This is a genomic window from Roseateles terrae (assembly GCF_014192155.1).
GTDB lineage: Bacteria > Pseudomonadota > Gammaproteobacteria > Burkholderiales > Burkholderiaceae_C > Roseateles > Roseateles terrae.
Window position 1 is genome coordinate 283646 of sequence record NZ_JACHXO010000005.1, and the last position, 56887, is coordinate 340532.

49 protein-coding genes (1 of these 49 only partly in view) are annotated in these 56887 nt (G+C 65.0%); 30 read left to right on the forward strand and 19 right to left on the reverse strand.

Annotation, left to right across the window (positions count from 1 at the left end):
* Positions 1-1464: the 5' portion of a threonine ammonia-lyase, biosynthetic gene (ilvA, locus tag FHS28_RS15380; RefSeq protein WP_088452012.1), read on the reverse strand. Its footprint begins 153 nt before the window's first position; 1464 of the gene's 1617 nt are visible here — the first part of the coding sequence; the start codon lies at positions 1462-1464; its stop codon lies beyond the left edge, outside the window.
* A 391-nt stretch (positions 1465-1855) separates the two neighbouring features.
* Here ilvA and FHS28_RS15385 point away from each other — a divergent pair, with 391 nt between their 5' ends.
* Positions 1856-2278 carry an OsmC family protein gene (locus FHS28_RS15385; protein WP_088452350.1) on the forward strand — a complete coding sequence of 141 codons (423 nt, stop codon included), beginning with the start codon at positions 1856-1858 and terminating at the stop codon, positions 2276-2278.
* Between the two features lie 89 nt (positions 2279-2367).
* On the opposite strand, the gene coq7 is transcribed toward FHS28_RS15385, so the two are convergent.
* Positions 2368-2985: a 2-polyprenyl-3-methyl-6-methoxy-1,4-benzoquinone monooxygenase gene (gene coq7, locus FHS28_RS15390; protein WP_088452014.1), complete on the reverse strand. Its 618-nt coding sequence runs from the start codon at positions 2983-2985 to the stop codon at positions 2368-2370.
* 433 nt (positions 2986-3418) lie between these two features.
* Here coq7 and FHS28_RS15395 point away from each other — a divergent pair, with 433 nt between their 5' ends.
* The 7 genes from FHS28_RS15395 to FHS28_RS15425 all read left to right on the forward strand — a co-directional run bounded on the left by FHS28_RS15395 (position 3419) and on the right by FHS28_RS15425 (position 11386).
* The gene (locus tag FHS28_RS15395) at positions 3419-4450 is read left to right on the forward strand and encodes a porin (protein ID WP_088452016.1); all 1032 of its coding nucleotides are present in this window, start codon (positions 3419-3421) and stop codon (positions 4448-4450) included.
* Positions 4451-4756: 306 nt separating this feature from the next.
* Positions 4757-5818, forward strand: a complete 1062-nt coding sequence (locus tag FHS28_RS15400) for a porin (RefSeq protein WP_088452018.1) — start codon at positions 4757-4759, stop codon at positions 5816-5818.
* A 233-nt stretch (positions 5819-6051) separates the two neighbouring features.
* Positions 6052-7029: an ABC transporter permease gene (locus FHS28_RS15405; protein ID WP_088452021.1), complete on the forward strand. Its 978-nt coding sequence runs from the start codon at positions 6052-6054 to the stop codon at positions 7027-7029.
* A 1-nt stretch (position 7030) separates the two neighbouring features.
* Complete coding sequence (locus FHS28_RS15410) at positions 7031-8278, forward strand: M20 aminoacylase family protein (protein WP_088452022.1); 1248 nt, start codon at positions 7031-7033, stop codon at positions 8276-8278.
* Positions 8279-8329: 51 nt separating this feature from the next.
* Positions 8330-9295, forward strand: coding sequence for an ABC transporter permease (locus FHS28_RS15415; RefSeq protein ID WP_088452024.1), 966 nt, complete (start codon positions 8330-8332; stop codon positions 9293-9295).
* A 13-nt stretch (positions 9296-9308) separates the two neighbouring features.
* Positions 9309-10313, forward strand: a complete 1005-nt coding sequence (locus FHS28_RS15420) for an ABC transporter ATP-binding protein (protein WP_088452026.1) — start codon at positions 9309-9311, stop codon at positions 10311-10313.
* Between the two features lie 23 nt (positions 10314-10336).
* A complete protein-coding gene (locus FHS28_RS15425; RefSeq protein ID WP_088452352.1) occupies positions 10337-11386 on the forward strand; it encodes an ABC transporter ATP-binding protein in 1050 nt (349 codons plus the stop codon).
* On the opposite strand, the gene FHS28_RS15430 is transcribed toward FHS28_RS15425, so the two are convergent.
* Entirely contained in the window at positions 11370-11645 is a 276-nt protein-coding gene (locus tag FHS28_RS15430) for a lipoprotein (RefSeq protein ID WP_088452028.1), read from the reverse strand. The two genes, FHS28_RS15425 and FHS28_RS15430, sit on opposite strands and share 17 nt — an antisense overlap.
* 37 nt (positions 11646-11682) lie before the next feature.
* On the opposite strand from FHS28_RS15430, the gene cyaY reads away from it, so the two are divergent.
* Complete coding sequence (cyaY, locus tag FHS28_RS15435; RefSeq protein ID WP_088452030.1) at positions 11683-12036, forward strand: iron donor protein CyaY; 354 nt, start codon at positions 11683-11685, stop codon at positions 12034-12036.
* Between the two features lie 6 nt (positions 12037-12042).
* Here cyaY and FHS28_RS15440 read toward each other — a convergent pair whose 3' ends face one another.
* Positions 12043-14466 (reverse strand): penicillin-binding protein 1A, encoded by a 2424-nt coding sequence (locus FHS28_RS15440; RefSeq protein ID WP_088452354.1) that lies wholly within the window; start codon positions 14464-14466, stop codon positions 12043-12045.
* Between the two features lie 319 nt (positions 14467-14785).
* Here FHS28_RS15440 and FHS28_RS15445 point away from each other — a divergent pair, with 319 nt between their 5' ends.
* The 11 genes from FHS28_RS15445 (at position 14786) to FHS28_RS15495 (ending at position 30451) form a co-directional block, all read left to right on the forward strand.
* Positions 14786-15865, forward strand: a complete 1080-nt coding sequence (locus tag FHS28_RS15445; protein WP_088452356.1) for a pilus assembly protein PilM — start codon at positions 14786-14788, stop codon at positions 15863-15865.
* Complete coding sequence (locus tag FHS28_RS15450; RefSeq protein WP_088452032.1) at positions 15862-16482, forward strand: PilN domain-containing protein; 621 nt, start codon at positions 15862-15864, stop codon at positions 16480-16482. The genes FHS28_RS15445 and FHS28_RS15450 overlap by 4 nt, the downstream gene beginning before the upstream one ends.
* Before the next feature lie 7 nt (positions 16483-16489).
* Positions 16490-17185 (forward strand): type IV pilus inner membrane component PilO, encoded by a 696-nt coding sequence (locus tag FHS28_RS15455; RefSeq protein ID WP_088452033.1) that lies wholly within the window; start codon positions 16490-16492, stop codon positions 17183-17185.
* Positions 17182-17736, forward strand: a complete 555-nt coding sequence (locus FHS28_RS15460) for a pilus assembly protein PilP (RefSeq protein WP_375140761.1) — start codon at positions 17182-17184, stop codon at positions 17734-17736. Before FHS28_RS15455 ends, FHS28_RS15460 begins: the two co-directional genes overlap by 4 nt.
* 125 nt (positions 17737-17861) lie before the next feature.
* Positions 17862-19979, forward strand: a complete 2118-nt coding sequence (locus FHS28_RS15465; RefSeq protein WP_246410214.1) for a type IV pilus secretin PilQ — start codon at positions 17862-17864, stop codon at positions 19977-19979.
* A 10-nt stretch (positions 19980-19989) separates the two neighbouring features.
* Positions 19990-20616: a shikimate kinase gene (locus FHS28_RS15470; protein ID WP_088452037.1), complete on the forward strand. Its 627-nt coding sequence runs from the start codon at positions 19990-19992 to the stop codon at positions 20614-20616.
* Positions 20613-21752: a 3-dehydroquinate synthase gene (gene aroB / locus FHS28_RS15475; RefSeq protein ID WP_088452039.1), complete on the forward strand. Its 1140-nt coding sequence runs from the start codon at positions 20613-20615 to the stop codon at positions 21750-21752. Before FHS28_RS15470 ends, aroB begins: the two co-directional genes overlap by 4 nt.
* 75 nt (positions 21753-21827) lie before the next feature.
* The gene (locus tag FHS28_RS15480; protein WP_088452360.1) at positions 21828-22967 is read left to right on the forward strand and encodes a deoxyguanosinetriphosphate triphosphohydrolase; all 1140 of its coding nucleotides are present in this window, start codon (positions 21828-21830) and stop codon (positions 22965-22967) included.
* 358 nt (positions 22968-23325) lie between these two features.
* Positions 23326-24021 (forward strand): transposase, encoded by a 696-nt coding sequence (locus tag FHS28_RS15485; protein ID WP_088452041.1) that lies wholly within the window; start codon positions 23326-23328, stop codon positions 24019-24021.
* 137 nt (positions 24022-24158) lie between these two features.
* Positions 24159-28934 carry a glutamate synthase-related protein gene (locus FHS28_RS15490; RefSeq protein ID WP_088452043.1) on the forward strand — a complete coding sequence of 1592 codons (4776 nt, stop codon included), beginning with the start codon at positions 24159-24161 and terminating at the stop codon, positions 28932-28934.
* A gap of 41 nt (positions 28935-28975) precedes the next feature.
* A complete protein-coding gene (locus tag FHS28_RS15495) occupies positions 28976-30451 on the forward strand; it encodes a glutamate synthase subunit beta (protein WP_088452045.1) in 1476 nt (491 codons plus the stop codon).
* Positions 30452-30648: 197 nt separating this feature from the next.
* Here the strand turns inward: FHS28_RS15495 and FHS28_RS15500 are convergent, their stop codons facing one another.
* The 6 genes from FHS28_RS15500 to FHS28_RS15525 form a co-directional block, all read right to left on the reverse strand.
* A complete protein-coding gene (locus tag FHS28_RS15500; RefSeq protein ID WP_088452047.1) occupies positions 30649-34464 on the reverse strand; it encodes a pilus assembly protein in 3816 nt (1271 codons plus the stop codon).
* Positions 34465-34472: 8 nt separating this feature from the next.
* Entirely contained in the window at positions 34473-35030 is a 558-nt protein-coding gene (locus tag FHS28_RS15505) for a hypothetical protein (RefSeq protein ID WP_088452049.1), read from the reverse strand.
* A gap of 83 nt (positions 35031-35113) precedes the next feature.
* A complete protein-coding gene (locus FHS28_RS15510; protein WP_088452051.1) occupies positions 35114-36337 on the reverse strand; it encodes a PilW family protein in 1224 nt (407 codons plus the stop codon).
* Positions 36338-36339: 2 nt separating this feature from the next.
* Positions 36340-36750: a type IV pilus modification PilV family protein gene (locus FHS28_RS15515; RefSeq protein ID WP_088452053.1), complete on the reverse strand. Its 411-nt coding sequence runs from the start codon at positions 36748-36750 to the stop codon at positions 36340-36342.
* Positions 36747-37373, reverse strand: a complete 627-nt coding sequence (locus tag FHS28_RS15520; RefSeq protein WP_088452055.1) for a type II secretion system protein — start codon at positions 37371-37373, stop codon at positions 36747-36749. The genes FHS28_RS15515 and FHS28_RS15520 overlap by 4 nt, the downstream gene beginning before the upstream one ends.
* Positions 37364-37864, reverse strand: coding sequence for a type IV pilin protein (locus tag FHS28_RS15525; RefSeq protein WP_088452057.1), 501 nt, complete (start codon positions 37862-37864; stop codon positions 37364-37366). Before FHS28_RS15525 ends, FHS28_RS15520 begins: the two co-directional genes overlap by 10 nt.
* Before the next feature lie 297 nt (positions 37865-38161).
* Between FHS28_RS15525 and FHS28_RS15530 the strand changes: the two genes are divergently transcribed.
* The 6 genes from FHS28_RS15530 (at position 38162) to FHS28_RS15555 (ending at position 42540) form a co-directional block, all read left to right on the forward strand.
* On the forward strand, positions 38162-39007 hold the full coding sequence (locus FHS28_RS15530; protein WP_088452059.1) for an ABC transporter ATP-binding protein: 846 nt from the start codon (positions 38162-38164) through the stop codon (positions 39005-39007).
* Entirely contained in the window at positions 39004-39792 is a 789-nt protein-coding gene (gene mlaE / locus FHS28_RS15535; RefSeq protein ID WP_246410159.1) for a lipid asymmetry maintenance ABC transporter permease subunit MlaE, read from the forward strand. The genes FHS28_RS15530 and mlaE overlap by 4 nt, the downstream gene beginning before the upstream one ends.
* 64 nt (positions 39793-39856) lie before the next feature.
* Positions 39857-40333 carry an outer membrane lipid asymmetry maintenance protein MlaD gene (gene mlaD / locus FHS28_RS15540; protein WP_088452364.1) on the forward strand — a complete coding sequence of 159 codons (477 nt, stop codon included), beginning with the start codon at positions 39857-39859 and terminating at the stop codon, positions 40331-40333.
* Positions 40330-41478 (forward strand): MlaA family lipoprotein, encoded by a 1149-nt coding sequence (locus FHS28_RS15545; RefSeq protein ID WP_184294975.1) that lies wholly within the window; start codon positions 40330-40332, stop codon positions 41476-41478. The genes mlaD and FHS28_RS15545 overlap by 4 nt, the downstream gene beginning before the upstream one ends.
* Positions 41479-41555: 77 nt before the next feature.
* Positions 41556-42200, forward strand: a complete 645-nt coding sequence (locus FHS28_RS15550) for an MlaC/ttg2D family ABC transporter substrate-binding protein (protein WP_088452065.1) — start codon at positions 41556-41558, stop codon at positions 42198-42200.
* A gap of 4 nt (positions 42201-42204) precedes the next feature.
* Positions 42205-42540 (forward strand): STAS domain-containing protein, encoded by a 336-nt coding sequence (locus FHS28_RS15555; protein WP_088452067.1) that lies wholly within the window; start codon positions 42205-42207, stop codon positions 42538-42540.
* Between the two features lie 122 nt (positions 42541-42662).
* Here FHS28_RS15555 and FHS28_RS15560 read toward each other — a convergent pair whose 3' ends face one another.
* Positions 42663-43523, reverse strand: a complete 861-nt coding sequence (locus FHS28_RS15560; RefSeq protein WP_088452366.1) for a MurR/RpiR family transcriptional regulator — start codon at positions 43521-43523, stop codon at positions 42663-42665.
* A gap of 31 nt (positions 43524-43554) precedes the next feature.
* Positions 43555-45000, reverse strand: coding sequence for a glucose-6-phosphate dehydrogenase (gene zwf, locus FHS28_RS15565; RefSeq protein ID WP_088452069.1), 1446 nt, complete (start codon positions 44998-45000; stop codon positions 43555-43557).
* A 275-nt stretch (positions 45001-45275) separates the two neighbouring features.
* Here zwf and tal point away from each other — a divergent pair, with 275 nt between their 5' ends.
* From tal to FHS28_RS15580, 3 genes are read left to right on the forward strand one after another with little or no spacing between them, the layout of a single operon-like run.
* The gene (tal, locus tag FHS28_RS15570) at positions 45276-46226 is read left to right on the forward strand and encodes a transaldolase (protein WP_088452071.1); all 951 of its coding nucleotides are present in this window, start codon (positions 45276-45278) and stop codon (positions 46224-46226) included.
* Positions 46223-47851 (forward strand): glucose-6-phosphate isomerase, encoded by a 1629-nt coding sequence (pgi, locus tag FHS28_RS15575; protein WP_088452073.1) that lies wholly within the window; start codon positions 46223-46225, stop codon positions 47849-47851. Before tal ends, pgi begins: the two co-directional genes overlap by 4 nt.
* 10 nt (positions 47852-47861) lie before the next feature.
* Entirely contained in the window at positions 47862-48482 is a 621-nt protein-coding gene (locus FHS28_RS15580) for an HAD family hydrolase (RefSeq protein WP_088452075.1), read from the forward strand.
* A gap of 131 nt (positions 48483-48613) precedes the next feature.
* On the opposite strand, the gene FHS28_RS15585 is transcribed toward FHS28_RS15580, so the two are convergent.
* From FHS28_RS15585 to pilB, 6 genes are all read right to left on the reverse strand, one after another.
* On the reverse strand, positions 48614-48889 hold the full coding sequence (locus FHS28_RS15585) for a DNA gyrase inhibitor YacG (protein ID WP_088452077.1): 276 nt from the start codon (positions 48887-48889) through the stop codon (positions 48614-48616).
* A gap of 86 nt (positions 48890-48975) precedes the next feature.
* Positions 48976-49731 (reverse strand): cell division protein ZapD, encoded by a 756-nt coding sequence (gene zapD, locus FHS28_RS15590; protein ID WP_088452368.1) that lies wholly within the window; start codon positions 49729-49731, stop codon positions 48976-48978.
* A gap of 76 nt (positions 49732-49807) precedes the next feature.
* Positions 49808-50401: a dephospho-CoA kinase gene (gene coaE, locus FHS28_RS15595; protein WP_088452079.1), complete on the reverse strand. Its 594-nt coding sequence runs from the start codon at positions 50399-50401 to the stop codon at positions 49808-49810.
* A gap of 16 nt (positions 50402-50417) precedes the next feature.
* The gene (locus FHS28_RS15600) at positions 50418-51356 is read right to left on the reverse strand and encodes a prepilin peptidase (protein WP_088452370.1); all 939 of its coding nucleotides are present in this window, start codon (positions 51354-51356) and stop codon (positions 50418-50420) included.
* 4 nt (positions 51357-51360) lie between these two features.
* Positions 51361-52593 (reverse strand): type II secretion system F family protein, encoded by a 1233-nt coding sequence (locus FHS28_RS15605; protein WP_088452081.1) that lies wholly within the window; start codon positions 52591-52593, stop codon positions 51361-51363.
* Between the two features lie 99 nt (positions 52594-52692).
* Positions 52693-54417: a type IV-A pilus assembly ATPase PilB gene (gene pilB, locus FHS28_RS15610; RefSeq protein ID WP_088452083.1), complete on the reverse strand. Its 1725-nt coding sequence runs from the start codon at positions 54415-54417 to the stop codon at positions 52693-52695.
* Between the two features lie 297 nt (positions 54418-54714).
* On the opposite strand from pilB, the gene FHS28_RS15615 reads away from it, so the two are divergent.
* Entirely contained in the window at positions 54715-55089 is a 375-nt protein-coding gene (locus FHS28_RS15615) for a glutaredoxin family protein (RefSeq protein WP_184294978.1), read from the forward strand.
* A gap of 119 nt (positions 55090-55208) precedes the next feature.
* Here the strand turns inward: FHS28_RS15615 and FHS28_RS15620 are convergent, their stop codons facing one another.
* Positions 55209-56852, reverse strand: coding sequence for an O-linked N-acetylglucosamine transferase, SPINDLY family protein (locus tag FHS28_RS15620; protein ID WP_088452085.1), 1644 nt, complete (start codon positions 56850-56852; stop codon positions 55209-55211).
* Positions 56853-56887: the final 35 nt, after the last annotated feature.

Sequence of the window (56887 nt, forward strand, 5' to 3'; positions counted from 1 at the left end):
GTGGAACAGGCTGATGTTCCACTCCGGGCGCAGGTGCGAGAGGAAGCGCATCAGCGCCCCGGGCCGCTCCGGGAAGACAAAGCGGAACAGCCGTTCGTTCTCCGCCAGCTCTGTCCGGCCGCCCACCATATGTCGCACATGCTGCTTGGCCAGTTCGTCGTCGGTGAGATTGACCGTGGGGAAGCGGTGTTTCTCGAACTGACGCGCCAGCTTGTCGGCTTCGTCCTGGCGGCTGATGGTCAGGCCGACGAAGACGTGGGCTTCCTGGGTGTCCGAGATCCGGTAGTTGAATTCGGTGACGCTGCGCGGCCCGATCAGCTCGCAAAAGCGCCGGAAGCTGCCGCGCTCTTCGGGGATGGTGACCGCAAACAGGGCTTCCCGGTGTTCCCCCACCTCCGCCCGCTCGGCGACGAAGCGCAGGCGGTCGAAGTTCATGTTGGCGCCGCAGGTGATGGCGATGAAGGTCTGGCCCTTGAGGCCCTTGTCCGCGGCGTACTGCTTGATGGCCGCCACGCCCAGGCCGCCGGCCGGCTCCAGGATGCTGCGGGTGTCGACGAAGACATCCTTGATGGCGGCGCAGACGGCGTCGGTATCCACCACCACATAGTCGTCCACCAGTTCGCGGCAGATGCGGAAGGTTTCCTCTCCCACCAGCTTCACCGCGGTCCCGTCGGAGAACAGGCCGACGTCATTCAGGGTGACGCGTTTGCCGGCCTGGATCGAGCGGACCATCGCATCGGAATCCTTGGTCTGCACGCCGATGACCTTGATCTCGGGGCGCACGGCCTTGATGTAGGCGGCCACGCCCGAGATCAGCCCACCCCCGCCGATGGCGCAGAATATGGCGTCGATGGGGCCGGGATGCTGGCGCAGCAGTTCCATCGCGATGGTGCCCTGGCCGGCGATCACGTCCGGATCGTCAAACGGATGAACAAAGGTCAGGCCCTGTTCACCTTCGAGTTGCAGCGCATGCTGATAGGCATCGGTAAAAGAATCACCGGACTGCACCACTTCGCCGCCCAGGGCCTGGACGGCATCCACTTTCACCCTCGGTGTGGTGGTGGGCATCACAATCACTGCCCGGCAACCGAGTTTGCGGGCGGAAAGGGCAACGCCCTGCGCGTGGTTTCCGGCAGACGCGCAGATCACGCCGCGAGCCAATTGCTCCGGCGTCAGTTGCGCCATCTTGTTATAGGCGCCGCGCAGCTTGAAACTGAATACCGGCTGCTGGTCTTCGCGTTTGAGCCAGACCTTGTTGTTAATCCGCTTGGAGAGATCGCGCGCGAAATCCAGGGAGGTTTCCTGCGCCACCTCATATACCCGCGCATTCAAGATTCGCTGGAGGTAGCTCTGGTCGGCCGGTAATAGCGCGGGATGGCGCGCGGATGCCCGCGGTTCACGGCGCTTTGAAAGTCGGGTGGGTGTGGAAGTGGGCGTGCGCGGGGCGCGCCGGGGGCCGGCCATTGAATTCCCTCCATGCCGCATCGGGCGGCCAATGATGATAAGCGAGGGTTTGTCCGAACCCTGGTAGCCCGCGACCCGCTCGGCGCCTCGGGCGTTCGCGGTTGGAGGAGGGCGGGTTGGGACGAAAAAAAGCCCAAGGCCTTGGGGGCCTTGGGCCGAATCCACCATGGAGGCGGTGGAGGAGACAATCGGTGCGGGGCTGCCCGGGGTGCCTGAGTGTGACTCGGGGTCACAGGTGGCACGCTGTGGGGTAGCGCTATCGCATGTCTAGAATTCTAGGGCGGAGCATGCTGCGCCGCAATATTTTTTCGATCACTTCTCGTTGGAGACAGGTCTCTAATGAGCAATATCACCGACCGTTGGGCGGTCCGTGACCAAGGAGCAAGAGCGCATGGAATGCACGATCGACTGGATGGGCCGCGAAGGCATGAGCTTCGCCGCCACCACGGGCAGCGGTCATCTGGTGACGATGGACGGGGCTGCGGACGGCGGCGGCCGCAACCTGGCGCCGCGGCCAATGGAAATGGTGCTGCTGGGCACCGGGGGCTGCACCGCCTATGACGTGGTGCTGATCCTTCAGCGCGGGCGTCACGATGTGCGCAACTGCCGGGTGCAGCTGAAGGCCGACCGGGCCGATACCGACCCGAAGGTGTTCACCCGGATCCACATGCACTTTGTGGTGGAAGGGCGCGACCTGTCCCTGCCGGTGGTGGAGCGGGCGGTCAAGCTCTCGCATGAAAAGTACTGCTCGGCCAGCATCATGCTGGCCAAGACGGCCGAGATCACCACGTCGGTGGAGTTGATCGACGTTTGACTACAGGGCCGCTCGCGCTGCAGTCGATGTCTCTCTAAATAGGAGAGAGGATGCGCGACGCGCGGGCGCCCTGGTACGCCGAGGCCGCCTCAGATCCGGTGCGCGGTCGTCGTCATGACCTTGGCCGCCAGACGCATCAGGCCTTTGATCGGTGCCGGCAACTCCACCGCGCCCCGCGCACGGGCCGCGTCGGCATGCTCCACCTCTTCGGCCATCATCTGGGCGACAATCGCACGTGAGCTGTGGTCACCCGCCGGTAGTCGGGTGAGATGGCTGTCCAGATGGGCCTCCACCTGACGCTCCGTTTCCACGACAAATCCCAGGCTCACCCGGTCTCCCACCCAGCCGGCTGCCGTGCCGATGGCGAACGCGCCGGCATACCAGAGCGGGTTCAGCAGGCTGGGCCGATCATTCAGCGCCTGCAGCCGCTCGGCGGTCCAGGCCAGGTGGTCCAGTTCCTCCTGGGCGGCATGTTCCAGATGCTGGCGCAGATCTTCGTCCCGGGTGGTCATGGCCTGAGCGCGGTAGAGCGCCTGCGCGCAGATCTCGCCCACGTGGTTCACCCGCATCAGCGCGGCCGATTCCCGGCGCTGCTCTTCCGATAGCGCCTCATCGGGCTGCTGCGCCACAGGCGTCGGGCGGGACATCGGAGCGACGCCCGCCAGCGTCTTGAGGCTGTGGTCCAGTGTGGAGATCCACGCATCCATCCGGCTCGGATGGCGACCGCCGCGTCCCGAAGAAGAGGGGCGGCCAAATGCCGATGTCATCGAATCATTCATATGGACATTCTGATCGGCATTCGCGGCCCCATTCTGATGGGGGACAAAGCCTGAGGGAGCGACGCTGGGCGCGGAAGAAACCGTCATGGCCTGACTGATGGAGGCTTGGAAAGGGCAGTTTATGGGCATGCGACATACCTGCCCCAGGGGGGCTTCACTCGCGTTTGTGCGATTGCGTGATGACACATTTTTTAATCGCCTACGCGTTGCTTGCATCCAACGAAATCAGGACTTTTACGGGGATGCCGCTGGTCAGCGCGGATGGGAACTGTTGCAATACGGCACAGCTTCATTGCAGGAGCTTGGTTTGTGGAGGCCCGTTCCGGGCGCACAGGCCTCATTGAAGATCTAGGAGTCTCTAATGAAGAAATCTCTCGTCGCGCTGGCAGTGCTGGCTGGTTTCGCTGGTGCCGCTGCCGCTCAATCGTCTGTGACGCTGTTCGGCGTGATCGACGTCGCTGCCCGTTACACCAAGGCCAACGGCCAGAACGTCAAGCAACTGACCAACGACGGCAGCAGCTCCAGCCGTTTTGGCGTCCGTGGCGTTGAAGACCTGGGTGGCGGCCTGAAGGCTGGCTTCTGGCTGGAAAGCGCCCTGTCGGCTGACACCGGCACCGCTGGTGACACCACCACCAACAAGTTCTGGAACCGCCGCGCTTCCGTGAGCCTGATGGGCGACTTCGGTGAAGTCCGTCTGGGCCGTGGCAAGACCTCCACCCGTCTGGTCGTTGACGACTTCGACGTGTACAGCACGACCGGCCTGGGCGATGTGACCCGCGTGTACAACACGCTGGGCAGCAGCATCCAGACCATCAACCGTGCTGACAACCTGGCTCAGTACTTCCTGCCGGGCGACCTGGGCGGTGCCTACGGTTCGTTCGACGTCGCCGCTGGCGAAGGCGCTGTTGGCGCCAAGTCCTACGGTGGCCGTCTGGGCTGGAAGGACAGCGCCATCAACGTGGCCGCTGGTTACCAGTCCACCGAAGGCGTGGCAACTGCCAAGTTCAAGCAACTGTCCCTGGGCGCCAGCTACGACTTCGGCATGGCCAAGGTCAGCGGTCTGTGGACCCAGCTGAAGTTCAACTCGCTGAAGCAGAACATCTACACGATCGGCGCCGTTGTCCCCGTGACGACCGCTGGCTCGGTTCTGGCTCAGTTCAGCGATGCTGAAACCAACAGCACGGCTGACCGCGTGGCCGGCACTGCTGGCGATGCCAAGTTCTACACCGTTGGCTACCTGCACAACCTGTCCAAGCGTACGTCGGTGTACACCACCGCTTCGCTGATCGACAACAGCGGCCTGGCTGCCTTCAAGGTGCAAGGCAATGCCGTGAACTCCGCTCGTGGCGGCCGTTCGGGTGGTCTGGACGTCGGTATCAAGCACAGCTTCTAATCCCTCGCGGATCAGCACTTGTGCAAAAAGCCGCCCCTCGGGGCGGCTTTTTTTCGTCTGGCGTTTTCATCGGGGCTCTTGGCGGGGACCTCAACGGTCGGCTTCGCGGGGCCCGTTCGGACTTCTCGACAGGCTCTGTAGGTTCGCCCTGCATGGGTGCGCGCCGCACCAGGCTGCAGCGTGAGATGTCTCATATTTGACAGGGTAAGTTCCCGTGGGCGATCTGCAACGCGAGTGGTCTGACATTCGACCGTTCCCCCAGAATCGATCACGGCGAACGACCACATCAAACAAAGGAGACATCGCATGAAAAAAGCCGCCATGGCACTGGGCCTGCTGTCCGCGTCTATCGGGTCTGCCTGGGCACAGTCCAGTGTTCAGCTCTACGGCATCGTCGACGTCGGCGTGCGCATGACCAGCAATGCCAACGTCGGGTCTTCCAAGAAGCAGGTGATTCCGGGCGGGATGTCGCAAAGCCGGTTGGGCGTGAACGTGAATGAGGACCTGGGTGGCGGTCTGAAGGCCCTGGTCAACCTGGAGCACCGTCTCAATTCGGACAACGGCACCCAGGCCGCCGCCGATTTCTGGCGTCAGTCGTGGGTGGGCATCCAGTCGGCTGACTTCGGTCGCGTCATGCTCGGCCGCCAGTACAACATCCTCTTCGACATCTACACCTCGACCTACGCGTCGTTCAAGTACTCGCCCTACATCGAGGCCTACAAGCCTGAGATCGGCCTGTCCATGGGCGCGCGCCAGGACAACATGGTGAAGTACCTGGTCGAGAAGGGCCCGGTGCGCGGGGAAATCCAGGTGTCTGCCGGCGAAGGCAACTCCCAGAACAAGTCCTACGGCGGCCTGCTTCGATTTGCTGACGGCCCGATCGCCGTGGGCGGCGCCTTCCTGACGGTGGAAGACACCCTGGGCAAGAAGGTGCGGGGCTACACCGCGGGTGCGGCCTGGACCAGCGGTCCCTGGTATGCGAATGTCTCCTGGGCGACCAACAAGTTCGACCAGGGCGGCCTGCTGGGCGCGGCCTACACCTCCGGCCTGCTGGGCCCGGTGCTGAATGCGGCCGCCAATGACGTGCGCAAGCGCGACATGTACTCCTTCGGCGCCACCTACCAGCTCAGCCCGCAACTGAACATCGGTGGCCACTACTGGCTGGCGGAGCAGACCCACTACTCGGCCGCGCTGGCCAACACCAAGAGCAAGGGCCATTACTTCGCCTTCGTGGCGGACTACGCCTTCTCCAAGCGCACCGACGTCTACCTGGAAATGGACTACACCAAGCACAAGGGTGCCGTGCGCTTTTCCAACAACGAGAACCAGCGCGGCGGCGCCATCGTGGGTCTGCGTCACCGCTTCTGACCTTCGCGCTCCTTTTCCGCACCTCCGGACGCGCAGCGTCCGCGGAACCGCCCCTCGGGGCGGTTTTTTTGTGGGCGTGTCGCGTCCTGCGCACGCGCAGCACGGCTTATGGACTTCCCCTCTTGCCGCTGGCAGCGTGTGTCCGGATGATGGACGCTTCACACACGCGGACCCGCGGGGCCTGGTGATGTCGCGGGCCACAAGTCGCGCGGCAGTCCGGCGGCCCAGATGACATGCTGGTTTTCATTCTTCGCCGACTGGTGCAAGCCATGGCCGTCATGCTGACGGTGGCCTTCGTCGCCTTCATGCTCTTCCAGTTTGTCGGCGATCCGGTCGCCAGCCTGGCCGGCCAGGACGCCACCCCCGAGCAACGCGCCCAGATCCGCAAGGACCTGGGCCTGGACCGGTCCTTCGTTGCCCAGTTCGCCACCTTTGTCGGCAATGCGGTGCAGGGCGAATTCGGCATCAGCCTGCAGCAGCGGCGCAAAGTGTCGTCCCTGCTGGCCGAGCGGGTGCCCGCCACGCTGGAACTCTCCGCCGTGGCGGCCGTCATTGCGCTGGTGGTGGCCATTCCGCTGGGGGTCTATGCGGCATTGCGGCGGGGCAGCGCGGGCACGCAGATCGTGATGGCGGTGTCCCTCATCGGAGTCTCGCTGCCCACCTTCCTGATCGGGGTGCTGCTCATTCTGGTCTTTGCGGTCCAGCTGCAATGGCTGCCCAGCAATGGCCGCGGGGATGTGGTGACGCTGGGCGGCTGGACCACCGGCCTGCTCACCGTCGATGGCCTGCGGCATGTGCTGCTGCCCGCCATCACCCTGGCGGTCTATCAGCTCACCCTCATCATGCGCCTGGTGCGCTCCGAGATGCTGGAGGTCCTGCGGGCCGACTACATCAAGTTTGCCAAGGCCCGCGGCCTCAGCAACCGGGCCATCTATTTCGGTCATGCCCTCAAGAACACGCTGGTGCCGGTCATCACCGTCACCGGGCTGCAGGTGGGATCGCTGATTGCCTTTTCCATCATCACTGAAACCGTCTTCAACTGGCCCGGCATGGGATTGCTGTTCATCCAGGCCGTCCAGTTCCCCGACATCCCGGTGATGGCTGCCTATCTCTGTCTGATCTCCTTCATCTTCGTGGTGATCAATCTGGTGGTGGACCTGCTGTATTTTGTCGTCGACCCCCGCCTGCGCGTGGGCAGCGGCGCGCACTGACATGAGCAGCTCGACGCGCGCAGTCCTCCACGGCGTGAGCCACGCTGCCGCTGGCACCTACCAGCGTCTGCTGGAAGGGCGCGGGGAGCTGGTGGCCCTGCGCCGTGAACTGCATGCGATGCCTGAGCTGGGCTTCGAAGAACGCCGCACCGGCGCCCGGCTGGTGCAGGCCCTGCGTGCCTGCGGTGTCGATGAAATCCATGAAGGCATCGGCCGCACCGGCCTCGTGGCGGTGGTGCATGGGCAACCCAACAAGGACGGCGGCGGCCCGAGTCGATCGCGTCTGCTGGGCCTACGGGCGGATATGGATGCGTTGCCCCTGCGTGAGCAGAATGATTTTGCCTGGAAGTCTGCGACGCCTGGCCTGATGCATGCCTGCGGTCACGACGGGCATTGCGCGATGCTGGTCGGCGCCGCCCGTTATCTGGCGCAGACCCGCCGCTTCAGTGGCAGCGCGGTGCTGGTGTTCCAGCCCGGCGAGGAAGGCTACGGCGGCGCCCGCGAGATGATTGCCGACGGCCTGTTCGACCGCTTCCCGGTCGAGGCCATCTATGCAATGCACAACTGGCCGCACCTGCCGCCCGGCAAGATCGGGCTGAACCGCGGCGCGATGATGGCGGCGGCGGACCGGGTGCAGATCAACATCCAGGGCCGCGGCGGCCATGGTGCCCATCCGCACCTGAGCGTGGATCCTGTGCTGATTGCCGGCCACATCATCACCGCCGTGCAGAGCCTGGTGTCGCGCAACATCGCGCCGGTGGACCAGGCGGTGGTGAGCCTGTGTGCGATGCAGGCGGGGGATGCCGGCGCCTTCAGCGTCATTCCCGAGCTGGCGCAGCTCACCGGGACGGTGCGCAGCTTCAAACCGGAAGTGCAGCAGCTGCTGGAAGAGCGGATGACGCGGATGGTCGAGTCGGTGGCCCTCGGTTTTGGTGCGAGTGCGAAGGTGGACTACCAGCGGCTGTATCCTGCCACCGTCAATAGCGCGCGCGAGGCCGACTTCGCCGTGCGGGTCGCCCGCTGGCTGGTCGGCAGCGAGCATGTGGACGACGAGCTGCCGCCCAGCATGGGCTCTGAAGACTTTGCCTTCATGCTGCAAGCCCGGCCCGGCGCCTACCTGCGGCTGGGGCAGGGCGGCCCTTGCGGTCTGCATCAGCCGCGTTATGACTTCAATGACGAGATCCTGCCGCTGGGCGCTGCATTGTTTGCAGCGCTGGTCGAGCAGGGCCTGCCGCTGGAAACGCCCTGAAGGCGTTGCCGCGGTGCGTGCCGAACAACCGACTGTCCGACTGTCTGACCCATGAGCCTGTCTTCCAAGCCGCCGGTGCCGCCGTCGATCACGCCCACCGCTGCGGCACCTGGCCGTGTGCGCCGCTTTTTCCAGGGGGATGTGTGGTTCTCCTTCACCCGCTCACCGGTCGCGATGCTGGCGGCGGTGGTGGCGTTGATCTGCCTGGTGTGTGCCGTGTTTGCGCCATGGGTGGCGCCGCATGATCCCTTCGATCTGACCGCGGTGGACCTGATGGACGCCCGCCTGCCGCCGGCGTGGGTGGAGGGCGGATCCACCCAATACCTGCTGGGCACCGACGACCAGGGGCGTGACCTGCTGTCCGCCATCATGTATGGGGCCCGCATTTCGCTGGTGGTCGGGGTGGCTTCGGTGCTGCTGTCGATGGTGATCGGTGTGGGGCTGGGTCTGCTGGCCGGCTTTGTCGGCGGCAAGGTGGACAGCCTCATCATGCGCATCTGCGATGTGATGCTGTCTTTCCCCGCCATTCTTGTGGCGCTGCTGGTGGACGGCATCGGCCGCGTGGTGCTGCCGGACACCCACGGCACACTGGCCTTTTTTGTGCTGGTGCTGGCCATCTCGCTGACCGGCTGGGTGCAGTACGCGCGCACGGTCCGCGGCTCGACGCTGGTGGAGCGCAACAAGGAATATGTGCAGGCAGCCCGGGTGATCGGGGTGAAGCCCATGGCCATCATGTGGCGCCACGTGCTGCCCAATGTCACCGGCCCGGTGCTGGTGCTGCTGACCCTGCAGGTGGCCTCGGCCATCCTGATCGAGGCGACGCTGTCCTTCCTCGGCGTCGGCGTGCCGCCGACCACGCCGTCGCTGGGCACGCTGATCCGCATCGGCAGCGACTTCCTCTATTCCGGCGAATGGTGGATCACCATCTGGCCCAGTGTGATGCTGGTGATGATCGCCTTGTCGGTGAACCTGCTGGGCGACTGGCTGCGTGACGCCCTCAACCCCCGCCTGCGCTGAGTCCGGAGCCGCCATGCCTGCCTTGCTTGAAGTCCGCCATCTGCGCGTCGAGTTCCCGACCCGCCACGGCACCCTGGTCGCGCTGGACGATGTTTCCTTCGACATCGCCCCTGGCGAGGTGCTGGGTGTGGTGGGAGAGTCCGGGGCTGGCAAGTCCCTGACCGGTGCGGCCATCATCGGCCTGCTGGAGCCGCCTGGGCGTATTGCCAGTGGCGAGATCGTGCTGGAGGGGCGCCGTATCGACCAGTTCAGCCAGGAGCAGATGCGGCAGGTGCGCGGGCGACAGATTGGCGCCATCTTCCAGGATCCGCTGACCTCGCTGAATCCGCTCTACACCGTGGGTCGCCAGCTGGTGGAGACCATCACCACCCACCTCCGCCTCACGCCGAAGCAGGCGCGCCTGCGCGCCATCGAGCTGCTCGCGGCCACCGGCATTCCAGCACCGGAAGCGCGTGTGGATCAGTATCCCCACCAGTTCTCCGGCGGCATGCGTCAGCGGGTGGTGATTGCTCTCGCGCTGGCCGCCAATCCCAAGCTGATCGTGGCCGATGAACCGACGACGGCGCTGGACGTGTCCATCCAGGCGCAGATCATTGCCCTGCTCAAGCGCGTCTGCAGCGAGCAAGGCGCCGCGGTGATGCTGGTGACCCACGACATGGGCGTGATCGCCGAAACCTGCGACCGGGTGGCCGTGATGTATGCCGGCCGTATCGCCGAGATTGGACCGGTGCAGGAGGTGATCCACCGGCCGGGCCATCCCTACACCGTCGGGCTGATGGGCTCGATTCCGGCGATGGATGAAGACCGCGAACGGCTGCTGCAGATCGATGGCGCCATGCCCCGCCTCAACGCGATCCCGTCCGGCTGCGCCTTCCATCCGCGCTGCCCGAATGCGTTTGACCGCTGCCTGCAGCAGCGCCCCGAACTGATGCCGGCCACCGCGACGTCCGCGGCCTGCTGGCTGCACGACCGTCAGGCCCGCGCTGGCGCCGCACCCGCGGTCGGGCAGGCCGCATGATCGTGGCCGAAGGACCCACCCCGATGAGTGTGATCACCGAGCCCTCCGTCGCAACCGCAGTCGCGGTTGCTTCCCCACTGGTCGAAGTCAGGGACCTGGCCAAGACCTTCGACGTGTCGGCGCCCTGGCTCAACCGCATGATCGAGCGGCGTCCGCGCCAGTTCGTGCATGCGGTGGATGGCGTGAGTTTTGAGATCCCGCGTGGCACGACGCTGGCGCTGGTCGGCGAATCCGGCTGCGGCAAGAGCACGGTGGCGCGACTGCTCGTGGGGCTGTACAAGCCGACCGCCGGCGAAGTCCGGGTGGATGGCGCGGACATTGCCACCACGCTGGCCGGGCCGCAGGCGCAGGCCCTGCGCCGCCGCATGCAGATGATCTTTCAGGATCCTTATGCGAGCCTCAATCCACGCTGGAAGGTGCAGGACATCGTCGCCGAGCCACTGCGGGAGCATGGGCTGGTGAAGGACGCGCAGATGCTGCGCGGACGGGTGGGAGAGCTGCTGTTGTCGGTCGGACTCTCGCCGGCGGATGCCGAGAAGTTCCCGCATCAGTTTTCCGGCGGCCAGCGTCAGCGCATTTCGATTGCCCGGGCCCTGGCGACCCAGCCCGAATTCCTGGTCTGCGATGAGCCCACCTCGGCGCTTGATGTGTCGGTGCAGGCGCAGGTGCTCAACATCATGAAAGACCTGCAGCGCCAGCGCGGGCTCACCTATCTCTTCATCTCGCACAATTTGGCGGTGGTGCGCCATGTGGCGGATCAGGTGGGCGTGATGTATCTGGGGCGCCTGGTGGAGCAGGCGGACAAGCGCACGCTCTTTGCAACGCCGCGCCATCCCTACACCCGCATGCTGCTGGATGCGATTCCGGACATTCACATGACCGGCCGCGCCCGCACGCCGGTGCGGGGCGAGGTGCCCAATCCCCTCAATCCGCCGACCGGTTGCAGCTTCCATCCGCGATGCCCGCATGCGAATGCGCGCTGCCAGCAGGAGCGTCCGGCGCTCTTGAGCCTGCATGGCGTGCGCGTGGCCTGCCATGCAGTGGAAGAGGGACGGATCAGCGCTGGGGCATGATCGCCGCGCTCGCCGGTGCCGAGGCTGGCGTGGCGATGGCGGCGGGTGCGACGGGGGTGGCCGGGGGAGAGGTCATCGGCGCGGCGCTGCCGGTGCCGGCATTCTTCGCCGTTGGGGGCAATTGCAGCGGACGCTTCTGACCGCAGGCGCTCAATCCCGCCACGCCCATCAGCGCCAGCGACAACATCAAGCCCATCAGGGCCTTGCCGCGAGCCGGCTGGGAGCGGTGCGCGCGGGCGCCTACACTTCGGGTCTTCATTTGTTCCATGGACTCCAGTCTAGCGAGTTCGCGCCCCATGACCGTCACTGCCACGCCCCTTTCCGATGTCGACTACGACGCCCGCACCGCTGCCGTGCTGGCCAGCATCGAACGGCAGGCGGATGCCTGGCTGGAAGAGGACTGCATCGACATCGATCCGCAACGCACCGGCGGGCTGCTGGAGTTGCAGTTCCAGGACCGCAGCAAGATTGTGGTGAACACCCAGCCCCCCCTGCAGGAGTTGTGGCTGGCCAGCCGCCGCGGCGGCTACCACTTCAAGTTTGTCGACGGCCGCTGGCTGGATACGAAGGATGGCGTCGAGTTCTTCGAGCGGCTGTCGCAGGAGATCAGCTTCCACGGCGGCAAGCCGCTGCAGGTCCGGGGCGACTGAGGCCCCTCAGCGCTTGAACAGATCGAGGATGCTCTTCTTCTCATCCTCCGAGCCGGACGCCGGCACGTGCTCATCACCGGTCAGTGCGCGCACGCCCTGGTTTTCGGCAAACTCGTCGTAATACCACTCGCCATTGATGTTGGTCACGCCTGTGGCCGGCGGCGGAATCTCGGCCACCGGGGTATTGCGCAGCGCGTACTGCATGAACTCGATCCACACTGGCAGCGCAAGGCCACCGCCGGTTTCGCGGTCGCCCAGCTTGCGCGGCTGGTCATATCCGATCCACACGACTGACACCAGACTGGGCTGGAAGCCGGCGAACCACGCGTCCATCGAATCGTTGGTCGTGCCGGTCTTGCCGTACAGGTCCGGCCGCTTGAGTGTGGCCTGGGTGCGGGCCGCCGTGCCGCTGCGCGCGACTTCCTGCAGCAGGCTGTCCATCAGGAAGGCATTGCGCGGGTCGATGGCCCGCTGGCTCTCGTCCAGCACCTTGGGCTGGGCCTGATAGAGCAGCCGGCCCTGATGGTCGGTGATGCGTTGCACCAGCGCGGGGCCGACGCGGTAGCCGCCATTGGCAAACACTGAATAGGCCTGCGCCATCTGCATCGGAGTGACCGAGCCGGCTCCCAGCGCCATGGTCAGATAGGCCGGATGCTTCTCGGCATCGAAGCCGAAGCGGGTGACCCAGTCCTGCGCATACTTCACGCCGATCGATTGCAGCACGCGGATGGACACCATGTTCTTCGACTTGGCCAGGGCGCGCCGCAGCGGCATCGGCCCGTCAAAGGTGCCGTCGTAGTTCTTCGGTTCCCACGGCTGGCTGCCGGTGGTGCTGGCGTCAAAGAACAGCGGCGCGTCATTGACCACGGTGGCGCCATTGAAGCCTTTTTCCAGGGCGGCGGAATAGATGAAGGGCTTGAAGCTGGAGCCCGGCTGGCGCCACGCCTGGGTGACGTGATTGAACTTGTTCTTGTTGTAGTCGAAGCCGCCGACCAGCGCATGCACGCTGCCGTCCTTCGGGTTGAGCGCCACCATCGCGCCTTCCACCTCCGGCAGCTGGGTGATGGTCCACTCTTCCTTGTTGTTGCGGGTCAGCTTGATCACCCGGATGACCGCCCCGCGGCGGATACGCGTCTTGGGATTGCCCTTTTCGGACAGGCCCGACGTGGCAGGCTTCAGCCCTTCGCCGGTGATGGTGATGGACTCACCGCTTTGCAGTGCCGCCGTGACCTTCTTGGGATCGGCCTCCAGCACCACCGCGGCCAGCAGCTCGTCATTGGCGGGATGGTCGCTCAGCGCTTCCGCGATCCGGGGGTCCAGCTCCTTCGGGTCAGCCGGCAGGTCCACATAGGCTTCCGGGCCGCGATACACCTGGCGGCGCTCAAAGTCCATGATGCCGCGGCGCAGGGCGCGGTAGGCCCGCTCCTGCTCATCGGACTGCAGGGTGAGATAGACATTCAGGCCGCGGGTGTAGGCCTCTTCCCCGTACTGGCTGAAGATGAGCTGGCGGGCCAGCTCGGCCACATATTCGGCATGGCTGGCGGTGTCCTGCGGCGGACGGATGCGCAGCTTCTCGGCCTTGGCCTGTGCATGCTGCTCCGGACTGATGAAGCCCATCTCCAGCATCCGGTCGATGATGTATTGCTGGCGCAACGTGGCGCGGCGCGGGTTGTTGATCGGGTTGTAAGCAGATGGTGCTTTTGGCAACCCGGCGAGCATGGCGGCCTCGGCAATCGAGATCTCCTTGAGCGGCTTGCCGAAGTAGACCTCGCTCGCTGCAGCAAAGCCGTAGGCGCGATGACCCAGGAAGATCTGGTTCATGTAGATCTCGAGGATCTTCTCCTTGGAGAGCGCGCTTTCGATCTTCAGCGCCAGCAGGATCTCGTAGATCTTGCGGGTGAAGGTCTTCTCGGTGGAGAGATAGAAATTGCGAGCCACCTGCATGGTGATGGTGGAGGCCCCCTGACTCTTGGACTCCCCCACATTGGCGAGGCCCGCGCGGATCACCCCGAGGTAGTCCACCCCCCCGTGCTGATAGAAGCGGGCATCCTCAATGGCGAGCACCGCATCCTGCATCACCTTGGGGATCTCGCGGATGTTGGAGTAGGAGCGGCGCTCCTCGCCGTACTCGCCGAGCAGCTGGCCGTCCGCGGACAGCACCCGCAGCGGCAGCTTGGGCTGGTATTCGGTCAGCCCGCTGATGTCGGGCAGGCTTGGATAGGCCATGGCCAGGGCCATGCCTGCCAACAAAGCCACAGAAAGCACGCCTGCAAGTAACAGTCCGAACAGCCAGCCGACCGCGCGCAGCAGCCAGTGACGGGGGGCCTTGCGTGTTTTCGGCCGCCCTTGCGATCCGCGATCCCGCGGGTCGGCGGAAAAGGAGGAGGAGGGGGAGTCGGGGGCGTCGTCGGAGGTTTTCTTCGCGGGCATGACCAAAGTGTGCATTTTTGCGTGCCCACCCGTTCCCGATCAGGGGCTGTACGGGTGCGAATCCGGCCGCTTCAGGCGATTATAGGAAGACGCGTGGGCCACCGGATTGGTGTCCATGGCGAACAGCGACCCTGCGCGCTTGCGCACGCTTTCCGGGCACTTTTTCGGCTTTTGGCACCCTTTCGTAGCGTGTAGGTTACGCAACGCGGTGTTACGTGCTGTGACTGCTTTGCCTTGGGGCATCAAAGGCTTTGCTGCTAGCATTCAAGTAACTTATTAACAAACCGGCGCAGTGTGCGGCGCGTTGGGGGAACGCATCATGGGGTTGTTGGACGTACTACTGGGACGCACCCATCCGCCCATGATTGGCCTGGACATTTCATCGTCCAGCGTCAAGCTCGTGGAGTTGAGTCAAAACGCGAATGGTGAATACGTTCTCGAACGTTTCGCCACCGAGCCTTTTGAAAAGGGATGGATCACGGACGGCCAGATCGAGAAATTCGATGAAGTGGCCGAGGCCGTGCGTCGTGTGGTGACCCGCAGTGGCAGCAAGACGCGGCATGCCGCGCTGGCAATGCCGCAATCGGCGGTCATCACCAAAAAGATCATGCTGCCTGCGGGGCTGCGTGAAGAAGAGCTGGAGCTTCAGGTTGAAGCCGAGGCCAACCAATACATTCCGTTCTCGCTGGATGAGGTGAGTCTGGACTTCTGCGTGATCGGGCCCAGCCCGACGTCGGTGGGCGACGTGGAAGTCCTGATTGCCGCGTCCCGCAAGGACCGGGTGCAGGATCGCCAGGCGCTGGCGGAAGCCGCGGGTCTGCGTCCGACGGTGCTGGACATCGAGTCCCATGCCTCGCGCATGGCGATGGGCCGGCTCGTCGAGACGCTGCCCAATGAAGGCAAGGATGCGCTGGTGGCCCTGTTCGAAATTGGCGCGGACACGACCAGCCTCAAGGTGCTGCGTGACGACGAAATGCTGTATGACCGGGATCAAGCCTTTGGCGGTTCCCAGCTCACCATGCTGATTTCGCGCCAATATGGTTTCTCATTCGAAGAAGCCGAGCAAAAGAAACTCAGCGGCGAATTGCCGGAGGACTATGAGACCCAAGTGCTCAATCCTTTTGTCGACAGTTTGTCGCAGGAAATCGGCCGTGCTCTGCAGTATTTCTTCACCAGTACTCCTCACCACAAGGTGCACTACGTGATGCTGGCTGGCGGAACTGCCACGCTTCCCGGTCTGAAGGAACGCGTGACCGAATTGACCGGATTCGCCTGCATGGTGGTGAATCCTTTTGAAAACATGGTGCTCGGCTCCGCAGTGCGTGAAAACAAGCTGCGTCGTGAAGCACCGGCCTACCTGACGGCCTGCGGGCTGGCGATGCGGAGGTTTTTTCAGTGATTCTGATCAACCTGCTCCCGCATCGCGAGGAGAAACGCAAGCGCCGTGAGACCGCGTTCTACGTCGGTCTGGGCATGTCGCTGGTGGCCGGCGCGCTGGTCGCGGGCGTGATCTATCTGCTGCTTGAGCAGATGACATCCGCCCAGGTCGAACGCAACACCTTCCTGAAGTCCGAGATCACCAAGCTCGATGAGCAGATCAAGGACATCGCCACGCTGCGCGCCGAAATCGACGCACTGCGGGCCCGCCAGCGTGCGGTGGAAGACCTGCAGAGCGATCGCAACACGCCGGTGCACCTGCTCAATGACCTGGCCAAGCTGACGCCGGAAGGCATCTACCTGGTGGGACTGCGTCAGACTGGCAAGTCGGTGATTCTGACCGGCCAGGCGGCCACCAACGAGCGCGTGTCCGAGATGCTGCGCAACCTGGGCCACGCCGAATGGCTGGAGAACCCGGAACTGGTGGAAATCAAGCTGGCCGCGGTCAACACTCGCGATGCCCGCCGCCTGTTCGACTTCGCCATGAAGATCTCCATCAAGAACACCACGCCGGAGGCCGCCCCGGGCGCCGCCAGCGCACCGGGCGGTCCGAAGCCGGCCCCGGCCAACAAGAGCTGAGGACTGCATGGCTGACCTCAAAAACCTGGATCTGAACGCCTGGTTCGCGGACTTCTCGAGCCAGTTTCAGAACCTTGATCCCAAGAAGCCGGGCCAATGGCCCGCAGCCCCCAAGTTCCTCACCTTCATCTTCGTGGCCGTGGCGGCCGTGGTGGTGGCGTGGTTCGTGGTGCTGTCCGATGCCAACGACGCCCTGGAAGCCGAGAAGGCGCGCGAGCCGGTCCTCAAGGAGGACTATCGCGGCAAGCTGGCGCAGGCGGTGAATCTGCCTGAACTGCTCAAGCAGAAGCGTCAGGTTGAGGAATATGTCCTGCAACTGGAAAAGCAGTTGCCGGGCAAGGCTGAAATGGACGCGCTGCTGTCCGATATCAACCAGGCGGGTCTCGGTCGTGGCCTTCAGTTCGAACTGTTCCGTCCGGGTCAGATCGTGATGAAGGACTACTACGCCGAGCAGCCCATCTCCCTGAAGGTATCGGGTCAATATCACGATATCGGTTCGTTCACGGCCGACGTGTCCAACCTCTCCCGCATCGTCACGTTGCATGATCTGAACATCGGGACGCCGCAGCAGCAGGGGAATGGGCCCAAAGCCGGTGACGGTCACCTGGTGATGGAAGCGACCGCTCGCACCTACCGCTACCTCGACCCCGCGGAAGTGGAAGAGCAAAAGCGCACTCAACAACAGGCAGGGAAGAAGAAATGACGCGTTACACGCTCACTCGCTCCCTGCTGGGCAGGACCTTGGCCCTGGGGCTGTGCGGCATGGCGCTGGCGGCTTGCACGTCTTCGACGGACGAGCTCCAGCAGTGGATGGAAGAGCAGCGCCAGCAGACCAAGCCGTCGGTCAAGCCGCTGGAGCCGCCCAAGAAGTTCCTGCCTCAGGCGTATGAGTCCGCCAGTGTGGTGGACCCGTTCAACCTGCAGAAGCTGACGGTGGCCTTCAAGCAGGAAGCGGCTCAACCGAGCTCGCTGCTGGCCTCTGAAATGAAGCGGCGCAAGGAGGCTCTGGAAGCCTTCCCGCTGGACAACATGACCATGGTGGGCAGTGTGGTCCGCAATGGTCGTCAGTTTGGTCTGCTGCGGGTCGAAGGCCTGCTCTATTACGTCAAGTCCGGTGATTACATGGGCCAGAACTTTGGCCGGATCACCAAGATCAGCGAAACCGAAATCACGTTGCGAGAAGTCGTCCAGGACGCTGCGGGCGAATGGATTGAACGCACCAGTACTCTCCAGCTACAGGAGCAGGGACGATGAAGACTTTTGTGGAGAACGCTTCCATGAGCGCCCGAACGAGCGACCCGTCGACGAACGGGACCAGCCAGACCAAGATCCGTGCCGGTTGGCGAGTGCTGGCCTGTGCCCTGGGCCTGGCGGCCCTGATGCCGGTGCAGGCATTCGCGCAGAACCTCATCCGTTCCATCACCTCGACGCAGCAGTCCGGCAATGATGTCGTGCGCATCGAGCTGTCCAAGCCGCTGACGGAAGTCCCCAAGGGATTTGCCGTCCAGGTGCCTCCGCGTATCGCGCTGGACCTGCCGGGCGTGAGCAACGGCATCGGCCGCAACCTGGTGGACATCAACACCGGCAACATGCGCACGGCCAATGTGGCCCAGGCGGGTGACCGTACCCGTGTGGTGCTGAACCTGCGTCAGGCCAGCACCTATCGTGCGCAGCTGCAGGACAACTCGCTGCTGATCTTCCTGGACTCGAGTCCGGCGGCACAGCCGACGGCCGCAGCTGAAGCGGCCAGCGGTGTCACCACCGAGCCGCTGCATTTCGCACCGAGCCAGAATTCGGGCGTGCAGGCCCTGCAGGACATCGACTTCCGTCGCGGCGCTGATGGCGCCGGCCGTGTGGTGGTGAACCTGCCCAGCAGCCAGGTCGGCGTGGACATCCAGCAGCAGGGCAAGAGCCTGGTGGTGGAATTCCCGCGCAGCTCGCTGCCGGAGCGCCTGCGTCGCCGCATGGACGTGACTGACTTCGGCACGCCGGTGGACACCGTGGTGGCCACCCAAACCGGTGATCGCGTCCGTCTGGTCGTGACCCCGCGCGGCAACTGGGAACACAGCGCCTACCAAAGCGACAACCAGTTCGTGCTGGAAGTACGCCCGCAGAAGATCGATCCGAACAAGCTGACTCAAGGTCCTGGCTACGCCGGCGACAAGTTGAGCCTGAACTTCCAGAACATCGAAGTGCGCGCCCTGCTGCAGGTCATTGCCGACTTCACCAACTTCAACGTGGTGACCAGCGATGCCGTGACCGGCAACGTGACCCTGCGCCTGAAGGACGTGCCCTGGGACCAGGCGCTGGACATCATCCTGCAGGCCAAGGGTCTGGGTCTGCGCAAGTCCGGCAATGTGCTGTGGATTGCGCCGAAGGAAGAGCTCGCGATCAAAGAAAAGGCTGAACTCGAGGCGAAGGCCCAGGTGACGCAGCTGGAACCCCTGCGCACCCAATCGTTCCAGCTCAACTACACCAAGGCTGAAGAAATCGCCAAGGGCCTGACGGGTCAAAACAGCGGCAGCAGTTCTTCCTCCTCGTCCAACGGCGGCACGAACTCCAACCGGATCCTGTCACCTCGAGGTAGCCTGATCTACGAAACTCGCACGAACCAACTGTTCATCAGCGACATTCCTTCCAAGCTGGAAGAGATCGCCGCGATGATTGCGAAGATCGACATCCCCGTGCGTCAGGTGCTGATTGAAGCCCGCATCGTGGAAGCGACGGACACCTTCGGCCGCACCCTGGGTGTGAAGCTGGGCACCACCCAGAGCATTGCCGGTGCGTACAGCGCCGGCGGTACCAAGGCCGTAGTGGGTGGCACTTACACCGGCGTGGGCTGGCAGACAGGCCAGGTCGCGACGCAGCCCGACTTCACCAACAGTCAGTTCGTGAACCTGGCTGCCAACACCACCTCCGACGTGTTCGCCGGTGCCAACGCAGCCACCTTCGCCGTGTCGCTGTTCGGCTCGAGCGCCAGCCGCTTCCTGAACCTGGAACTGTCGGCGCTGGAATCGGACGGCAAGGGCAAGATCGTGTCGAGCCCTCGTGTGGTCACGGCCGACCAGACCAAGGCGTTGATCGAACAGGGTGAAGAAATCCCGTATCAGCAAGCCACCTCGAGCGGCGCCACCTCGGTGACCTTCAAGAAGGCCGTGCTGAAGCTGGAAGTCACCCCGCAGATCACGCCGGAAGGCAATGTGATCCTGACCGTGGACGTCAACAAGGACAGCCGCGGCACCCTGACCACCATGGGTTATGCCATCAACAACAAGCATGTGCAGACCCTGGTGCTGGTGGAAAACGGCGGCACGGTGGTGATCGGCGGTATCTACACGCAGGACGAGCAGGAATCCGAGAACAAGGTGCCTTACCTGGGTGACATCCCGCTGCTGGGCAACCTGTTCAAGAACCGCGCCCGCACCTCCAACAAGACCGAACTGCTGATCTTCATCACGCCCAAGGTGGTGAGCGACCGCATCTCGGCCTCGCGCTGATCCTCGCTGGATGAAGCTGTCTCTGGTCGGCATGCCCGGCGGTGGGAAATCCACCGTCGGCCGACTGCTGGCCAGACAGCTGGATGCGCCCTTCATCGACTCCGACGCCGAGATTGAGAAATCGCTCGGCGGCGAGACGATCAAGGACTACTTCGCCCGCAAGGGCGAATTGTCGTTTCGGGACCTCGAAAGCCGCGTCATTGGTGAGCTGCTCCAGCGGCCCGGCGAAATGGTGCTGGCCACCGGCGGTGGGGCGGTGCTGCGCGACATCAATCGCGACCGGCTGCACGAGCATTCGACGGTCGTTTACCTTCGCTCCTCCCCGGAAGAACTCTTCCGCCGCCTGCGGCACGACACCACCCGTCCGCTGCTGCAGGTGGCCAATCCCCTGGCGAAGCTGCGCGAGCTTTATGCGCAGCGCGATCCGCTCTACCGGCGCTGTGCGCACTTCGTGCTGGAGACGAGCCGCCCGTCGGTCAATGGGCTGGCCAACATGATCCTGATGCAGCTGGAACTGGCCGGCCACATCGATCCGGCACGGGTCGCTGCGACGGTGGGGGCCAGCGTCGTGGCCGCCCCTGCGGCGGCGGGCGCTTCGGAGTCCGGCGGCGATGCCCCGTACACTCCGGGGACATGAGCCCCACCGTTCCGTCCTCCACGTCCACGTCCCCTCGTCCCTATGCCCGCGTGCCCATCGAACTGGGTGACCGCAGCTACGAGATCCGCATCGCGCCGGGTCTGCTGGACGAGCCGGATACCTGGGCCGGGCTGCCGCGCGCCTCGACCGCCCTGATCGTCACCAACGACATCGTGGCACCGCTCTACCTGGCGCGGTTGCGCCAGCAGCTGTCGGGCGTCTACAGCCGGGTGGAGACCCTCGTCCTCCCGGATGGAGAAGCGCAGAAGAGCTGGGAGAGTCTGGACCGCATCATGGACCACCTGCTGGCAGCGACGGCAGACCGCAAGACGGTCCTGTTCGCGCTGGGCGGTGGGGTGATCGGCGACCTGACCGGCTTTGCTGCGGCCATCTACATGCGCGGCGTGCCCTTTGTGCAGGTGCCCACCACACTGCTGGCCCAGGTCGATTCGTCGGTCGGTGGCAAGACGGCCATCAACCATCCGCGCGGCAAGAACATGGTGGGCGCGTTCTACCAGCCCGCCCGCGTCGTGGCCGATCTGGACACCCTGGACACCTTGCCCGCTCGAGAACTCTCCGCAGGGCTGGCGGAAGTCATCAAATACGGCCCGATCGCGGATGCCGCCTTCCTGGACTGGATCGAGCAGAACCTCTCCGCGCTGATGGCGCGAGACAAGCAGGCCCTGGCCTACGCCGTTCAGCGCAGCTGCGAGATCAAGGCCTGGGTGGTGGGTCAGGATGAGCGTGAATCGGGCCTGCGGGCCATCCTCAACTTTGGCCACACCTTCGGCCATGCGATCGAGACCGGCATGGGGTATGGCCGCTGGCTGCATGGTGAGGCGGTGGGCTGCGGCATGGTGCTGGCGTCGGACCTCTCGGCACGGCTGGGCCTGGTGCCGACCGCCTTTGTGGAGCGGATGAAGCGGTTGATCCGGGCGGCTGGTTTGCCGGTGGTGGCGCCCGCCCTGGGTCTGGACCGTTATCTGGAACTGATGCAGATCGACAAAAAGAACGAGGGCGGCGACATCCGCTTTGTGGTGATCGAAGGCCTGGGCAAGGCGGGCGTGCGCAGCGCCCCGACCGAACTGATTGCCGAGGTTCTGGCCACCCATTGCGACCCCTCTGCCGATACCTGACCGGGCGGCCTGAAGCAGCCGCTTGAACCAGCCGCTTGAACCAGCCGCTTGAACCTGCCGCCCAATGCGACCACCATGACCGATACGCTGCGTGCCTCCTATGCCTCCCACCCAGCCAGCAGTCGGGGTCGCCGCCATCCGGAACGCCCGGCACCGACGCGCAGTGATTACCAGCGCGACCGGGACCGCATCGTCCACAGCAGTGCGTTCCGTCGCCTCGTCTACAAGACGCAGGTCTTCCTCAACCATGAGGGCGACCTGTTTCGCACCCGGCTGACCCACTCCCTGGAGGTCGCCCAGCTGGGGCGCTCCATCGGTCGCAGCCTCGGGCTGGACGAGGATCTCATCGAGACCGTGGCGCTGGCGCATGACCTGGGCCACACGCCGTTTGGCCATGCGGGCCAGGACGTGCTCAATGACTGCATGCAGGCGCACGGCGGCTTCGAGCACAACCTGCAGTCTCTGCGGGTGGTGGATCAGCTTGAACAGCGCTACCCGCAGTTCGACGGTCTCAACCTCAGCTTCGAAAGCCGAGAGGGCATCCTCAAGCACTGCAGCAAGCGCGACGCCCTGCGCCTCGAAGCGCTGGAACCCGGCGGCGTGGCGGCCCGCTTCCTTGCCGGCGGTCAGCCCAGCCTCGAAGCCCAGCTCTGCAACCTGGCGGACGAGGTCGCCTACAACGCGCACGACGTGGATGATGGTGTCCGCTCCGGCCTCATCACACTGGAGCAACTGGAGCAGGTGCCGCTGGTCAAGCGCTTCCTGGACGACACCCTGACCGAGTACCCACACCTCACCGGCAAACGCCTGCTGGCCGAGACCATCCGCCGCATGCTCTCGGAGCAGGTCTACGACATCATCGCGGCCACCCGCAGGGCCATCCAGGACGCTGGCATCACCACGGCCGATGACGCCCGCGCCGCAGGGCCGCTGGTCCGCTTCACACCCGCGATGCGTCAGGCCAGCACCGAACTCAAGCGCTTCCTCTTTGCCAATCTCTACCGTCATGCAGCGGTGCAGGACAAACGCGCCAGCGCCGAAGAGGTCCTGCGGGATCTCTTCCAGATCTACCTGGCCGACCCCGACAAATTGCCGGCCGACTGCGCCAATCCCGAGGACCACCCCCGGGCCTGTGCCGATTACATCGCTGGCATGACCGACCGATATGCCCTCAAGGAGCATGAGCGTCTGACAGGGAAAAAGCTCTTCGGGTGATGGGCCTTTCCCGCCGCAGACGACCTTGACACGCAGGCGCGCACTCACTGCTCCAGCACTCCCTTCAGCGGGAGATGCGACGGCTGAGCATTGCGCCAAGATGGCGCATGTTCCGGGAGTGCTGATCTTGATGGGGTAGTAGGCGGTCACGCAGGCCATGAGCAACACCGCTGCATGCCAACTCTTTGCAGGGCACGCCTCGCAAACGCGCCACTGGCCCGGACCATGGCGTCAAAGAGCCCAGGGGGGTGACTTGGAGCGCAGCCCTCCGCGCTTGTGGATCCTACAAGGCGCCGTCGGACTCCTCATCCATAATTGGGGACAGACTTCCCCCACTCCCGGCATCCCCAGACGCATCATGGCCCGTCTCCCCCGCCTCGCCCTGGCGCACCACCTTCACCACGTCATCCACCGCGGTCACAACCTGCAGCCGATCGCGCAGGACGACGACGACCGCCGCGCCCTGATCGCGGCCCTGCAGGACTGCGCCGCCACGCAGAAGGTGGCGATCCACGCTTACGTGGTGATGCCGAACCACCTGCATCTGCTGGCCACCCCCACCACCCAGGACGGCCTCTCGCGGATGATGCAGTCCCTCGGCCGCCGCTATGTCGCGGCGTACAACCAGCGCCATCAACGGGTCGGCACGCTCTGGGAAGGGCGCTTTCGCGCGGCCCCGGTGGAAGCCTCGACCTTCCTGCTCCCCCTGATGCGCAGCATCGAACTCAACCCCCTGCGCGCCGGACTCGCCACGGAGCCGGCGGACTATCCCTGGTCCTCCGCCGCCCACCATCTCGGACGCCGCCGCGACCCCCTCATCAGCGATCCGGCCGACTTCTGGGCGCTCGGCAACACCCCCTTCGAGCGCGAGCTCACCTGGCGGCGCTGGCTGGAAGAAGGGGAAGCCGAATCGGAGCGGAAGCGCATCATCGACGCAGCGTTGAAAGGGTGGCCGCTCGGCTCCCCCGCTTTCCTCGCCGCTCTGTCCGAACTCAGCCCCCGGCCCACCGCCCCGCGACCACGCGGCCGACCCAAAAAAGCAGCGCCCGGATGACTCCGTCCCCATTTAATTCGCAACACTCACTCCACTATCCGTTAATTCGACCCTGACCCCATTTAGTTGCGCTTGTGTGCGTTTGCCGTCGTTGCTAACCTGCGCGGGTTTCCCCAAGAACCCCCTGGAGGCCACCGATGTCGGCAGCTCAACATCCGCAGGCGCACACCGCCGCTCCCTCGACCTCTGCCGAAGAGATTCGTGCCCTTGCCGAACAGGGCCTGTATCGCCCGTCCAATGAAAAGGACGCCTGCGGTCTGGGCTTTGTCGCGCACATCAAGGGCCAGAAGAATCACCACATCGTCCAGCAAGGTCTGAAGATCCTGGAGAACCTGGACCACCGCGGCGCGGTGGGGGCGGACAAGCTGATGGGCGACGGCGCCGGCATCCTGATCCAGATCCCCGACGAGTTCTACCGCGCCGAGATGGCCCAGCAGGGTGTGGTCCTGCCGCCGCCTGGCGAATACGGCGTCGGCATGATCTTCCTGCCGAAGGAACACGCCTCCCGCCTGGCTTGTGAGCAGGAACTGGCCCGCGCCATCAAGGCCGAAGGCCAGGTGCTGCTCGGCTGGCGCGACGTGCCGGTGGACCGCGACATGCCCATGTCGCCCACCGTCCGGGAGAAGGAACCGATCATTCGCCAGATCTTCATCGGTCGTGGCCCGGACATCATCGTCCCCGACGCACTCGAGCGGAAGCTCTACGTCATCCGCAAGACGGCCTCCAGCGCCATCCAGGCGCTGCAGCTGACTCACAGCCGCGAGTACTACGTGCCCAGCATGAGCTGCCGCACCGTGATCTACAAGGGTCTGCTGCTGGCGGACCAGGTGGGCAAGTACTACAAGGATCTGGCCGACCCGCGCGTCGTCTCCGCCATCGCCCTGGTGCACCAGCGCTTCTCCACCAACACCTTCCCCGAGTGGCCGCTGGCTCACCCGTACCGCATGGTGGCGCACAACGGCGAGATCAACACCGTCAAGGGCAACTTCAACTGGATGCGTGCCCGCGAAGGCGTGATGAAGTCGCCGGTGCTGGGCGATGACCTGCAAAAGCTCTACCCGATCAGCTTCGAGCATCAGTCCGACACTGCCACCTTCGACAACGCCATCGAGCTGCTGACGATGTCCGGCTACCCGCTGGCGCATGCGGCGATGATGATGATCCCCGAAGCGTGGGAGCAGCATGAGCTGATGGATGAACGTCGCCGCGCGTTCTATGAATATCACGCCGCCATGATGGAACCGTGGGACGGTCCCGCCGCCATGGTCTTCACCGACGGTCGCCAGGTCTGCGCCGCGCTCGATCGCAACGGCCTGCGCCCCGCCCGCTACTGGGTCACCGACGACGACATGGTCGTGCTGGCGTCCGAGTCCGGCGTGCTGCCCATCCCCGAGTCCCGCGTGGTCAAGAAGTGGCGCCTGCAGCCCGGCAAGATGTTCCTGATCGACCTGGAACAGGGCCGCATCATCGACGACGAAGAGCTCAAGACCCAATACGCCAACGCCCGTCCGTATCGTCAGTGGATAGAGAACGTGCGCGTCAAGCTGCACGACATCCCGGCCCCGGCGGCAACGCCCACCGGCTATGCCGCCTCGCTGCTTGATCGCCAGCAGGCCTTCGGTTTCACGCAGGAAGACCTCAAGTTCCTGCTGGCGCCGATGGCCGCCAATGGGGAAGAAGGCATCGGCTCCATGGGCAATGACTCGCCCCTGGCCGTGCTGTCCGACAAGAACAAGCCGCTCTACAACTACTTCAAGCAGCTGTTCGCCCAGGTCACCAACCCGCCGATCGACCCGATCCGCGAGAACATCGTGATGTCGCTCAACAGCTTCATCGGTCCCAAGCCGAACCTGCTGGACATCAACGCGATCAACCCGCCGATGCGTCTGGAGGTGACGCAGCCGGTGCTGGACTTCGAGGACATGGCCCGGCTGCGCGCCATCGAGTCGCACACCAATGGCAAGTTCAAGCCGTATGAGCTGGACATCACTTATCCGCTGGCCTGGGGTCGCGAAGGGGTGGAGGCGCAACTGGCCTCGCTGTGCGCTGAAACCGTGGACGCCATCCGCAGCGGCCACAACATCCTGATCATCACCGACCGCCGCCTGGGCGCCGACCGTGTCGCCATTCCGGCGCTGCTGGCGCTGTCCGCCGTCCACCACCACCTGGTGCGGGAAGGCCTGCGGACGACGGCCGGCCTGGTCGTGGAGACCGGCACCGCCCGTGAAGTCCACCATTTCGCCGTGCTGGCCGGCTTCGGAGCAGAAGCGGTCCACCCCTACCTGGCGCTGGAGACCATCACCGCCATGCAGGCGGAACTGCCCGGCAACCTGTCGGCCGAGAAGGCCGTCTACAACTACATCAAGGCTGTGGGCAAGGGCCTGTCGAAGATCATGTCCAAGATGGGCATCTCGACCTACATGTCCTACTGCGGCGCGCAGATCTTCGAAGCCATCGGCCTCCAAAGCGACTTTGTCGCCAAGTACTTCCGCGGTACGCCCACGCAGGTCGGCGGCATCGGTGTGTTCGAAGTCGCCGAGGAAGCGCTGCGCCTGCACAAGGCCGCCTTCGGCGACGACCCGGTGCTGGAGAACATGCTGGACGCCGGCGGTGAATATGCCTGGCGTGCCCGCGGTGAAGAGCACATGTGGACGCCGGACGCCATTGCCAAGCTGCAGCACAGCACCCGCTCGGGCAAGTTCGACACCTACAAGGAATATGCGCAGCTGATCAACGACCAGAGCCGTCGCCATATGACACTGCGCGGCCTGTTCGAATTCAAGTTTGATCCCGCCAAGGCCATCCCGCTGGAAGAAGTCGAATCCGCGGCGGACATCGTCAAGCGTTTTGCCACCGGCGCGATGTCGCTGGGCTCCATCTCCACCGAAGCGCATGCGACGCTGGCCGTGGCCATGAATCGCATCGGCGGCAAGAGCAACACCGGTGAAGGCGGTGAAGACCCGGCCCGTTATCGCAATGAGCTCAAGGGCATTCCCATTGCCCAGGGCACCAAGGTGTCGGACGTGGTGGGCCCGAAGGTGATCGCGGTCGATTACGAGCTCAAGGCCGGCGACTCGCTGCGCTCCCGGATCAAGCAGGTGGCTTCCGGCCGCTTCGGGGTGACGACGGAATACCTGGTCAGCGCCGACCAGATCCAGATCAAGATGGCCCAGGGCGCCAAGCCCGGCGAGGGGGGGCAGCTGCCCGGCGGCAAGGTCACCGACTACATCGGTTTCCTGCGTCACTCGGTGCCGGGGGTCGGCCTGATCTCGCCGCCGCCGCACCACGACATCTATTCCATCGAAGACCTGGCCCAGCTCATCCACGACCTGAAGAACGTCAACCAGCGCGCGGACATCTCGGTCAAGCTGGTGTCGGAAGTGGGAGTCGGCACCATCGCGGCCGGTGTGGCCAAGGCCAAGGCGGACCACATCGTCATTGCCGGCCATGACGGCGGCACCGGGGCTTCGCCCTGGTCGTCCATCAAGCACGCGGGCACGCCCTGGGAACTGGGCCTGGCCGAAGCCCAGCAGACGCTGGTGCTGAACCGCCTGCGCGGCCGTGTGCGGGTGCAGGCCGACGGTCAGATGAAGACCGGCCGGGACGTCATCATCGGCGCGCTGCTGGGCGCGGATGAATTCGGCTTTGCCACCGCGCCGCTGGTGGTGGAAGGCTGCATCATGATGCGCAAGTGCCACCTGAACACCTGCCCGGTGGGCGTGGCCACACAGGACCCGCTGCTGCGCAAGAAGTTCACCGGCCAACCGGAACATGTCGTCAACTACTTCTTCTTCGTGGCGGAAGAAGCGCGTCAGATCATGGCGCAGCTGGGCATCCGCAAGTTCGACGAACTGATCGGCCGCTCCGACCTGCTCGACACCCGCAAGGGCATCAGCCACTGGAAGGCGCGCGGACTGGACTTCAGCCGCGTCTTCCACCGTCCCGAACTGCCGGCCGATGTGGCCCGCCTGCACAACGATCATCAGGACCACGGCCTGGAAAAGGCCCTGGACGTGAAGCTGATCGAGAAGTGCCTGCCCGCCTTCGAGAAGGGCGAGAAGGTGCAGTTCATGCAGGAGGTGACCAATGTGCGCCGCACCGTGGGCGCCATGCTGTCCGGCGAGTTGATCCGCCGCCAGCCGGAAGGCCTGCCGGACCACACCATCTTCATCCAGTTCGAAGGCACCGGCGGCCAGAGCTTCGGCTCCTTCCTCGCCCCGGGCATCACCTTCTATCTGATTGGCGATGCCAACGACTACACCGGCAAGGGCCTGTCGGGAGGCCGGATCGTCGTGCGTCCTTCGATTGACTTCCGCGGCGATGCGACCAAGAACATCATCGTCGGCAACACGGTGCTGTACGGCGCGACCAAGGGCGAGGCCTTCTTCCGTGGCGTGGCCGGCGAGCGCTTCGCCGTGCGTCTGTCCGGTGCCACCGCGGTGGTGGAAGGCACGGGCGACCATGGCTGCGAATACATGACCGGCGGCACGGTGGTGGTGCTGGGCAAGACCGGCCGCAACTTTGCAGCGGGCATGAGCGGTGGCATGGCCTACGTCTATGACGAGGACGGCCAGTTCGCCAAGCGCTGCAACACCAGCATGGTGAGCCTGGACAAGCTGCTGCCTGCGCATGAGCAGGAAGCCACCGTGGACCGTGGCATCTGGCACCACGCCGGCGACGGCCAGGGCAAGACGGATGAAGTCCTGCTGCGCAAGCTGATCGAGGACCACCATCGGTGGACCGGCAGCCAGCGCGCCCGCGACATCCTCGACCACTGGGCCGAGTCGCGCGCCAAGTTCGTCAAGGTGTTCCCAAACGAATACCGCCGCGCCCTGGGCGAGATCAACGCCGCCAAGGAAACCGCCGCCACCATCGCCCATGCCAAGGCCCCCGTGGTCAAGGCCAAGGTGTGATGGGCCGCTGACGACAGACACAGGATCAGGAGAAGACCGACATGGGAAAAGTCACCGGCTTCATGGAATACGAGCGGCTGGAAGAGGGGTACGCCCCGGTTGCCGTGCGTTTGAAGAATTACAAGGAATTCGTCATCGGGCTGAATGCCGAGCAGGCGAAGCAGCAGGGCGCGCGCTGCATGGACTGCGGCACGCCGTTCTGCAACAGCGGCTGCCCGGTCAACAACATCATTCCGGATTTCAATGATCTGGTGTACCGCAACAGCGAAGCGGACTGGAAGAGCGCCATTGCGGTGCTGCACTCGACCAACAACTTCCCTGAATTCACCGGCCGCATCTGCCCCGCACCCTGCGAGGCGGCCTGCACGCTGAATGTGAATGACGATGCGGTGGGCATCAAGTCGATTGAGCACGCCATCATTGATCGGGCCTGGGCTGAAGGCTGGGTCACGCCGCGTCCGCCCAAGGTGAAGACCGGCAAGACGGTGGCGGTGGTGGGCTCCGGGCCTGCGGGTCTCGCAGCGGCGCAGCAGCTGGCCCGCGCCGGTCACAGCGTCACCGTGTTTGAGAAGAACGACCGCGTCGGCGGCCTGCTGCGTTACGGCATTCCCGACTTCAAGATGGAGAAGACCCACATCGACCGCCGCGTGGCGCAGATGGAGGCCGAGGGCGTGGTGTTCCGCACTGGCGTGATGGTGTCGCACCTGCCGGAAGGCTCGAAGGTCACCAACTGGGCCAAGGATGTGGTGTCCGCCGGCGAGTTGATGGAGCAGTTTGATGCGGTGCTGCTGGCTGGTGGGGCCGAGCAGTCGCGCGACCTGCCGGTGCCCGGCCGCGATCTGGCCGGCGTGCACTTTGCGATGGAGTTCCTGCCGCAGCAGAACAAGATCAATGCCGGCGACAAGCTGAAGAACCAGCTGCGGGCTGACGACAAGCATGTGATCGTCATCGGCGGTGGCGACACCGGCAGCGACTGCGTCGGCACCAGCAACCGCCACGGCGCCAAGAGCGTGACGCAGTTCGAGCTGCTGCCGCAGCCGCCGGAAGTGGAAGACCGGCCGCTGACCTGGCCGTACTGGCCGATCAAGCTGCGCACTTCCTCCAGCCATGAAGAGGGCTGCGACCGCGAATTCGCGATCGCGACCAAGGAATTCATCGGCGAGAAGGGCAAGGTCACCGGCGTGAAGACGGTGCGGGTGCAGTGGGTCGGCGGCAAGATGGTGGAAGTGGAGGGCTCCGAGCAGGTGCTCAAGGCCGACCTGGTGCTGCTGGCGATGGGGTTTGTGTCGCCGGTGGCGTCGGTGGTGGAGGCCTTTGGTGTCACCAAGGATGCCCGGGGCAACGCCAAGGCCACGACCGAGTTCAACGGGGGCTACCGGACCAACGTGTCGAAGGTGTTCACCGCCGGCGACATGCGCCGCGGGCAGTCGCTGGTGGTCTGGGCCATTCGCGAAGGCCGCCAGGCCGCGCGCGCGGTGGATGAGTTCCTGATGGGAGACAGCGAGCTGCCGCGCTGAAGGGCGGATCGGGCGGGATCCGGTGGACGCCATCGGACTCCGCTGAGCCCATCGCCGCGCTGAAGCGTGCGGCGCCCCAAAAACAAAGGCCTTCGTCGTGAGACGAAGGCCTTTTTGCTGGGTGACCGCTCCGGTGAGTGGGCGGGAGCGGCGGTCCGCAGCGCCCGCCAGTTGCGGACTCTGCGGGCGCTGCGGCATCAGTTGCGCAGCGGGATTTCGCGCCAGTTGATCAGGCGCGAATTGCCAGAGCCCGGGGTCAGTTCCTTGCCGAGCGGCTTGTCGCCGTTTTCGGTGGTCTTGTCGGTCGGGTCCTTCGGGTCTTCATTGCCCGACACCGTCGCATAGACCTTGCCATCGATGGACACGATCCGCGCGCTGGAGACGAGGAAGTTGACCTTCTCCAGGTAGGTCGTGCCCGCGCTGAGGTCGATCAGGAACGCGTACGAGGTGGCCGCCGTGGAGCATCCGCCATTCACCGCCGTCGGCTGGATCGCAGCAAACAGCACGTACTTGTCGAATGCATCCGCGTCGGTGATCACACGGTAGCCCGTGGTGTTGACGGCCGTCTTGATGTCGATGAAGAAGCCCGCCTTGGTGGTGCCCAGCTGGCTCGCTGTCGAGCTGAGGTCCATCAGATCGTGACGACCCACATTGCTTTCCAGGATCGGGTAAGTGATGCCGGCCGGGAGCGCGGCGCCGCTGTAGCTGTTGTTGGTGCCATCCTTGATCATGTACAGACGGTTCAGGTCGGTGCTGGAGATGTCGTCGGTGCTGAGCAGGCGGCCCGTACCGACGGAGACCCAGCGACGGCCCACATCATCCACGTGAATTTTGGGCGCGCTGGTCACGGCCAGTTCCTTCCCGGTCACGTCGGTCAGCTTGGCGATCTTCACCGGGGCCGGGAAGTCGGTGCCGGTGCCGGTCACATCCAGACGCCAGAGGTTGCCGCGCAGGTCGCCACCATAGATGACTTCCGCGGTCCGATCGCTACTATCAGGATGCCATGCATTGATGTAGGTCAGGCCCGTGGGGCTCGCCACCGTACCGTCGTCCACCGTACCGGCGGTTCCGGTGGTGGGCAACGCCACACGCTTGAGCAGGGCACCGGTGCGAGCGTTCAGGATGTAGAACGCGCCCTTGCCATCCGGTGTGTTCATGCCGGCGCCAAAGATCACCACCCAACCGTAACGGGCAATCTTGGTAATCACCGGCTTGCCAAAGACAAAGCCCATGTTGCTGTCGGTGTACTCCCACAGCACTCGGGTGGCGGCGTTGGCCTCGGAGGAAGTCTGATCCGCGGTCGTGAGGTCCAGGGCCCACACGCTACGTCCACCCTTGCCCAGTCCACCCACGGCAATGCTGCGCCAATCGTTGTTCGTCGCCGTCGCGCCGACGGTCTTCTTGAAGTCGACGTCGCCCACGGTGATCCTGCCGTTCACCAGGTAATGGTGGATGTAGCTGGGGTTGCCAACGGCCGCAATGCCATCGACGCTGGGCGTGTTGTTCGGACCGGCGATGACCGCATTGGGTACGAACGCAAACAGCTCAGAGCCAGCGCCGGTGCCTGTCAGCGAGCCATTGATCACGTGGACCATGCCGGTGTTGGCACCTGCAAGCAAGATGTTGGGGCGGCTGGCGTAGCTTCGTGCGTAATTGGCGTAGCCAGGATTGGCGGCGTCCGAGAGCGAGCCGGTTTCCGTCGAGGGCTTGCCCAGCACGGTGACCCCGTTCTCGCCGATGTCGCCGACCATGCGGTTGGCCGCACGGACGCGGTAGTAATGCAGGCTGTTTGTGCCAACCGCATTTTGCTCATTGGACTGATCGCCCCGCAGCCAACGCACGTATTCGACGCCATCGGCGGTTTTGGTGTAATTGGGGTCGACTGCAAGCTTTTGTGCAGCGGTCAGGCTGTCGTAGAGAAACGCAGTCCCCACTTGTGTGCCGGGATTGATGGTCACGATCCGGCGCTGAGCCCATCCGTCTCCGGCTGCGCTCATCTGGGCGTACAGCTGGTCGGCAAAGTTCCAGCTCACCTTGTTGTACTGGATGGGTTTGCCGATGGTGATGCTGTTCACCCCTGCGGCCCAGATGTTGCCGGACCAGTTGCTGGAGTCGTAGGTGGTGCCGTACGACGCTTCACCCGCAGTCAGCGTGGCGTCCACCGTCTGGAAGGACGATGTGGGTGCCTTGATCTTGCCGCCGATATCCGCGAATGCAGAGACCAGGCCCGCCACCATGGTGTCGGCTCGGGCAGCAGTGAAGTAGGTGTCCGGGCGGAGCTGGTCGCCGACCTTGTCGGTCGCGGGACCCGTATGCCACCAGCCGTCCTGGAAGTCCTTGGCGGCGATATTGGCGGGGTCAAAGCCCGTCGGCACGTTGAAACCACCGTACTTGGCAGCAAGATAGAACTGGTTGTTGGCGACGTACTTCTGATATTCCTGCACGTCAAGCCAATAGGTCTTGATTGTTTGCTTCCCGTCCAGGTCGGTTCGGATGTCGGTGGTGTTGGCGTAGTAGGCCATGCCGGCCATCAGCGCGCCGTTGTTGCTGCAGCAACCGTTGTAGGGCTGCTTCGTACCCAGGTCGGTGATGCCCTGCAGAGTGCCCGCACGGTTGGTCCACAGCACCGTGTCCAGCGTATCCGCCGTGACTGCGGCTGGTTTGGCCGGTTCAGACTTGCCGGTGGCGCCCGGGAGATTGCGGTCCGCGTGGGTGTTGACGTCACCGATGCCCAGGATGAAGTTTTGCTGGCAGCTGTAGAGGATCGGATCGCCCCAGTCCGTGACGGCCGGGAAACCGTCGGCGTACTTGGTTTTGGTGTCGGTGTCTGCGTTGTTCGGGCTGGAATACTCGGGCACGTTGCCCAGGTTCCGGTAATAACGCAGAGCCGAGTAGTACAACTCGCCCACCGGGTCATACGTCTTGTAGTTGTTGGTGGCGTTGCCGAACTTGTTCAGGTAGTTCATCACCCCACTGTTGCTGATCGTGATGCCGTAATACGTCGACATCGCCGAGGCATCGGTGGGGTCAGGATTGGTGACCATGACACCGGTGGTGCCATCCCACTCCGCCAGCATGTTGGTCGCGGCAGGCGCGCCGGGCACCGGCTTCGTCGGCCCGACGAACTTCATCTTTGCGCGCAGCACACCGCCGTCGCGATTCAGCGTAGCGTCGTTGAGGTAGCCGAACGCACTGAAGCGGACCTGGTTGGCATACTGCTGGATGAGGCCTTCGGGCTTGTAGCCTTGGCTGTATTTGACGCAGTTTGATTCGATGTTACCGGAGGCGTCGGTCGAATCACACACCTTGACCCGCACGCTCACCTCATACACGGTAGAGGTGCTTGGCGTGCCAGGGTTGTCGAACGCAGCCAGCGTCTTGGGGTTGTTGTTGTCACCGTCCCTCGTGAACCGCATCTTGTTGCCAAGGCCCTGAATTCGGAGCTTCAGCTGCGTGAAGGCCAGCGGGGTGGCACCGGTGATGTTGGCCGTGATGGTGCGGTCGGGAAAGTTGCTCGCGCCCCCTTGTCCGCTGGCCCAGGCTTTCTCGATGATGGTGGTGGTCGGGGTATCCGTGACGCGGTAGCCCCCGGTCAGCGCCCACCGGAACGGGTCGATGGTCTGCATCGTGGCCCAGTTCAGGAAGTTGCCGCTCCACTTGTTGTTGCAGATGTGGCCGGTCGTCTTGCCCGCTGGGTTGAAGTAGCGGTCGGCTTCTGTCGCCGAGTAGACGTAGTCGTAGCACTTGTCCGGATCGAAATAGCCGATGTAGGTCGAAGTCGGCGAGTAGGCGCTGTCCTGGTGGGTGTTGCTGACCGCTGTCGGGTATTCCACCGACAGCGCCAGGGCCAGGTTGCCCGGCACCGACGTGGCGGACAGCACCGGTTGATCCGCCAGCTTGGTCTGTGCCTGGACCAGACCTGACGCCAGCATCGACACGGCCAGGGACGCGGCCGCGGCTGTCGCCAGGGCGGCTCCGCCAAGCCGATGCGAAAGGGGAGGGAGGTGATTCATGAGAGGCCTTAGTTCGTCAAGGTCGCTTGATAGAACGACTGGGAACCGCGCGGCCCATCCACACGGACGGACACGCGGTAGACAGGTTTGGTGAAGGCGGGCACACCCCCGCTGCTGTCGGTGCCCGTGCTCACGGCACTGGGGGTGAGGCAGTTCAGGCGGTCCACCGAGCCGGTGGTGCGGCACATGCGGTCCACGACGTAATACATCGTCACCTGGGGAGGCGTGCCGGTGCCCACTGCTGGCGCAGAGGTCAGATCCACCACGTTGGTGGCGACGCCGACACCGCCGACGGTTGTGGGCGCCGTTCCGAGCAGCACCGTGGGAATGCCTTCAGGTGTGGTGGCCAACAGGGTGGCGCTGTAGTTGATGGACGTTGCGTTGACGGTGAGGTCCGCTCCGCTGTTGAGCCCGGTCATGGCGCGGCGCAATGCCACTTCGGCCTGGTTGCTCATGTCGCGCTTCATGCCGATGTTGCCGGCACCCATCAGGGTGGCATTCATCGAGCGCAGCGCTGCCACGGCGCCGATCATCATGATGGCCAGCGTGATGAGCGCAATGACCATGATGATGCCGTGTTGATGGCGTGCCGCAAGGCGTCCGTGCCGGGCGGGGGGAGGTTGAAATCGCATCGGGGTCATGACGTCATTCAGCTCGGGGTGACGGTTCTGAGGCTGGCCAGCACATTGCGCAGCGGCACGGTGAACTCGACCACCAGGTGTCGCCGCTGACGGTCCGTCACGGTGTAGGTGGTCTGCAGCGTGGTGGGCTGGCTGGTGAAGAGCTTGAGCTCTTCAGGAGCCACGTTGAAGGCGGACCGGGTGGTCGTGTTGTTGTCCGTGCCCGACTTGGTTTCAATCGTGTCCGAGCGCAGCACCATGGCGATCTTGACGGCGATGACCTGCCGCGCAATGGCCGCATTGGTCGTGACGTTGGCGAATGTGAAGCTGCCGGTGCCAGGACGCACCCAGCTGTCGATCGTGCCGTTGCCGTTCGTGTCCACGCCGTAGAGCGTGCGCATCATCATCACTCCGTCGGTCATCGGCACCGGCTGATTGCTGCCCGAGCCGCCGTTGCTGAATCCCAGCAGGTCGTAGCGCACGAGCTGGTTGGAAGCGTTCACGCCCAGCAGATGGAACAGGGGTGGGCTGCCATTGGTGGCATTGCCGATGATGAACGCCTTGGCGTTGATGCTGGCGCTGGTGCCCCGGTCGTTCAGCGCCTGGCTGTTGATCACCGAAGCGAAATAGCTGCCGTCGAGGTTGACGGTATCCGGGCTGGAGACGTAGCTGCCGGACACCTGCTCAATCATGCAGGGACGCCCCTGCTCAGTGATCAGCAGGAGGTCGTTGGGCTCAATGCCAACCGTGGAGGTCAATCGCATCAGATTGGTCGCGACCGAGTTGGGCAACAACTGGGTGGAGACCTCGCCCACGCCACCGGTGGCTGTCATGATCTGGATGACGTCCGAGCCGGTGGTGGTTGTGGCGGGCAGTACGGCCAGGGGTACCAGCGTCAGCGTTTGGGGCACGCTGGCAAACGGGGCAGGCAGTGCGGCGGGCGCGGGCAGAATCTGCGTGCTGCTGCGCGAGGCAGTCAACTGGCAGGCAAAAGTGTCCAGATAGCCGTTGGTGAAGCCGGAGCCGGCGCTGCGGATCTGGCGATCCAGGTCATAACTCAGGAATGCCGAGGTGGCAGACAGGTCCGAGGAGGTCGCCTGCTCGCGCTTGGACGTCTCGAACTTGTTGCTGAGTACGCCCATGGTGATGATCAGGCCCATGCCGATCACCAGCGAGACCATCAGTTCGATCAGGCTGAAGCCGCGCGACCGGCGGGAGCCCGCGGGGGGCTGGGGGATGCGGTGCTGGTTCATGATCAGTTGTTCAACCGGACGTCTGTGAAGTACTGGTGCTGGGAGCCGCCCGGCGGTGTCCAGGTGATGGTGATGCGCGCGAAATTGATGGAGGTGTCGGGTTGGGAAACCGCTCCGACGCCGTTGGGCAAACCGGCATCGGTGGCCGTGGCCACCCGCGTCTTCCAGGCCGTCAGCGTGTCACTGGGGATCACCACCGTGCCGCTGAGCCACATCTGGGTGGCTATCTCATTGGCCAGGGAGGCGGCCCGCTGCGCATCGTCGGTGGCGATGGTGGCCTGTGAGGCCTTGGCCATCACCGACACCAGACCCAGCAGCCCCAGCGTCATCACCAGGATGGCGCAGAGGATTTCGATCAGCGTCATGCCGCGGGCGCGGCGACGGGGCGAGGAGGTGCGAGTATTCGGCTTCATGACGTGGTCGCCTGATTGGCAGCAGGACATCCGTCCGGCGCATCGGTGGACAGACGTGTCGGATCGCAGGCGCGGACCGAGCCGCCCAGGTTCAGCCAGACCTGCAGGGCCTTGGCATTGCTGGTCGCCGTTGCGGGGCTCACGCCGTAGATGATCTGGCTGTTCGTGCCGGTGGTGCAGGCGGCGCCCACCCCGGTGACGGTGGCCGTCAGGGCCGTGGGGCGACCGGCGCTGCTGAAGCACACGGCCGTCGGGCCGGCGATCGAGACGAGCGGCGAGGCTTCGGTCAGGCTGCCGCACTTGGCCACCGTGGCGGTGTCGGTCGAGACCAGCGGCAACACCTTGATGACCCAGCGGGTGCCGGCGGCATTGATCTGCTCCGCGCCGGTGCAGGTGGTCGCCGTGGTGCGGAAGAACACCACCTGGCGGAAGCTGCGATTGGCTTCGGCCTGGGCTTCCTTCAGGGCCACCTGCAGGTTGGCCGTGGTGGTCCGCAGCTGGGCATTGAGGGACCAGGTCCGCAGGCCCGGCATGGCATAGGCGCTGACGATGGCGATGATGGCGATCACCACCATCAGCTCCAGCAGGGTCAGGCCGCGTTGGCGGCAGGCATTCAGCTGCATGCGTCACCCTTCTTGGTCACCCACTTCGTGCTGGAGGCGATGGGGCAGCTGATCTGCCAGCCGCTCGGCGCCGGCGAGGCGATGGCAGTTCCCTTCGCGTCGGCCTGGTTGATCGTGTAAGAGAAGCCCGACACATTGCCGCTGCCGGTAGCGGTAATCAAATAGGTGGTGGCCGTCAGGTTGCCGGCCGTGCAGCTGATGGTGAACCTGCCCACCGTCTGGCTGGTCAGGCAGGGCGGGCTGGCGGTGGTGCCGACCGCCTGGTAGGTGCGGTAGTCCTGGTAGTACCGCTCCATGTCCGCACGGACATTCGTCAGGCCGGTCACGGCGTCGGTCACCGAGCCGCGGATGACGTAGTCCCGGTAGGCCGGCAGCGCCACCGCCACCAGCACGCCAATGATGGCCACCACGATCATCAGTTCGATGAGGGTGAAACCTTGCTGACCATTCTTTGTCAGACGCTTGATCTTGCTTTGTAGAGTCCCAGCCATTTATCACTCCTGTTTGCCGAAATTATCGATAGCGCCACCGAGAAGGCGAGGCCGCTCATCGCGCCTCGGATTCCGCCCGTCTTGTGACGCTCCTGAAATGTGAACTTCGTCACACCTGTGCCGGCGCCAGGGGCGGCAAGTCCCGTACAACCTGCCGGTGCCCCTGCGGCGCTCGTCAATAGCCTGGGGCGAACTGTCGCAATTCCTCATCGCCCCAGATGAGCTCCGGCATCAATCCGGGCTTTACCCTATGATCCCGGCTCCCGGTCGGACGCTCGCCCGCCGAACTCACTGACAATGGCATTCACCGATCCCCATCCCACCACTCCAGCCGGTCCTCTGATTGAAGTTAGGGATGTGACCTGCGGATATGCAGATCGCATCATCCTGAGCAACGTCAATCTGAGCCTTGCCCGCGGCAAGGTGTTGGCGCTGATCGGCTCGTCCGGCGGCGGCAAGACCACATTGCTGCGGCTGCTGACGCGTCAGCTCAAGCCGGTCTCCGGCCAGGTGCTCTTCGACGGACAGGACCTGGCGCCGATGAACCAGGAGCAGCTCTACGCCCAGCGACGCCGCATGGGCATGCTGTTCCAGTTCGGTGCGCTGTTCAGCGACCTCAGCGTGTTCGAAAACGTGGCCTTCCCGCTGCGGGAACACACCCGTTTGTCGGAGCCCATGATTCGTGACCTGGTGCTGATGAAGCTCAATGCCGTCGGTCTGCGGGGCGCCCGGGACCTGATGCCCAACGAGATTTCCGGCGGCATGGCCCGCCGCGTGGCGCTGGCCCGTGCCATCGCCCTGGATCCGGACCTGGTGCTGTACGACGAACCGTTCGCCGGGCTGGACCCGATCTCCCTGGGCGTCACCGCCCGGCTGATCCGCGACCTGAACGACGCCCTGGGCCTGACCAGCGTGATCGTCACCCACGACCTCCACGAAACCTTCGCCATCGCCGATCACGTGGTCATGGTGGCCAACGGCGGCGTGGTCGCCCAGGGCACCCCTGAAGAACTCAAGGCCAGCACCGACCCGCTGGTGCGGCAGTTCGTCAATGCCCAGTCGGACGGCCCGGTGCGTTTCCACCAGCCCGCTCCCACGATGCACGACGATTTCGGACTGCCCGACCCCGAGGAGGCCGCATGAATGCAGTGACCAACATGGCCGCCTCCGTGGGTCGCGGCCTGCGGCTGAAGCTGGTGGACTGGGGCGCTGCCACCCGTCTGCTGGGCCTGCTGCTCCTCGGCCTGGGGGGCTGCCTGCGCCGCTTTGTGCTGGTGCGTGAACAGGTGTTCTATCTGGGCAACCGGTCGCTGTCGATCATCGGCGTGTCCGGGCTGTTCGTCGGTTTCGTGCTGGCCCTGCAGGGCTACTACACGCTGCAGCGTTACGGCTCTGCCGAAGCCGTGGGTCTGCTGGTGGCCTTGAGCCTGGTGCGGGAGCTGGGCCCGGTCGTGGCGGCGCTGCTGTTCGCCGGTCGCGCGGGCACCTCGCTGACCGCGGAAATCGGCCTGATGAAGTCGGATGAAGTGCTCACCGCCATGGAGATGATGGCGGTCGACCCCATCCAGCGGGTGCTGGCGCCCCGGTTTTGGGGCGGTTTCATCGCCATGCCCCTGCTCGCGGCCGTCTTCTCGGCGGTGGGGATTGTGGGTGGCTGGCTGGTGGCCGTGCCGCTGATCGGCGTGGATTCGGGTTCGTTCTGGTCGCAGATGCAGGGCGGTGTGGACGTCTTCGCCGATGTGGGCAACGGCGTCATCAAGAGCGTGGTGTTCGGCATCACCGTCAGCTTTGTAGCGCTGCTGCAGGGCTACACCTGCAAGCCGACGCCTGAAGGCGTGTCCGCAGCGACCACCCGCACGGTGGTGATGTCGTCCCTGGCCGTGCTGGCCCTGGACTTCATGCTGACCGCGATGATGTTCTCGATCTGAGCGGCCTCCCGGGGCCGTTTGGTTGGTTTGAATTCGTTTGATTCGATTTGATCCGGAGTTGCAGATGCAATCCTCTCGTTATGACGCCTGGGTGGGCTTCTTTGTGCTGATCGGCGCTGCGGCGCTGCTGTTCCTGGCGCTGAAGGCCGGCAATCTGCTCAGCCTGAACCTGGAAGACACCTACACCGTCACCGCGAAGTTCGACAACATTGGCGGCTTGAAGCCCCGGGCGGCGGTCAAGAGCGCCGGCGTGGTGGTCGGCCGTGTCGACTCGATCAGCTTCGATGACAAGAGCTTCCAGGCCCGCGTGGTGCTGAAGCTGAACCAGGGCGTGGCCTTCCCGAAGGACAGCTCCGCCAAGATCCTGACCTCCGGCCTGCTGGGGGAACAGTACATCGGCCTGGAGCCGGGTGCTGACGAGAAGAACCTCGCCGCTGGCGACATGATCAAGCAGACCCAGTCCGCGGTCGTGCTGGAAAACCTCATTGGCCAGTTCCTCTACAACAAGGCGGCCGATGCTTCCTCGGGAGAGAACAAATGACAAACATCGCCACGTCCCGCCTGCGTGCCGGGCTGCTGAGCGCTGCGCTGCTGGCCACCCTGGCCGGGCAGTCGGCGCAGGCGGCCGAGGTGCACGCCTCGGCTGATCAGGAACACGCCCTGGCGGCCAGCACCGAACCCGGCGATGGCGTGTCGGAAGGCCGGGCTGCTTCGGCCTCGGCAGGGGCTGATGCTGCGTCTGCAGCCGCCGCTGCGGCCAGCGAGGCTGCGCCGGCTGGTGCTGCCAGTGCGGCTGCGCCGGCTGAGGCTGCCAGCGCGGCTGCGCCAGCTGAAGCTGCCAGCGCGGCTGCGCCAGCTGAGGCTGCCAGCGCCGCAGCACCCGCTGCGGCAGCGGAACCGGCCAGCGCCGCGAGCGCGGCCACCGTGGGTGACACCCAGGTCCCCGCGGCCGCCGGGCAGGCCGGTCAGGCGGCGCAGGCCACCGAGGCACCGGATCCCACCCAGCCGAATCCACGCGTGCGAAATCGCCAGGACCCCTGGGAGCGCTGGAACCGCAAGGTGTTCAACTTCAACGAGAAGGTGGACGAGAACGTGCTGCGTCCGGTCGCCACGGCCTACAGCAACATTGTTCCGTCGCCGGCCCGCCAGGCCGTGGACAACTTCTTCGGCAACTTCTCGGACGCCTGGTCCGCCGTCAACCTGTTCCTGCAGGGGCGCTTCAAGACCGGCGCCCAGCAGACGATGCGGGTGGCCGTCAACAGCGTGCTGGGTCTGGGTGGCCTGATCGACATCGCCACGCCCTCGGGCCTGGACAAGACCACCGAAGACCTGGGCCGCACGCTGGGTTACTGGGGAGTGAAGACCGGACCGTACATCGTCTGGCCGCTGCTCGGCCCGTCGTCGCTGCGTGATTCGGTGGCGCTGCCCGCCAATATCTACTATTCGCCCGCGTATCTCTTTGAAGAAGGCGAATACAAGTTCGGCATTTCGGCGCTGCAGATCATCAACACGAGAGCGGGCCTTCTGAAGGTCACCGACATGCTCGACGGTATCGCCCTCGACAAATACACCTTCGTGCGAGATGCCTATCTCCAGCGTCGCAACATCAAAGCGCACTCCAGCGCCGATGATGAGGAAGACGACTACGAAGTCATCACACCGGAAGAGAAACCCGCCGCCCGCTGAGTGGCACCTCCTCCGGTCTACCCATTCGGGACCTGGCGCGTTGTAGCCCTGTCCCTGCCAAACGAGAAAGGACAAGCATGATTTCCACCAAACGACTGCTGCTGAAGCTGGCCCTGTCCGTGGCCGCCGTGAGCCCGCTGGCTGCGTTGGCTGCTGATGCCAGCGCACCGGACCAACTGATCCGCCAGCTCTCCATCGAGACGCTGGAGGCGGTCAAGGGCGACAAGGCCATCCAGGGTGGCGACGTCAACAAGATCATGCAGCTGGTCGACACCAAGGTCATGCCGCATGTGGACTTTCAGCGCATCACCTCGTCGGCGGTCGGCCGCTTCTGGCGCCAGGCCTCGCCGGAGCAGAAGCAGCGTCTGCAGGACGAGTTCAAGACCCTGCTGGTGCGCACCTATGCCGGCGCCCTGACCCAGGTGCGGGACCAGACCATCGCGCTGAAGCCGCTGCGCGCCGCAGCGGAAGACACCGAAGTGGTCGTCAAGACTGAAATTCGCGGCCCGGGTCGTGATCCGATCCAGCTGGACTACCGTCTGGAGAAGACCGACGGCGGCTGGAAGATCTACGACGTCAACGTGCTGGGCATCTGGTTGGCGGACCAGTACCGCAACAGCTTTGCCCAGGAAATCAATGCCAACGGCATCGATGGCCTGATCAAGGCGCTGGCCGAGCGCAACGCTGCCAAGCCGGCCGCCTCGGCCCCCAAGAAGGGCTGATGCCATGCTGAAGCTGCCTGCCCGCCTGCGCATGGACAACGTCCCGCAGGTCTGGGCTCAGCTCGAAGGGGCCTTGCGGGCGGAGCTGGCGCAGGTCGGCAATGCGGCGGGACGTTCGGTCAGCCTCGATGCCAGCGGCCTGAACGACTTCGACTCCGCCGCCCTCAGCCTGCTGCTGAGTGCCCTGCGCATGTGCGGTCAGAACGGCTGGCAGCTGGAACTCCTGCAGCCGCCGAAGCAGCTGCGGGAACTGGCACGGGTGTATGGACTGGAGTCGCTCTTCTGGGCGGATGCGGCCGTCACGGCGCAGTCCTCCGCGGCAGCGGCGCTGCCGGTCTGACCTTTCCGCACCCCCACGAAAAAACCGGGCCTTGGCCCGGTTTTGTTTTGTCCGCCCGTTTTGTCCGCCGTTTTGTCCGCCGTTTTGGGGGGGCGCTGTGTGCGTCCCTGGCGCTCAGATCCTCACTGCGCGTAGCGCTTGCTCCGCAGGTTCTTCTTGATCTCCTGCAGCATCGGCCGCAGGTTCTCACCCAGGCGCAGCGCCACGCCGGTGGTCAGCACGTCCACCACCACCAGGTGCAACAGGCGCGACACCATCGGGCTGTAGCGGTCGTAATCCTCCGGATGGTCCACCGCCAGCAGCACCTGTCCGGGCAGCTGGCCCATCTGCGCCAGCGGGGAACCGCTCGCGGTGATGATGATGGTGGTGGCGCCCTTCTTGCGGGCGATCTCGGCGGCATCCATCAGGTCGCGGCTTCGACCTGAGTTGGAGATGATCACCGCGCAATCGCCCGGGCCCAGCATGGTGGCGCTCATCAGCTGGATGTGGCCATCGCTGCAGGCGAAAGTGTTCACCCCGAGCCGGAAGAACTTGTGCTGCGCATCCATCGCCACGATGCCGGAGTTGCCGACGCCGTAGAACTCTATGCGCTTGTGCTCCCGACCGGCTTGCGTCAGCGCCAGGATGGCCCTCTCGAAGGCATGGCTGGCGGCGTCGTTGCGGTAGTGCAGCAGCGCGGCCACCGCGTTGTCCACCACCTTGACGATCAGGTCGCCCGGCTTGTCGTCTTCATCCACCGCGCGGTGCACGAAGGGCACGCCTTCATTGACGCTGCCGGCCAGCTTCAACTTGAAGTCAGCCAGGCCGTCATAACCGACGCTGCGGCAGAACCGCACCACCGTGGGCTTGCTCACATGCGACCGGTCGGCCAGCTCGCTGACCGGCAGGTTGGCAAAGGCCCTGGGATCCGCCAGCAGCAGCTTGGCCACCCGCTGTTCCGCGGGCGGCAGGGCGGGCAGGGCCGCCTTGATGCGTTCCAGCATGCTCATGAACGGCACTCGCGCAGGCAGGGACTCAGCACTCTTCAATCCAGGAATGGCCGTCCCGCGCCACCAGGGCGCTGGCAGCCGGTGGGCCCCAGGTGCCGGCCACATAGTTGCGGGGGCCGGTGCTGTCGTTCTTCCAGTAGTTCAGGATCGGTTCGACCCACCTCCAGGCCTGTTCCTGTTCGTCGCTGCGGACGAAGAGGTTCAGACGCCCGGCAATCGCATCCAGCAACAGTCGCTCGTAAGCGCCGACGCGGTCGGCAGCGAAGGCCTTGTCGAAGTCCAGGTCCAGCGACACGGGGCTCAGGGCCTCGGTGCTGGAGCCACCCTTGACCGCCATCAACTGAAGCTCCAGGCCGTCCTCCGGCTGCAGCTTGATGATGAGCCGGTTGGGGCAGCTGCCGCCCGGGAAGATCGGGTGTGGCACCGGTCGGAAGTTGATGACAATCTGGGCGTCCCGCGCCGCCAGCCGCTTGCCGGTGCGCAGGTAGAAGGGCACGCCGGCCCAGCGCCAGTTCTGCACTTCGGTGCGCAGCGCCACAAAGGTTTCGGTATGGCTGCCGGGCGGCACCTTGCCTTCTTCCAGATAACCGGGCACCGACTTGCCGTCAGCCGTGCCGGCACGGTACTGGCCCCGTACCACGTCGCGCGAGACGGTCTCCGGCGTGAACGGCTTCAGCGCCCGCAGCACCTTGAGCTTTTCGTCGCGGATCGCGTCGGCATCATTGCTGGAGGGCGCTTCCATGGCGATCATGGTGAGCAGCTGCAGCGCATGGTTCTGGATCATGTCGCGCAGGGCGCCAGTGCCGTCGTAGAACGGACCGCGCGTGCCCACGCCCAGCGACTCGGCCAGGGTGATCTGGATGTTGGAAATGCTTTCGCGGCGCCACAGCGGCTCGAACAGCGCATTGCCAAAACGCAGCGCCATCAGGTTCTGCACGGACGGCTTGCCCAGGTAATGGTCGATGCGAAAGGCCTGCGTCTCGTCGAAGACGCTGCGCACCACCCGGTTGATCTGCTGGGCGCTGGCCAGGTCGTGACCCAGCGGCTTTTCCAGCACCACGCGCACTTTCGGACCATTCAGGCCCGCCGCGCCCAGCTGCTCGCAGATCTGGGTGAACAGGTGCGGGCTGGTGGCGAGGTAGAGGACCGCGGTGTCGGCATTGCGCTCGCCGAGCCAGTCCTTCAGCCGGGAGTAGTGGTCCGGCTGGGAGAGGTCCATGCGCCGGTAATGCACCAGCGACGCGAAACGCTCGAATTCCTCGTCCGTGGGACGCTTGCCTTCTTCCACTTCGCGGAAACGCTCCTGGAGCCACTCGCGATAGCGCTCATCCGGCATCTCGTCACGGGCCACGGCCAGAATGCGGCCGTTCTCGGGCAGCTTGCCGTGGCGGAACGCCTGGAACAGGGCGGGCATGAGCTTTCGCCAGGTCAGGTCACCAGTGCCACCAAAAAAGACAAGATCGAAGGACATGTGCGCGGCGCTCCCGCGAAGGAGCGCGATAGTTGGCTGACGTCTTGATGTAACGAAGTTACCGGAATTATGATGCCGCAGTTTCTTCGGACGGTCAATCCGCCTGAAGTCGTCCGTGCCCCCTCTGTAGAGGGCCCCCGACGACAACGGGCGACGAGCGCTCGGGAAGCCTTCGGCACCGGTTCTAATACGGGGGCAATGGGGCAAGGCTCATGCCGCGCTCCGCTTCCGGCTTCAACCCACCGATTGTGACCGCCTCCGGGCGTCCCCACCCTATGAACCAGCTCGAACAACTGAAGGCCCACACGACTGTGGTGGCCGACACCGGCAACTTCAAGCAACTGGCGCAATTCACGCCGCGTGATGCCACGACGAATCCGTCGCTCATCCTGAAGGCCGTGCAGTCGCCCGACTATGCCCACCTGCTGGAAGACACGGTGGCTGCCAACAAGGCGGACACGCTGGACCTGATCGTCGACCGCGTCCTGGTGGCCTTCGGCCTGGAAATCCTGAAGGTGGTGCCGGGCCGTGTCTCCACCGAAGTGGACGCCCGCCTGAGCTTCGACACCGTGGCCACACTGGCCCGCGCCCGCCGCATCATGGCCCTGTACGAGGCCGCCGGTATCGGCCGCGACCGGGTGCTGATCAAGATTGCCTCCACCTGGGAAGGCATCCAGGCCGCCCGCGAGCTCGAGCGCGAAGGCATCCACTGCAACCTGACGCTGCTGTTCTCCTTCTGCCAGGCGGTCGCCTGCGGTGAATCCGGCATCCAGCTGATCTCCCCCTTCGTCGGGCGCATCTACGACTGGTACAAGAAGTCGGCCGGCAGCCAGTGGGACGAAGCCGCCAACGCCGGCGTGAACGACCCCGGCGTGAAGTCGGTGGCCGCCATCTACAACTACTTCAAGAAGCAGGGCATCGCCACCGAAGTGATGGGCGCCAGCTTCCGCAACATCGGCCAGATCCAGGCCTTGGCCGGCTGCGACCTGCTGACCATCAGCCCCGACCTGCTGGCCCAGCTGCAAGCCTCCGACGCACCGCTGACCCAGGCGCTGGATGCCGACGCGGCCAAGGCCCTGGATTTGCCCAAGGTCTCCTTCAACGAAGCGGCCTTCCGCTTTGCCCTCAACCAGGATGCCATGGCCACTGAAAAACTGGCCGAAGGCATCCGCCTGTTTGCCGCTGATGCCGGCAAGCTGGACCAGATGATCGAAAGCCTGCGATGAGCCTGTTCCCGCGTTGCGACAGCAGCCCCCACTGGGCCGCCCTTCACAACCACTTCCAGCACACCGGTGCGGCGTTTGACGTCCGGCAGGCCTTTGCGGCGGAGCCGGACCGCTTCCAGCGCTGGTCGCTGCAGGCGCCCGAGGTGTTTGCCGACCTGTCCAAGAACCGCATCGATGCCAAGACCCTCGAGCTGCTGCTGGGCCTGGCCAAGGATGTGCAACTGGAGGCGCAACGCGAGGCGCTTTTCAACGGCGACCCGATCAACCATACCGAAGGCCGCGCGGTGCTCCACACCGCGCTGCGGGCGCCGGCCGGCCAGGCGCCGTTCAGTGACGAGGTCCAGGCCTCGCTGGACCGCATGCTGGCCTTTGCCGACAGCGTGCGCGACCAGGCCATCAGCGGCATCACCGACGTGGTGCACATCGGCATCGGCGGCTCGGACCTCGGTCCCGCCATGGTGGTGCAGGCCCTGCAGGCCTATGTGCCGGCCACGCTGAAGCTGCACTTCGTCTCGAATGTGGACGGGCACGATCTGGCCCCGGTGCTGCGGGGCCTGAACCCGGCGACCACCCAGTTCGTCGTCGCCTCGAAGACCTTCACCACCCAGGAGACCCTGGCCAATGCCCAGGCGGCCAAGGCCTGGTTCCTGCAGCAGGGTGGCACCGACATTGCGCGGCACTTTGCGGCCACCACCAGCAATGCCAAGGCGGCTGCCGAGTTCGGCATCACCACCACCTTCGCTTTCTGGGACTGGGTGGGCGGCCGTTATTCGCTCTGGTCGGTCATCGGCCTGCCGATTGCGATTGCCGTCGGCGCTGAGAATTTCAAGGCGCTACTGGCGGGTGCCCACGCGATGGACCAGCACTTCCGCATCGCTCCGCTGGCCACCAACCTGCCGGTGCTGCTGGGCCTGCTGGACGTCTGGTATCGCAACTTCCACGGCTTTACCAGCCGCTCGGTGGCCCCGTATCACCAGGGCCTGCGCCGGCTGCCGGCCTATCTCCAGCAGCTGGAGATGGAGAGCAATGGCAAGGGCGTGGACCGGGACGGGCAACCGCTGGGGTATGGCACCAGCCCGGTCGTCTGGGGCGAGGCGGGCACCAATGGCCAGCACGCCTACTTTCAGATGCTGCACCAGGGGACGGACGTCATTCCGGTGGAGTTCATCGCCGTCAAGACGCCGCAATTCGGAGCGCATGTCAGCGGTGAGCTGCTGACCCGCCTGCAGGACCAGCACACCAAGCTGCTGGCCAACTGCCTGGCCCAGTCGCAGGCGCTGATGCAGGGCAAGACGGCAGAGGCCGCAGTCGCCGAGTCGGCCCCGACGGCTTCCAAGGATCTGGCGCCGGACGTCCTGGCCCGCCACCGGAGCTTCCCGGGCAACCGTCCCAGTACCACGCTGATGCTGGAGGCGCTGACGCCGGCGTCGCTGGGCGCGCTGATCGCGCTGTATGAACACCGCGTGTTTGTCAGCGGTGCTGTCTGGAACATCAACAGCTTCGACCAGTGGGGCGTGGAGCTGGGCAAGGCCCTGTGCAACAGCCTGCTCCCGCGCCTGACCAGTGGCGACCTGACCGGCCTGGATGCCTCCACCGCCGGTCTGCTGACCCGCCTGAAGCGCTGAGGAATCCGGCATGAAAGTGGTGTTTGACTTTGGCGGCGTGCTGTTTCGCTGGCACCCGCCCAGTTTCCTGGCGCGCGTCTGGCCCCATCGGGTGGCGGACGAGCAGGTCGGCGCGGAAGTGGCCCGCACCTTCTTCCAGGCCTACGGGGGCGACTGGGGGGCGTTTGATCAGGGCTTGGCCGATGCGGCCACGACCGCAGACCGCATCACCGCCCGCACCGGCTGGCCGCGGGAGGAGATCGTCGCGGTGATGGAGGCCGTGCCGCAGGAGCTGCAGTTGATCGACGGCACCGCGGCCCTCATTCAAGACCTGAAGGCCGCCGGTCACACGCTGCACTTCCTCTCCAACATGCCCGAGCCGTATGCCGACCACCTGGAGCAGCACCATCCGCTCAAGGACTGGTTCGTGTCCGGCATCTTCTCCGGGCGGGTGAAGCAGTCCAAGCCCTACACGCCGATCTTCGAGCTGGCGGTCGAGCAGTTCGGTGCCCAGCCGCAGGACCTGATTTTCCTGGACGATCATCCGGAGAACATCAAGGCCGCGACGGCGCTGGGATGGCAGGCGGTGCTGTTCACCACGCCGGAGGCGGCGCGGGTGTCGCTGCAGGAGCGCGGGCTGCTGCCGGCTTGAGGCGCGAGCGCCGGCAGTGGCCGGTTTAGGGGCGCCACCGGCTGCCACCGACATGAAGGAGCCGCCGGCTAATGCCGACTGAGGGAGCCGCCGGCTGCTACCGGCCGAGGCCGTGCCGTCGGCCGGAGGCCTTACTGCTCCGCGTCGTTCTCATCTTCCGTGGTCGGCGGTGCCGGCACACGGAACGATTCGTCCGCCCAGTGGCCCAGGTCGATCTGGCGGCAGCGCTGGCCGCAGAAGGGACGCCACGGATTGCTGGGCGCAAAGATGCTGTCCCCACCGCAGGTCGGACAGGGCACGATGCGTGGGCTGCCCGAGGTCGAGCCCGGCGCGGCGCTGGACGTCGGGTTGGATGTCGGACTGCCGGACTGGCTGGCGGGCAGGCTGGAAAGCGGCTTGGAAGTCATGGCAGGAACTGCTTGGATCAACCGGCACCAGCCCCTGTGTGAATCGAGGGGCTGCTGCCGTCGGGTGAATCAATGAACGCGTGGCCTCAGGCGCACAGCGTCAATTCAAAGGTGGCGTCCACCGGGGCAGGTTTCAAGCGGCCTTCTTCATCCTGACGCATCAGCCGGATGGACACCATCAGGCGGTGACCGCTGATTTCCGGCACCAGTCCCAGGCTGGGGTCGATGCGCATGCGCAGCAACTGGAAGCTGCGACCCTGAGGCAGGCTCTGCTGATATTGCCCGGCATGGGCCGCCACTTTGTGCGGTGACCCACTGTCCCGCAGCAAACCGAGCAGCACATTCAGCGCCTCGGCCAACGGCATCAGCGTCTGCGCCCACTGCATCAGGTCATTGCGGCGCTTGGCCGGCAGGTACTGCTGCCAGGTGTAATACCCCGGCAGATCAAACTCGCAGGTGCCCCCGGGAATCGAAATGCGGCTGCGGATGCTCATCAGCCACTCATTGGTGGTCAGCGCCTGCCCGGCCTTGCCGGGCAGCTGATTGAGCTTGTCGAAAGCATGATCGATGCGGCCCACCACCTCGTCCAGCACGGACTCGGCAATGGCCGGGTTGCCCCGGTAGCTGTTGAGCTGGGTGCGGTGACGCTCCAGTTCCTTGAGCAGATCGGCTTTCAGGTCGGCACGCGAGGCCACGTCCATCACTTCGAAGATGGTGGCAAGCGCATAGTGGTGGTCCAGCGCGGTATCGCGCGCCACCAGTTGACCCAATCGATCGAACAGATGCTCCAGCCTGAGCATCGTGCGGATGCTCTCGTTGAATGGGTATTCGTAGAGGATCAAGTCGACCATCCTGTTACGGCAAGGGGCCATTGTTCCACAGGCCAGCCGTGCCCCACCCGCCGTGGGGGTCGTGTGGTCAGAACAGGGGGCTTGTCAACAGCGCCGCAACTTCCCGATGCAATTGATCCAGACTCAGGCCCTCGTTGCAAACAATCGCATCCGCCGCGGCCCGGCGCTGCGCCCGAGTGGCCTGCTGGGCGATGATGGCACGCACCTGCGGCTCGGGCAGACCGGAGCGTTGCATCACCCGTTGGACCTGGGTGGCTTCTTCGCAATCGACCACAACCACCCGATGGAGCTTCTGGCGCCAGCGGCCGGATTCCACCAGCAGTGGTACGTCGAAAACGACCCGCTGGTCCGCCCCCGCGGCGGCCGCCTGTCGTTCGGTTTCTTCGCCGATGAGGGGATGGAGGATGGCTTCCAGCGCATGGCGCGCGGCGGGGTCCTGAAACGCCAGCGTCCGCATCGCGGCGCGGTCCATGGCGCCGTCTGGAGCGACGAACTCCGGGCCAAACTGCCGCGCGATCAGCGGCATGGCGGCGCCGCCGGGTTGGGTCAGCGAGCGCGAAATCGCATCGGTATCCACCAGCAGGCAGCCGCCCAGCGTCACCATCGCTTTGGCAACGGTGCTTTTGCCGCTGCCGATGCCGCCGGTCAGACCGATGCGCATGCGGGCGCTCCTGGCGTCAGCCGGGCAGACCCAGCCAGGCCATCACGGTGCGAGGGCCGATCAGCAGCACCGTCAATCCCCCGCCGGCCAGGAAGGGGCCGAAGGGCACGTAACGCCCCTCGCGCAGCCCGCCGGAGACCTTGAGGTACACGCCCACTGCGGCTCCGATCACCGAGGCCAGCAGGGCGATGGGCACGATCATCTGCCAGCCCAGCCAGGCACCGAGGCCGGCCAGCAGCTTGAAGTCGCCGTAGCCCATGCCTTCCTTGCCGGTCAGCAGCTTGAAGACCCAGTAGATGGACCACAGGGAAAGATAGCCCACCACCGCGCCGATCAGCGATGACTGCAGCGACACCGGCAGCATGCCGGCTGCCGCGGCCACCAGGCCTGCCCAGAGCAGGGGCTGGGTGATGCTGTCCGGCAGGTAGGTGGTGTCCCAGTCGATGCCGGCCAGCGCGACCAGCGCCGCCGCGAAGCCGCAGTACAGCAGCGCCGCGAACTGCGGCCCCACCGTCCAGCCGATGCCCAGGAAGAGCAGGCCGGTCAGCAGTTCGACACAGGGATAGCGCAAGGAAATCGGGGCCTTGCAGGAGGCGCACTTGCCGCCCAGCCGCAGCCAGCCGAGCACGGGCAGGTTTTCATGCCAGCGCAGTTGATGCCCGCAGTGCGGGCAGCGGGAGCGGGGCATCACCAAGCCCAGCGGGGGCAATGCGTCCAGGGCCTGTCGCACTGGTAACACGCCGTCGGCCACGGCCTGGGCCTGCGCCGGTGACAGCCGAAGCAGGTCCTGCAGTTCGTCCGTGGCCGCCAGTTGCTGCTGGCAGTCGTCCAGCCAGCCCCGACGCATCATCACCGGCAGCCGGTAGATGACCACATTCAGGAAGCTGCCGACACACAGTCCCAGCAGCCCAAGGTACCACGGAGACAGCAGGAGCTCGAAAACGTCCCGATCCAGCAACTCAAACCACCGCGCCGAGCTTGAAGATGGGCAGGTACATGGCCACCACGATGCCGCCGATCAGCGTGCCGAGGAAGACGATGATGATCGGCTCCATCAGGCTGGACAGGGCCTTGACCGCATCGTCCACTTCTTCTTCATAGAAGTCGGCGGCCTTGCCGAGCATGTGGTCCAGCGAGCCGGATTCTTCACCGATGGCCGACATCTGCAGCACCATCACCGGGAAGAGACCCGTGGTCTGCATCGAGTTGGTCAGCGACGCGCCGGTGGACACATCGCGCTGAATGCGTTCCGTGCCTTCAACGAACACGGCATTGCCCGAAGCACCGCCCACCGAGTCCAGCGCTTCGACCAGCGGCACACCGGCGGCGAACATCGTGGCCAGGGTGCGGGTCCAGCGGGCCACCACGGCCTTGTAGATCAGGTCACCAAAGATGGGCACCTTCAGCAGGATGCGGTCCATGACCTTCTGCATCCGCACCGAGCGCTTCCAGCTCTGGAAGAAGAAGTAGAGACCGCCACCGACGGCCGCAAAGATGAGCCACCAGTAGTTGACGAAGATTTCGGACAGCCAGATGACGAACAGCGTCGGGGCCGGCAGGTCGGCGCCGAAGCTCTTGAACACGTCACGGAAGGTCGGCACCACGAAGATCATGATGATGGCCGTCACCACAAAGGCGGCGACCAGCACCGCGATCGGGTAGGTCAGGGCCGACTTGATCTTCTGCTTCAGCGCCACCGTCTTTTCCTGGTAGATGGCCAGGCGGTCCAGCAGCGCTTCCAAAATACCGCCGGACTCGCCGGCTTCCACCAGGTTGCAATACAGCGCGTCGAAATAGAGCGGATGCTTGCGGAAGGCGACCGACAGGCTGGTACCCGTTTCCACGTCCTGGCGGATTTCGTTCAGCAGCTTGGTCAGGCGCGGATTGGTACTGCCGCGGGCCACGATGTCGAAAGCCTGCAGCAGGGGCACGCCGGCCCGCATCATGGTCGCAAGTTGTCGCGTGAAAACGGAGATGTCCTTCTGCTTGATGGACCGGCCCCCGCCGCTGCGGCGCTTCTTGACCTTGCTGACCAGGATGCCCTGGCGGCGCAGCGAGGCGCTGACCACGGCTTCGCCGCCGGCGCGCATTTCCCCGCGCACCAGCTTGCCGTTGCGGTCTTTGCCTTCCCACTCAAAGATGTATTCCTTGATGTTCTGCTTTGCGCGGGAACCCGCAGTGGTCGTCGCCATATCACCTCCAGCCGTTGCGCCAAGCGAACGGCGCTCCCAATCAGTTGTTTAATTCCCAGTGCGGTTCATGCATCGACATGACAACCGGGCTGCCCTCAATTACTCGTTGGTGGCCGCCAGCACCTCTTCCAGCGTGGTCACCCCGACCTTGACTTTGACCAGCCCGGACTGACGCAGGTCCCGCACGCCGTCGGCGCGCGCCTGCTCCGCAATGTCCATGGCGGTGCCTTGGGTCAGGATGATCCGCTGAATTGCTTCACTAATGGGCATCACTTGGTAAAGGCCGACCCGGCCCCGATAACCATTGTTGCAATTGGAGCAGCCCACGGCCCGGTAGGGTTTCCACGAACCGTCCAGGTCGTTTTCCTCGAAACCGGCGCGCAGGAGAGCATCCCGCGGGTATTCCGCCGGCACCTTGCAGTTCTCGCACAGGCGCCGGGTCAAACGCTGGGCGGTGATCAGCAGCACGCTGGAGGCGATGTTGAACGGGGCCACGCCCATGTTCAGCAGACGGGTCAGGGTGGTGGGCGCGTCGTTGGTGTGCAGCGTGGACATCACCATGTGGCCGGTCTGGGCGGCCTTGATGGCGATGTCGGCGGTGTCCAGGTCCCGGATTTCACCCACCATGATGATGTCCGGATCCTGACGGAGGAAGGATTTCAGCGCGGCCGCGAAGGTCAGGCCCGCCTTGTCGTTCACGTTGACCTGGTTGATACCCGGCAAGTTGATTTCCGCCGGGTCTTCCACGGTGGAGATGTTGGTGCCAGGCTGGTTCAGGATGTTCAGACAGGTGTAGAGCGACACCGTCTTGCCGGAACCGGTGGGGCCGGTCACCAGGATCATGCCGTAGGGGCGATGGATGGCCTGGAGCAGCCGCTCCTTCTCGATCTTCTCGTACCCCAGCGCCTCGATGCCGAGCTTGGCCGAGGACGGGTCCAGAATACGGATCACGATCTTCTCGCCGAAGAGCGTGGGCAGGGTGGACACCCGGAAGTCAATGGCCTTGGAGCCGAACTTGAGCTTCATCCGCCCGTCCTGCGGCACCCTGCGCTCGGCAATGTCCATGCGCGAGATGACCTTGATGCGGGAGGCGAGCTTTTCCTTGATGGCGATCGGCGGCTGGGTGATTTCCCGCAGTTCGCCGTCCACCCGGAAGCGGACGCGGTAGTGGTATTCGTAGGGTTCGAAGTGAAGGTCGGAGGCCCGCATGTTGATGGCATCCACCAGCATCTTCTGCAGGAAGCGCACCACCGGGGCGTCTTCGACGTCCCCCATCTCCTGCGCTTCTTCCTGCGGGGCGGTTTCTTCCTCGGCGATGTCGAAGTCGAAGTCTTCACCGGCGATGGCTTCGAGCTGCTCGGAGGTGCTGCCGGCGGTGGAGGCGCCCAGCAGCTTCAGCAGCTTGTCATGCTCGACGATGATCCATTCGGGCGTCAGCTGGGTGGCGAACTTGATGCGTTCAACCACTTCCTGATCGGTGGGGTCGGCCCCGCCGATGAACAGCCGGTTGCCGCGCCGGGCCAGCACCACCACCTGGTACTGCACCGCCAGCTTGGCGTCGATGATGTTCTGGGGGAGCTTGTGCGAGTCGACCGCATTCAGGTCGAGCAGCGGCATCGCCAGGGCATGCGCCAGCGTGTGGGCCAGCTCGGGAGAGGTGACCGTGCCGGACGCCATGACGGCGTTGACGAAACTGGTCTTCTTCTCTCGTGCCAGGCGTACGAGATCCTCAGCGGCCTTCGGCTGAAGTTTGCCGGCGTGCACAAGCACGCGCGCAACGCCCGACAGGGCGGACTGGGGGGGATCGGCCAGAGTGGTGTCCATCGCCTATCACTTTACCGTCTTGTACCCTGGCGTGACCGGCCCAGGCACAGGGTGTTTCACCGAAGTGGGGAGCTTTGTGCAATTTCGTTCTTTCCCGACGCCATCGGCCCGCTCCGCCACCCCCGATCAGTGAACAAATACCTCCTTGCGAGCCTTGGGGTCAAGGTAACGATCTGTGAGGACCGTGGCTTGCCCGCATCGCCGGGACGTCGGAGCGGCGGGCCACAGACGTGATTTCCCGTTTTAAGGCGTTTTGTCATACTCAAGGCGTCTGATCCCGGACACGTGGAGCGACCGATGAAACAGCTGGTGGGCGTGGTGATCTTCCTGATGCTGGCCCTGACGGCCTGGCGACAGTGGGAGCGGCACGCGCCGCCTGCCGACATGAGCCGCAGCGAGATGCGCGCCCTGGCGGCCGGGGTACGGGCCGAAGAGGTGGTCATGTACACCACCACTGAATGCGGCTATTGCGTTCAGGCCAAGCGCTGGTTGGACGCCAACGGCTTTGCCTTCACCGAATGCAATATGAGTGTGGACGCGCGGTGCCAGACGGAATTCCAGTCCTACCAGGCGCAGGGCACGCCGTTCCTGGTGATCCACCGAGGCAAAAAGCCGCATCAGATGCACGACGGCTTTGATGAGGATGAGTTCGTGAAGGCGCTGAAGGCCTAGGGGGCCCCCGCATCACTCCGCGCGGCAGCCGACACAGCAGCCGTCCCTGCGGCTCACTGCAGCCTCACAACCGCCTCACAACGGTCTCACCACCGCTTCACCACCGCTTTACCACCGCCTCACAGCGGCGCAGGGGGCAGCCCCTGCACGGCGCGAGCCCACATGCGCTCGTACAGGGCTTCCAGATCGCGGGCGAACTGCCGCGAGTCGATCCAGGGCTGTATCGGCAAGGCCCGGCTGCCGTCCCTGGCCAGCGCACAGACCCGGTCGCCATACGCCTGCGGGGTCTCGCAAATCAGGTCGGGGCGCCCGGCAGCGGTGAGGAGGCTGGCGGCCACCCGCCCGGCGAATCCATCCCCCTTCAGCGTCACCACCGGCACGCCCGCCGCCAGTGCATCACTGGTGGTGGTGTGGCCGTTGCAGGGCCAGGTGTCCAGGGCGATGTCGGCGCTCGCCAGCCGCTGCCAGTGGGTGGCCATGTCCACCGGGGGCATGAACAGGATCCGGTCCGGGCCAATGCCGCGCTGCGCCGCTTCGGCCAGCAGCTGTGCGTCCGCCTGATCGCCGCCGCTGAGCTGCCACAGCAGCGCCTCGGGCAGGGCGTGCAGCAGATGCATCCAGGTGTCCCACACCGCCGGGGTGATCTTGTAGACCGGATTGGCGCCCAGCAGCACCAGGGCGGATTCGGGCAGACCCCAGCGGGCGCGCGGCAGTGGCGTGATCTGCCGCTGGCTGTCACCGGGCTGATAACAGCCCGGCAACTGGGCGATGGTCTCGCTGTAGTCGGGCGCGTGGGCATGCGGGGTCACCACAGGGTCGCCGATGAGGTAGTCGATGAAGTCCGCGCCGCTGGTGCCCGGGAACCCCAGCCAGCTCACCTGCACCGGCGCCGGCCGACTGGCCAGCGCAGTGAAGCGGCTGCCGGCCGTGTGGCCCTTGAGGTCGATGACGATGTCCACCGCGGCATCGCGCAGTGCGCGGGCAATGCCGTCCAGACTCAGCGCCGACACGTCCAGCAGATGTCCGGCGGCCCGTCGGATCCGCTGCGACAGGGCGCTGCCATCGTCCGGCCCGTGCGAGACCAGCATCACCTCGAACCGCTCGCGGTCATGCTGCTCCAGTGTCTCCACCAGCAGCGCCGCTGTGGCGTGTGCGTGGAAGTCGCCGGACAGGTAGGCGACGCGCAGCCGCTCCCCCGGCGCCTTGGCGCGGGCCGGCACCGGCGGCAGCGGCTGCAGGCCGCGACTCAGATAACGCGTGCTCATCCGGGCGACTTTCAGCAGCTGCGAAGGCTGATGAGGCAGCCCGACCAGCGTGAAGGGCACCCCGAACTCGTCCTGCGCGTCGTCCGGCTTGGCTTCGATCGCCTGATGCAGGGCGACGAGATTCGCCTCGAAATCCGCCCACCGGGCGCATTGCTGATCTCCGTGCGCCAGATAGGCCTGTGCCATGACGCTGGCCGGCTGCAGCGTGGCCACGGTCCGGAAGCACTCGGCCGCTTCCGCCTTCATCTGAAGCGTCTGCAGGGCGAAGGCCAGTTGCAGATAGGCGTCGACATCGTCCATCTTCAAGGCCAGCGCCTGCATCAGCGGCCCGACCGCCTCCTGGGGCCGACCGCTGCGGCGCAGGGCTTCCCCGTAATAGCGCTGCAGCTCGCTGGACTGCACGTGCGCAAACGGCGCCAGCAGGGCGGCGGCCTCGGCGTACCGCTGCTGCCGCATGTCGGACAGGGCGGCGTTCAGGAGCTCTTGAAGGGCAGTCATGGCGGGCGCTCGCGGGTCGGAAACAGATGCAGCAA

What these genes read in the sequence shown, in the direction of transcription:
- tal (WP_088452071.1), top strand. Translation starts at nt 45,276, where the DNA reads ATGAACCAGCTCGAACAACTGAAGGCCCACACGACTGTGGTGGCCGAC.
- FHS28_RS15385 (WP_088452350.1), top strand. Translation starts at nt 1,856, where the DNA reads ATGGAATGCACGATCGACTGGATGGGCCGCGAAGGCATGAGCTTCGCC.
- FHS28_RS15470 (WP_088452037.1), top strand. Translation starts at nt 19,990, where the DNA reads ATGAAGCTGTCTCTGGTCGGCATGCCCGGCGGTGGGAAATCCACCGTC.
- FHS28_RS15500 (WP_088452047.1), bottom strand. Translation starts at nt 34,464, where the DNA reads ATGAATCACCTCCCTCCCCTTTCGCATCGGCTTGGCGGAGCCGCCCTG.
- FHS28_RS15420 (WP_088452026.1), top strand. Translation starts at nt 9,309, where the DNA reads ATGCCTGCCTTGCTTGAAGTCCGCCATCTGCGCGTCGAGTTCCCGACC.
- FHS28_RS15405 (WP_088452021.1), top strand. Translation starts at nt 6,052, where the DNA reads ATGCTGGTTTTCATTCTTCGCCGACTGGTGCAAGCCATGGCCGTCATG.
- coq7 (WP_088452014.1), bottom strand. Translation starts at nt 2,985, where the DNA reads ATGGATGCGTGGATCTCCACACTGGACCACAGCCTCAAGACGCTGGCG.
- FHS28_RS15545 (WP_184294975.1), top strand. Translation starts at nt 40,330, where the DNA reads ATGACAAACATCGCCACGTCCCGCCTGCGTGCCGGGCTGCTGAGCGCT.
- FHS28_RS15485 (WP_088452041.1), top strand. Translation starts at nt 23,326, where the DNA reads ATGGCCCGTCTCCCCCGCCTCGCCCTGGCGCACCACCTTCACCACGTC.
- zwf (WP_088452069.1), bottom strand. Translation starts at nt 45,000, where the DNA reads ATGTCCTTCGATCTTGTCTTTTTTGGTGGCACTGGTGACCTGACCTGG.
- FHS28_RS15490 (WP_088452043.1), top strand. Translation starts at nt 24,159, where the DNA reads ATGTCGGCAGCTCAACATCCGCAGGCGCACACCGCCGCTCCCTCGACC.
- FHS28_RS15520 (WP_088452055.1), bottom strand. Translation starts at nt 37,373, where the DNA reads ATGCAGCTGAATGCCTGCCGCCAACGCGGCCTGACCCTGCTGGAGCTG.
- FHS28_RS15480 (WP_088452360.1), top strand. Translation starts at nt 21,828, where the DNA reads ATGACCGATACGCTGCGTGCCTCCTATGCCTCCCACCCAGCCAGCAGT.
- mlaE (WP_246410159.1), top strand. Translation starts at nt 39,004, where the DNA reads ATGAATGCAGTGACCAACATGGCCGCCTCCGTGGGTCGCGGCCTGCGG.
- FHS28_RS15505 (WP_088452049.1), bottom strand. Translation starts at nt 35,030, where the DNA reads ATGGTCATTGCGCTCATCACGCTGGCCATCATGATGATCGGCGCCGTG.
- pilB (WP_088452083.1), bottom strand. Translation starts at nt 54,417, where the DNA reads ATGGACACCACTCTGGCCGATCCCCCCCAGTCCGCCCTGTCGGGCGTT.
- FHS28_RS15465 (WP_246410214.1), top strand. Translation starts at nt 17,862, where the DNA reads ATGCCGGTGCAGGCATTCGCGCAGAACCTCATCCGTTCCATCACCTCG.
- coaE (WP_088452079.1), bottom strand. Translation starts at nt 50,401, where the DNA reads ATGCGCATCGGTCTGACCGGCGGCATCGGCAGCGGCAAAAGCACCGTT.
- FHS28_RS15580 (WP_088452075.1), top strand. Translation starts at nt 47,862, where the DNA reads ATGAAAGTGGTGTTTGACTTTGGCGGCGTGCTGTTTCGCTGGCACCCG.
- aroB (WP_088452039.1), top strand. Translation starts at nt 20,613, where the DNA reads ATGAGCCCCACCGTTCCGTCCTCCACGTCCACGTCCCCTCGTCCCTAT.
- FHS28_RS15395 (WP_088452016.1), top strand. Translation starts at nt 3,419, where the DNA reads ATGAAGAAATCTCTCGTCGCGCTGGCAGTGCTGGCTGGTTTCGCTGGT.
- FHS28_RS15550 (WP_088452065.1), top strand. Translation starts at nt 41,556, where the DNA reads ATGATTTCCACCAAACGACTGCTGCTGAAGCTGGCCCTGTCCGTGGCC.
- FHS28_RS15445 (WP_088452356.1), top strand. Translation starts at nt 14,786, where the DNA reads ATGGGGTTGTTGGACGTACTACTGGGACGCACCCATCCGCCCATGATT.
- FHS28_RS15430 (WP_088452028.1), bottom strand. Translation starts at nt 11,645, where the DNA reads ATGAAGACCCGAAGTGTAGGCGCCCGCGCGCACCGCTCCCAGCCGGCT.
- FHS28_RS15425 (WP_088452352.1), top strand. Translation starts at nt 10,337, where the DNA reads ATGAGTGTGATCACCGAGCCCTCCGTCGCAACCGCAGTCGCGGTTGCT.
- FHS28_RS15555 (WP_088452067.1), top strand. Translation starts at nt 42,205, where the DNA reads ATGCTGAAGCTGCCTGCCCGCCTGCGCATGGACAACGTCCCGCAGGTC.
- FHS28_RS15510 (WP_088452051.1), bottom strand. Translation starts at nt 36,337, where the DNA reads ATGAACCAGCACCGCATCCCCCAGCCCCCCGCGGGCTCCCGCCGGTCG.
- FHS28_RS15620 (WP_088452085.1), bottom strand. Translation starts at nt 56,852, where the DNA reads ATGACTGCCCTTCAAGAGCTCCTGAACGCCGCCCTGTCCGACATGCGG.
- FHS28_RS15525 (WP_088452057.1), bottom strand. Translation starts at nt 37,864, where the DNA reads ATGGCTGGGACTCTACAAAGCAAGATCAAGCGTCTGACAAAGAATGGT.
- cyaY (WP_088452030.1), top strand. Translation starts at nt 11,683, where the DNA reads ATGACCGTCACTGCCACGCCCCTTTCCGATGTCGACTACGACGCCCGC.
- FHS28_RS15415 (WP_088452024.1), top strand. Translation starts at nt 8,330, where the DNA reads ATGAGCCTGTCTTCCAAGCCGCCGGTGCCGCCGTCGATCACGCCCACC.
- FHS28_RS15400 (WP_088452018.1), top strand. Translation starts at nt 4,757, where the DNA reads ATGAAAAAAGCCGCCATGGCACTGGGCCTGCTGTCCGCGTCTATCGGG.
- FHS28_RS15605 (WP_088452081.1), bottom strand. Translation starts at nt 52,593, where the DNA reads ATGGCGACGACCACTGCGGGTTCCCGCGCAAAGCAGAACATCAAGGAA.
- FHS28_RS15560 (WP_088452366.1), bottom strand. Translation starts at nt 43,523, where the DNA reads ATGCTGGAACGCATCAAGGCGGCCCTGCCCGCCCTGCCGCCCGCGGAA.
- mlaD (WP_088452364.1), top strand. Translation starts at nt 39,857, where the DNA reads ATGCAATCCTCTCGTTATGACGCCTGGGTGGGCTTCTTTGTGCTGATC.
- FHS28_RS15495 (WP_088452045.1), top strand. Translation starts at nt 28,976, where the DNA reads ATGGGAAAAGTCACCGGCTTCATGGAATACGAGCGGCTGGAAGAGGGG.
- FHS28_RS15530 (WP_088452059.1), top strand. Translation starts at nt 38,162, where the DNA reads ATGGCATTCACCGATCCCCATCCCACCACTCCAGCCGGTCCTCTGATT.
- FHS28_RS15615 (WP_184294978.1), top strand. Translation starts at nt 54,715, where the DNA reads ATGAAACAGCTGGTGGGCGTGGTGATCTTCCTGATGCTGGCCCTGACG.
- FHS28_RS15515 (WP_088452053.1), bottom strand. Translation starts at nt 36,750, where the DNA reads ATGAAGCCGAATACTCGCACCTCCTCGCCCCGTCGCCGCGCCCGCGGC.
- FHS28_RS15585 (WP_088452077.1), bottom strand. Translation starts at nt 48,889, where the DNA reads ATGACTTCCAAGCCGCTTTCCAGCCTGCCCGCCAGCCAGTCCGGCAGT.
- pgi (WP_088452073.1), top strand. Translation starts at nt 46,223, where the DNA reads ATGAGCCTGTTCCCGCGTTGCGACAGCAGCCCCCACTGGGCCGCCCTT.
- FHS28_RS15440 (WP_088452354.1), bottom strand. Translation starts at nt 14,466, where the DNA reads ATGCCCGCGAAGAAAACCTCCGACGACGCCCCCGACTCCCCCTCCTCC.
- FHS28_RS15460 (WP_375140761.1), top strand. Translation starts at nt 17,182, where the DNA reads ATGACGCGTTACACGCTCACTCGCTCCCTGCTGGGCAGGACCTTGGCC.
- FHS28_RS15410 (WP_088452022.1), top strand. Translation starts at nt 7,031, where the DNA reads ATGAGCAGCTCGACGCGCGCAGTCCTCCACGGCGTGAGCCACGCTGCC.
- FHS28_RS15455 (WP_088452033.1), top strand. Translation starts at nt 16,490, where the DNA reads ATGGCTGACCTCAAAAACCTGGATCTGAACGCCTGGTTCGCGGACTTC.